This window comes from Cryobacterium glaciale (assembly GCF_004402535.1).
GTDB classification, from domain to species: domain Bacteria; phylum Actinomycetota; class Actinomycetes; order Actinomycetales; family Microbacteriaceae; genus Cryobacterium; species Cryobacterium glaciale.
Genome location: NZ_SOEY01000028.1, coordinates 346,030 through 391,537 on the forward strand (window position 1 = coordinate 346,030; position 45,508 = coordinate 391,537).

Annotated in this window: 39 protein-coding genes (1 of these 39 cut by a window edge); 16 read left to right on the forward strand and 23 right to left on the reverse strand. The window is 67.6% G+C overall.

The genetic code is table 11. The features are described from left to right. Window positions 1-257, forward strand: partial view of a response regulator transcription factor gene (locus E3O06_RS13735; RefSeq protein WP_092111590.1) — the 3' end only. Its footprint begins 400 nt before the window's first position; the window shows 257 of its 657 coding nt (coding positions 401-657); its start codon lies beyond the left edge, outside the window; the stop codon is at window positions 255-257. 57 nt (window positions 258-314) lie between these two features. On the opposite strand, the gene E3O06_RS13740 is transcribed toward E3O06_RS13735, so the two are convergent. The 9 genes from E3O06_RS13740 to guaB1 all read right to left on the reverse strand — a co-directional run bounded on the left by E3O06_RS13740 (window position 315) and on the right by guaB1 (window position 11,725). Next, complete coding sequence (locus E3O06_RS13740) at window positions 315-1,592, reverse strand: MFS transporter (protein WP_134503904.1); 1,278 nt, start codon at window positions 1,590-1,592, stop codon at window positions 315-317. Window positions 1,593-1,630: 38 nt separating this feature from the next. Beyond that, window positions 1,631-1,933, reverse strand: coding sequence for a thiamine-binding protein (locus E3O06_RS13745; RefSeq protein ID WP_134503905.1), 303 nt, complete (start codon window positions 1,931-1,933; stop codon window positions 1,631-1,633). A 10-nt stretch (window positions 1,934-1,943) separates the two neighbouring features. Then, the gene (locus E3O06_RS13750) at window positions 1,944-4,772 is read right to left on the reverse strand and encodes a cation-translocating P-type ATPase (protein ID WP_134503906.1); all 2,829 of its coding nucleotides are present in this window, start codon (window positions 4,770-4,772) and stop codon (window positions 1,944-1,946) included. After that, window positions 4,772-6,007 (reverse strand): hypothetical protein, encoded by a 1,236-nt coding sequence (locus tag E3O06_RS13755; protein ID WP_241980195.1) that lies wholly within the window; start codon window positions 6,005-6,007, stop codon window positions 4,772-4,774. Before E3O06_RS13755 ends, E3O06_RS13750 begins: the two co-directional genes overlap by 1 nt. A gap of 38 nt (window positions 6,008-6,045) precedes the next feature. Further along, entirely contained in the window at window positions 6,046-6,921 is an 876-nt protein-coding gene (locus E3O06_RS13760; protein WP_134503907.1) for an ADP-dependent NAD(P)H-hydrate dehydratase, read from the reverse strand. A 148-nt stretch (window positions 6,922-7,069) separates the two neighbouring features. Beyond that, window positions 7,070-7,507: a VOC family protein gene (locus tag E3O06_RS13765; protein ID WP_338144865.1), complete on the reverse strand. Its 438-nt coding sequence runs from the start codon at window positions 7,505-7,507 to the stop codon at window positions 7,070-7,072. A 151-nt stretch (window positions 7,508-7,658) separates the two neighbouring features. Then, the gene (locus tag E3O06_RS13770) at window positions 7,659-8,729 is read right to left on the reverse strand and encodes a hemolysin family protein (RefSeq protein ID WP_134503909.1); all 1,071 of its coding nucleotides are present in this window, start codon (window positions 8,727-8,729) and stop codon (window positions 7,659-7,661) included. Continuing rightward, window positions 8,726-10,063 (reverse strand): hemolysin family protein, encoded by a 1,338-nt coding sequence (locus E3O06_RS13775; protein ID WP_134503988.1) that lies wholly within the window; start codon window positions 10,061-10,063, stop codon window positions 8,726-8,728. The genes E3O06_RS13770 and E3O06_RS13775 overlap by 4 nt, the downstream gene beginning before the upstream one ends. A 222-nt stretch (window positions 10,064-10,285) precedes the next feature. Further along, entirely contained in the window at window positions 10,286-11,725 is a 1,440-nt protein-coding gene (gene guaB1, locus E3O06_RS13780) for a GMP reductase (protein ID WP_134503910.1), read from the reverse strand. 182 nt (window positions 11,726-11,907) lie between these two features. On the opposite strand from guaB1, the gene E3O06_RS13785 reads away from it, so the two are divergent. Both E3O06_RS13785 and E3O06_RS13790 read left to right on the forward strand, forming a co-directional pair. Next, window positions 11,908-15,663 (forward strand): multifunctional oxoglutarate decarboxylase/oxoglutarate dehydrogenase thiamine pyrophosphate-binding subunit/dihydrolipoyllysine-residue succinyltransferase subunit, encoded by a 3,756-nt coding sequence (locus E3O06_RS13785; RefSeq protein WP_174843234.1) that lies wholly within the window; start codon window positions 11,908-11,910, stop codon window positions 15,661-15,663. Between the two features lie 102 nt (window positions 15,664-15,765). Beyond that, window positions 15,766-16,608 carry a VOC family protein gene (locus E3O06_RS13790; protein ID WP_134503912.1) on the forward strand — a complete coding sequence of 281 codons (843 nt, stop codon included), beginning with the start codon at window positions 15,766-15,768 and terminating at the stop codon, window positions 16,606-16,608. On the opposite strand, the gene E3O06_RS13795 is transcribed toward E3O06_RS13790, so the two are convergent. Further along, entirely contained in the window at window positions 16,609-16,851 is a 243-nt protein-coding gene (locus E3O06_RS13795) for a zf-HC2 domain-containing protein (protein WP_134503913.1), read from the reverse strand. It abuts the gene before it with no gap. Further along, the gene (locus E3O06_RS13800; RefSeq protein ID WP_134503914.1) at window positions 16,848-17,522 is read right to left on the reverse strand and encodes a sigma-70 family RNA polymerase sigma factor; all 675 of its coding nucleotides are present in this window, start codon (window positions 17,520-17,522) and stop codon (window positions 16,848-16,850) included. The genes E3O06_RS13795 and E3O06_RS13800 overlap by 4 nt, the downstream gene beginning before the upstream one ends. 105 nt (window positions 17,523-17,627) lie before the next feature. Here E3O06_RS13800 and aroA point away from each other — a divergent pair, with 105 nt between their 5' ends. The 3 genes from aroA to bcp all read left to right on the forward strand — a co-directional run bounded on the left by aroA (window position 17,628) and on the right by bcp (window position 20,790). After that, window positions 17,628-18,989: a 3-phosphoshikimate 1-carboxyvinyltransferase gene (aroA, locus tag E3O06_RS13805; RefSeq protein WP_134503915.1), complete on the forward strand. Its 1,362-nt coding sequence runs from the start codon at window positions 17,628-17,630 to the stop codon at window positions 18,987-18,989. Then, a complete protein-coding gene (gene rsgA / locus E3O06_RS13810; RefSeq protein ID WP_134503916.1) occupies window positions 18,990-20,132 on the forward strand; it encodes a ribosome small subunit-dependent GTPase A in 1,143 nt (380 codons plus the stop codon). Window positions 20,133-20,310: 178 nt separating this feature from the next. Beyond that, on the forward strand, window positions 20,311-20,790 hold the full coding sequence (gene bcp, locus E3O06_RS13815) for a thioredoxin-dependent thiol peroxidase (RefSeq protein WP_134503917.1): 480 nt from the start codon (window positions 20,311-20,313) through the stop codon (window positions 20,788-20,790). 44 nt (window positions 20,791-20,834) lie between these two features. Here the strand turns inward: bcp and E3O06_RS13820 are convergent, their stop codons facing one another. Beyond that, window positions 20,835-21,209, reverse strand: coding sequence for a hypothetical protein (locus E3O06_RS13820; protein ID WP_241980197.1), 375 nt, complete (start codon window positions 21,207-21,209; stop codon window positions 20,835-20,837). A 268-nt stretch (window positions 21,210-21,477) separates the two neighbouring features. On the opposite strand from E3O06_RS13820, the gene E3O06_RS13825 reads away from it, so the two are divergent. Beyond that, complete coding sequence (locus E3O06_RS13825) at window positions 21,478-21,726, forward strand: WhiB family transcriptional regulator (RefSeq protein WP_035837005.1); 249 nt, start codon at window positions 21,478-21,480, stop codon at window positions 21,724-21,726. Between the two features lie 203 nt (window positions 21,727-21,929). Here the strand turns inward: E3O06_RS13825 and E3O06_RS13830 are convergent, their stop codons facing one another. Next, window positions 21,930-23,423, reverse strand: coding sequence for a sensor histidine kinase (locus E3O06_RS13830; protein WP_134503918.1), 1,494 nt, complete (start codon window positions 23,421-23,423; stop codon window positions 21,930-21,932). A 78-nt stretch (window positions 23,424-23,501) separates the two neighbouring features. Between E3O06_RS13830 and E3O06_RS13835 the strand changes: the two genes are divergently transcribed. Beyond that, window positions 23,502-23,966 carry an LpqB family beta-propeller domain-containing protein gene (locus E3O06_RS13835; protein WP_134503919.1) on the forward strand — a complete coding sequence of 155 codons (465 nt, stop codon included), beginning with the start codon at window positions 23,502-23,504 and terminating at the stop codon, window positions 23,964-23,966. 13 nt (window positions 23,967-23,979) lie between these two features. Continuing rightward, entirely contained in the window at window positions 23,980-25,737 is a 1,758-nt protein-coding gene (locus E3O06_RS13840) for a DUF5671 domain-containing protein (RefSeq protein WP_241980199.1), read from the forward strand. Between the two features lie 5 nt (window positions 25,738-25,742). Here E3O06_RS13840 and E3O06_RS13845 read toward each other — a convergent pair whose 3' ends face one another. Genes E3O06_RS13845 through E3O06_RS13855 form a run of 3 tightly spaced genes read right to left on the reverse strand, consistent with a single transcriptional unit; the run spans window position 25,743 to window position 28,324 of the window. Further along, the gene (locus E3O06_RS13845) at window positions 25,743-27,005 is read right to left on the reverse strand and encodes a MinD/ParA family ATP-binding protein (RefSeq protein ID WP_206751375.1); all 1,263 of its coding nucleotides are present in this window, start codon (window positions 27,003-27,005) and stop codon (window positions 25,743-25,745) included. After that, a complete protein-coding gene (locus E3O06_RS13850; protein ID WP_134503921.1) occupies window positions 27,005-27,640 on the reverse strand; it encodes a hypothetical protein in 636 nt (211 codons plus the stop codon). Before E3O06_RS13850 ends, E3O06_RS13845 begins: the two co-directional genes overlap by 1 nt. A 57-nt stretch (window positions 27,641-27,697) precedes the next feature. Next, window positions 27,698-28,324, reverse strand: a complete 627-nt coding sequence (locus tag E3O06_RS13855) for a hypothetical protein (protein WP_134503922.1) — start codon at window positions 28,322-28,324, stop codon at window positions 27,698-27,700. A gap of 105 nt (window positions 28,325-28,429) precedes the next feature. Here E3O06_RS13855 and E3O06_RS13860 point away from each other — a divergent pair, with 105 nt between their 5' ends. Continuing rightward, window positions 28,430-28,885: an Rv3235 family protein gene (locus tag E3O06_RS13860; protein ID WP_134503923.1), complete on the forward strand. Its 456-nt coding sequence runs from the start codon at window positions 28,430-28,432 to the stop codon at window positions 28,883-28,885. 88 nt (window positions 28,886-28,973) lie between these two features. Here E3O06_RS13860 and secA read toward each other — a convergent pair whose 3' ends face one another. The 6 genes from secA to mtrA all read right to left on the reverse strand — a co-directional run bounded on the left by secA (window position 28,974) and on the right by mtrA (window position 37,593). Further along, entirely contained in the window at window positions 28,974-31,781 is a 2,808-nt protein-coding gene (gene secA, locus E3O06_RS13865) for a preprotein translocase subunit SecA (protein WP_134503924.1), read from the reverse strand. A gap of 137 nt (window positions 31,782-31,918) precedes the next feature. Further along, window positions 31,919-32,623 carry a ribosome hibernation-promoting factor, HPF/YfiA family gene (gene hpf / locus E3O06_RS13870; protein WP_134503925.1) on the reverse strand — a complete coding sequence of 235 codons (705 nt, stop codon included), beginning with the start codon at window positions 32,621-32,623 and terminating at the stop codon, window positions 31,919-31,921. A gap of 86 nt (window positions 32,624-32,709) precedes the next feature. Next, window positions 32,710-33,414, reverse strand: coding sequence for a ComF family protein (locus tag E3O06_RS13875; RefSeq protein ID WP_134503926.1), 705 nt, complete (start codon window positions 33,412-33,414; stop codon window positions 32,710-32,712). A gap of 98 nt (window positions 33,415-33,512) precedes the next feature. Then, on the reverse strand, window positions 33,513-35,222 hold the full coding sequence (locus tag E3O06_RS13880) for an LpqB family beta-propeller domain-containing protein (protein ID WP_166788215.1): 1,710 nt from the start codon (window positions 35,220-35,222) through the stop codon (window positions 33,513-33,515). Then, window positions 35,215-36,855 carry an MtrAB system histidine kinase MtrB gene (gene mtrB, locus E3O06_RS13885; protein WP_174843235.1) on the reverse strand — a complete coding sequence of 547 codons (1,641 nt, stop codon included), beginning with the start codon at window positions 36,853-36,855 and terminating at the stop codon, window positions 35,215-35,217. The genes E3O06_RS13880 and mtrB overlap by 8 nt, the downstream gene beginning before the upstream one ends. 57 nt (window positions 36,856-36,912) lie before the next feature. Beyond that, entirely contained in the window at window positions 36,913-37,593 is a 681-nt protein-coding gene (mtrA, locus tag E3O06_RS13890; protein WP_134503928.1) for an MtrAB system response regulator MtrA, read from the reverse strand. A gap of 154 nt (window positions 37,594-37,747) precedes the next feature. Here mtrA and E3O06_RS13895 point away from each other — a divergent pair, with 154 nt between their 5' ends. The 5 genes from E3O06_RS13895 to E3O06_RS13915 are packed head-to-tail and all read left to right on the forward strand — an operon-like array spanning window position 37,748 to window position 43,278. Next, window positions 37,748-38,926, forward strand: a complete 1,179-nt coding sequence (locus E3O06_RS13895; RefSeq protein WP_134503929.1) for a hypothetical protein — start codon at window positions 37,748-37,750, stop codon at window positions 38,924-38,926. Continuing rightward, window positions 38,923-39,639, forward strand: coding sequence for a DUF4129 domain-containing protein (locus E3O06_RS13900; RefSeq protein ID WP_134503930.1), 717 nt, complete (start codon window positions 38,923-38,925; stop codon window positions 39,637-39,639). The genes E3O06_RS13895 and E3O06_RS13900 overlap by 4 nt, the downstream gene beginning before the upstream one ends. After that, on the forward strand, window positions 39,636-40,961 hold the full coding sequence (locus E3O06_RS13905; RefSeq protein ID WP_134503931.1) for a DUF4350 domain-containing protein: 1,326 nt from the start codon (window positions 39,636-39,638) through the stop codon (window positions 40,959-40,961). The genes E3O06_RS13900 and E3O06_RS13905 overlap by 4 nt, the downstream gene beginning before the upstream one ends. Then, on the forward strand, window positions 40,958-41,968 hold the full coding sequence (locus tag E3O06_RS13910) for an AAA family ATPase (protein WP_134503932.1): 1,011 nt from the start codon (window positions 40,958-40,960) through the stop codon (window positions 41,966-41,968). The genes E3O06_RS13905 and E3O06_RS13910 overlap by 4 nt, the downstream gene beginning before the upstream one ends. Before the next feature lie 2 nt (window positions 41,969-41,970). Next, window positions 41,971-43,278, forward strand: a complete 1,308-nt coding sequence (locus tag E3O06_RS13915; RefSeq protein ID WP_134503933.1) for a DUF58 domain-containing protein — start codon at window positions 41,971-41,973, stop codon at window positions 43,276-43,278. A gap of 1 nt (window position 43,279) precedes the next feature. Here E3O06_RS13915 and E3O06_RS13920 read toward each other — a convergent pair whose 3' ends face one another. Next, on the reverse strand, window positions 43,280-44,275 hold the full coding sequence (locus E3O06_RS13920; RefSeq protein WP_134503934.1) for a stage II sporulation protein M: 996 nt from the start codon (window positions 44,273-44,275) through the stop codon (window positions 43,280-43,282). A gap of 17 nt (window positions 44,276-44,292) precedes the next feature. Between E3O06_RS13920 and E3O06_RS13925 the strand changes: the two genes are divergently transcribed. After that, entirely contained in the window at window positions 44,293-45,144 is an 852-nt protein-coding gene (locus E3O06_RS13925; protein ID WP_134503935.1) for an RDD family protein, read from the forward strand. The last annotated feature ends 364 nt before the right edge of the window (window positions 45,145-45,508 follow it).

The following is a 45,508-nucleotide window of genomic DNA, read 5'->3' on the forward strand; positions in this document are numbered from 1 at the left end:
TCGACTACGCGCTCAACTCCACCGAGAACGTCGAAGGCCCCCGCCTCAGCGCGCAGGAACGCCGGGTCATGGCGCTCTACGGTGCCGGCGAGCCGGTCAAGGCCGTCGCCTACCAACTCGGCATTTCCGAGGAAACCGCCAAGAGCTACCTCAAGCGCATTCGCGAGAAGTACCGCCTCGCCGGGTACGACGTGGGAACCAAGGTCGCGCTGCGCAAGCGCGCCATCCACGACGGCATCCTGCTGCAGACGGACTGATCCACCTTCTGAACGCTGACCGGCCCACATGGCGACATGCGGGCCGGTCAGCGTGCGTTAACGCGTGCGCACGACCGGGATCAGCTGGGTACCGTACGGAACGTGGTGGCCGGCGTGGCGGCGTCGCCGGTCGATGCTGAAGGTGAGCAGGGTCAGCAGCACGCCGATGACGCTCAGCGCCACACCGATCCAAACCGGGGCGAGATAGCCGAGCCCCGCGGCGATCGCGACGCCGCCGAGGGCAGCACCGAGCGCGTTCCCGACGTTGAGCGAGGAATGATTGAGCGCCGCGGCGAGCGATTGGCTCTCGTGGGCGACGTCCATCAGGCGCGCCTGAATGGTCGGTGAGAGAGCGGATGCCGCCGCACCGACCAGGAACATGCCCACCAGCAGCCCGGCCAGGAACTGCGCCGACAGGCCGAGTGTGACGAGCGCGAGGATGAGCACGCCGAAGGCGATGTACATGGTTCGGCGCACGCTCCAGTCGGCCAGCGCTCCCCCGGCGAAGTTGCCGGCCGTCATGCCGAGGCCGACGACCACGAGGATGAGCGGTACCGCGGCGGCGGCTAGCCCGGTGATTTCGATCACGAGCGGCGCGACGTAGGTGTAGACGGCGAACAATCCGCCGAAGCCGATCGCGCCGATCGACAGGGTGATCCACACCTGCAGTTTGCGGAACGCGCGCAATTCGGCCCGCATGGTGGCCTTCGGATTGCCGGCCTGGAACGGCACGAACACGGCGACGGCGACGAAGGTGAGCGCGAAGATGGCGGCGACGACGAGGTAGGCGACGCGCCATCCGCTCACCTGGCCGATCCAGGTGATCGTCGGCACCCCGATCACGTTGGAGATGGTCAGGCCGGAGAGCACGATGGCGATGCCGCGCGCTCGTTTGCCCGGTCCCATCAGGTGGGCTGCGACGAGCGATGCAATGCCGAAGTAGGCACCGTGCGGCAACCCGGCCACGAAGCGGGCGGCGAGCACGGTCTCAAAGGTGGGCAGCAGTGCCGAGGCGATCGTGCCGAGGGTGAACGCGGTCAGCAGGCCGAGCAGCAACTGTTTGCGCGGCCAGCGGGCAGCCGCTGCGGCGATGGTCGGCGCGCCGACGACGACGCCGAGAGCGTAGGCGGAAATGAGCCAGCCGGCCTGCGCGTTGGCGGCATCCGGGGCGCTCGCGTACAGGCCGGGCAGCAGGTCGGCGGCGAGGTTGGGCAGCAGGCCCATGGCGACGAATTCGGTCGCGCCGATGCCGAAGCCGCCGAGGGCGAGGGCGAGGAGGGCAAGACGAATACGGGTCGACGACAGCTGCGTCGACCCGTCAGCAGTGAGGGGCATGCGTAAAGCCTAATCCCCGGCCTGCCCGCGCGGGAGATCTACGTGTCGAGGGCGCTCTCCAGACGCTCGAGCTTGCCGGTCAGCTCCCCGGTGTGGCCGGGGCGGATGTCGGCCTTCAGCACGAGGGAAACTCGCGGTCCGAAAGCGCCTACCGCCTCGGTCGCCGCCTTGATGACGGCGAAGACTTCGTCCCAGTCGCCCTCGATGGTGGTGAACATGGAATCGGTGTGGTTGGGCAGGCCGGATTCGCGGACGACGCGCACCGCGGCGGCGACCGCGTCGTGCACGGAGCCCTGTGAGTCGGCGGCGACGGACGGTGCGACAGAGAATGCTACGAGCATGGGTGACTCCCTAATTGTGGTTTGAGCTGGACGGGGACAGGTTCTCTGCAGCGGGGCGCAGCCGGCGTCGGCCGGACGCCCGAACGATGGCTTTACCGGCTTCTTCGACCCAGAGGGCCGACGACCCGACCAGTACGGCCACACCCCACTGCGGCGCGGTGAGCCCGGTGGTGTCGAAGAGGCCCTGCAGCAGGTCGATCTGCACCACGCAGACCTGCAGCACGATGACAGCGACCAGTGCGACCCAGATGCTCCGGTTCGTCAAGGTCTGGGCGGAGAAGACGGAGTGGGTGTCGGACCGCACGTTGAGCAGATTGAACACCTGGTAGAACACGAACGTGGTGAACGCCAGGGTAGTGGCGAAGGCCGGGTCGGTGGCGCTGTCTGGGAACACCACCGGAGCCAGGGTCAGCACGACGAGGGTGCCGGCGGCCATGACGAGACCGAGCCCGAGGATCCGGACGAGTCGGGCCCGGGTCAGCAGCCGTTCATTCGCCGGGCGAGGCTGTTGCTTCATCGTGCCCGGCTCGGCCGGATCCACGCCGAGGGCCAGGGCGGGCGGGCCGTCCATGATGATGTTGACCCAGAGGATCTGCAGGGCGGTGAACGGCGCACCGCCGGCCAGCCCGGTGACGCCAGCAACCAGGAAGATGAGCACGAACCCCCAGGCCGTGGTGAGCTGGAACCTCACGAACTTCAGGATGTTGGCATAGATGCCGCGGCCTTCCCTGACCGCGGCCACGATGGTGGCGAAGTTGTCGTCGGTGAGGATCATGTTCGCTGCGCCCTTGGACACATCCGTACCGGTGATGCCCATGGCTATCCCGATGTCAGCCTGCTTCAGGGCTGGGGCATCGTTGACGCCGTCCCCGGTCATGGCCACGACATTTCCCCCTTTTTGCAAAGCCTTGACCATTCGTATCTTGTGCGCGGGAGTGACCCGGGCCAGCACCCCGTACCCGGCAGCCCGTCTGCTGAGCTCGCCGTCGTCCAGTTCGTCGAGGTCGAGGCCAGACGCGGCGTCACCCGGGATGCCCAAATCCTTCGCTATGGCCGAAGCGGTGACCAGGTGGTCGCCCGTGATCATGTGCACTTTGATGCCGGCTCCGCGCGCCTCGGCGATGGCCTGGGCAGCTTCAGCACGGGCCGGATCGACGATTCCGACGATCGCGTAGATCGTCAAACCGGTGACGAGCGCCTGCAACGATTTCTCGTCGTCCGGGAGGACCGTGTGCAGTTTCCGCCCGGCGATCATGAGTGTGCGCAGGCCGTCGCCGGCCAGTTCCTGGATGGCCTCGTGGATACCGCGGCGATGCTCGTCGGTGATCGGGCGGATGCCGTCCGCGGTGAGTACCGAGTCGGTCAGCCGCATCAAAGCGACCGGGGCTCCCTTGGCCAGGCACCGGTAGCCGGTGACCGGCGCGGGCAGGTTCGCATCCGTCGTGGCCGCCGCCAGCCTGTGGAAGGTGGCCATGTACTTGTATTCCGCGTCGAAGGGGATCTCCGCTACGCGCGGGTGATCTCGCCGGGCTTCGGCGACATCGAGACCGCCCTTCTCGGCCAGCACGGCCAGCGCGCCCTCCGTCGGATCTCCCACCAGGCGACCGTCACCGATGACGGCATCATTGCACAGCGCCATTGTCAGGAGCGCCTCGGTCAAGTCGGGCAGAGGCACGTTGTCCGGGATCAGGATCTCCCCGTCCGTTGAGTAGCCCATGCCGGTGACCTGAAAGTCGTGTCCATGAATGTGCAGGCGGTGTGCCGTCATCTCGTTCATGGTCAGCGTGCCGGTCTTGTCCGTGGCGATGTGGGTGACGCTGCCGAGGGTTTCGACGGCCGAGAGCTGCTTGAGGATGGCCCCCCGGCCGGCCAGCCGCGCGGCACCCATAGCCAGTGTGAAGGCGACGACCGCCGTGAGCCCCTCCGGGATGGTCGCCACGGCCAGCGACACCGAGGTGATCAGCAGGTCGGACCACGATTGCCCGCGCAGCAGTCCCAGGACGAAAACGACCGCGACCACGCTCAGGGCCACCAGGGTCAGCATCCGGGCCAACTGATCGATCCTTCGTTGCAGCGGGGTGCGTTCGCTTCTCACCCCACTGATCAACGCCGCAATGGCGCCGACCTCCGTGCGCATGCCGGTCGCGGTGACGATCATGGTCGCCCGGCCACGGGTGACTTCGGTATTCATGAAGAGCATGTTGTCGCGGTCACCGAGCGGCAGGTTGCCGGCCGCGAGCGGATGCGTCGACTTGCCGACGGGTTCGGATTCTCCGGTCAGCGTGGCCTCGGCCACCTGCAGCCGCGATTCTTCCACGATTCGGCCGTCGGCCGGAATGGAGTCTCCGGCATCGAGCAGAACGATGTCGCCGGGCACCAGAGCGCTCCGGGGAACCTCCTGCTCGATGCCGTTCCGGCGAACCACCGCCGTGCCCGCCGACATGGTTCGCAGCGCCTGGAGGCTGTTTTCGGCCCGTCGTTCCTGCAGGTAGTTCAGGGCCGTGTTGAGGATGATCACGGCCAGGATGACAACGGGCGTCTCCCATTCCCGTGAGACGACGGCGCTCACCACCGCGGCGATCACCAGCACAAGCGTCATTTTCTCCGCCAGCAGGCGGATGATCTTGCGCCAGACCGGCACCCGAGCCGGCTCGGCGAGCAGATTGGGCCCGTGTTCCTGCTGTCGGGCCTCGACCGACGCGGAGGGCAGACCGGTGGCGGGATCGACGTCCAATCGTGTGGAAACGACCGTGGCCGGGAGGGTGTGCCACGCCTCGAGTGGGGCTGCGGGCTCGGAGCCGGCACCGGTGGCTGGCGTCGGGCGCAATCCGGCACTCATCAGAACGCTCCTGCAGTCGGTCGGTACAGTGCCCGGAGCGCCCAGCCGAGCAGCACGAACTCGAGCAGGTTGCGCACGGTCAGCACGAGCACCATCAGCGGGTGGGCCACGATCACCCAGTCGTACAGGGAGGGATAGACCACCTGGGTGAGCACGGCGAGCGCGAGGCCGAGCAGCGCCGGGGTGCGCCAGGAGCGGCCGTTCAGAACGAGTCCAAGGATGATCGGGGCGGCCAGCCAGCTGATGAACTGCGGCGAACCGACCTTGTTGAATGCGATCAGGGTCAGAGTCAGGGCGAGGGCCAGGGGCGGCACGACCGCCAGTGCGCCGGCTCCCCGGCGTTGGGCCCGCAGGCCGAGCAGCAGCACGCTCGCGGCGGCGAGCGCCAGCAGCGGGGTCATCGCGGCGCTCACGGCGGTGACGCCCGCGCCGGCCACCTGAAAGGTGAGGATCTGCTGGTCGTAGTAGATGAAGCTGCCCGGCACGCCGAGGGCGGCCTGCCAGAGCCAGGGAACGGCGATGGGTGATTCGATCTGGATCCCCCGCCCCGCCTGCTCGGCCACGAAACTCAGCACGTGCAGGCCGCTGCCCCGGCTCAGGCTGAGCAACGCGGCCACCCCGATCACCGTCGCGGTGACCACGGCGGCGAGCAGGAGCATCCGCCAGCGCAGTTTCGAGGCGACGAACAGGGCGGCGAGGGCAGCGACCGGCCAGATCTTGATCCAGGTGGCGATCGTGAGCAGCACCGTGCCCCAGAGCGGGCGGCGGCTCAGCCAGAGCAGGGCGACGATACAGAGCGGGACGGTGACCGCGTCGATGCGCAGCAGCGCTACGGGTCCGAGCAGCGCCAGGAAGGCGAGCCACCACCAGGCCGCCGTTCGGTACGAGCGCGCAAGTACCCAGAATGCCCCGGCGTTCAGCCCGGTCACGAGCGCGAACCAGGTTGCGAGGTAGGCCGGGCCGCCGAGGGCGAGTGCGCCCAGAATCGGCAGGAGGGCGAGCACCGGGTAGACGAAATTCTCGGTGATTCCCACGATGCTGCCGGCGGCCGCGTTCTCGGCCCAGCCGCGGTAGACGACCTCGACGTCGCCGAACGGGTACCCCGGACCGAACAGGGCCAGCAGGATCAGCAACAGGTGCACGATCGCGAAAGCCGACCACAGCGCGGCGAGCGGATGCCGCGGCGCCGGCCGCGCAGGCCGGGTCACGGCCCTGCTCTCATCGTGAATGTGCACGCTTTTACCTTTGCACAACCGGCCGCGTCGTGTTCCGTTTAGCGGGTCGGGCGGGGCCCCGGATCGACACCGTGATCGAGAAGAGCGGCGACGGCCCGCGGCACGGCATCCGCCAGGTCCAGCGCCGCGATCGGACCGCCGGCCGAGGCCAGATTCGCGGCGTCGGCGTGCAGGAGCGCGGCGGTGGCGGCGAGAGGGGCGAGGGAGGCGGCATCCGTTTCGAGCTGGTCGGAATGGGTGGCCAGGAGCGCGCCGAGGATGCCGCCGAGCACGTCGCCCGACCCGGCCGTGGCCAGCCACGCCGGCCCGGTCGACACGGTCAGGCGAGCGCCCGACGGTGAAGCGATGTGGGTGACGGCGCCCTTCAGCAGCACCGTCACGTCGAACAGGCGGGCAGCGCGAATAGCCCACTCCCCCGGGTTGGCGGCAATCTGCGAGGCGGAGCCCGGCTTGGCCTCGCCCTCGAGCATCGCGGCGAGTTCCCCGGCGTGCGGGGTGATCACGGTCGGGCCGATCGCGCGCGACACGAGGTCGAGGGCGCCGGCGTCAATGACGGTGGGCAGGCCCTCGGCGAGGGCTTCCTCGAGGGCGGAGGTGACGGCATCCGTTCTGGTGGTGGAGTTGATGCCGGAGCCCAGCAGCCAGGCCTGCACCCGGCCGGGCACGGTCACGATCTCGGGGCGGCGCTGCAGCACGAGGGTGGCGGCGCGGCGCGGGCCGAGGTAGCGCACCATGCCGAGGCCGGTGCGCACGGCCGCGTCCACGCCGAGCACGGCCGCGCCCGGGTAGTCCTTGGAACCGGTGCGTACGCCGAGCACGCCGCGCGAGTACTTGTCGTCGCCGGCCTGGGGCCGGGAGATCCAGTCGCGGGCCTGTTCGGCCTCCCATTCGAGCCAGCCGCGCGGTTTCACCATGCTTCCACGATAGGTCGTTTCCGATCGGCGCGCGGTGCCGCTTCCGACTTGTGCGAGTGCGCCGGCTGGGCGCGCCGACATTCGCGACCGCGCCCGATATCGGTGCGCGCTACGGTAACTCGGTAGCGGCCACCCAGGTCGGGCGCGCTCATCCGCTCAACGTGTCGCGGCCGGGTCGGTCGCTGACCGTTGAGTTCGCGGTCCCTTCACGCTCGCGCGCCTCGGCGTGGCCGAAGGCGACGTTCTGCGACACACAGATGATGTTGCCCTCGGTGTCCTTGAACCACGCCGCACGATCCTCGTTGGTCATCGCGATGCCGTTCTCGGTCTTCAATCCCGGAAAATCGTATTCCTCGAACGTGACGCCCCGTCCGCGCAGCACGGCGACCTCAGCGTCGATGTCGTCGGTGTCGAACCCGATCGCGGTGTTGGCCGCTGTGCCGGCGTTGTCGGTCTCGTAGACCATGATGGCGGCGCCCTTCGGGGTGCGGTAGAGCAGCCCTTCCACGCGTTCCTCGACGGGTTCCATGCCGAGCACGTCCTTGTAGAAGCGCCGGGCGCGTGCCAGGTTACGTGCGGGAAGCACGGAGTAGGTTTCCAATTGACTTAACATGAGCATTCCCTTTCTGCACCGAATGTGCATTTTTCAGGGAACATTTTACGCCCGTGTCGGCGCCTTGGCGAGGAGGGGGCGACATCCGCACGTCGCCGGCGCGAGAGCGTGCAGGCGGACAAGGCTACTCGCGACGGGTAGCATCCTGCACTTCGCCGACGAGCTCCTCGATGATGTCCTCGAGAAAGAGCACCCCGGTGGTCTCGCCCTCGGCGGTGAACGACCGGGCCAGGTGCGCACCCGAGCGACGCATGGTGGCGAGGGCATCTTCGAGGTCGGTATCTTCGAAGATCGAGATCAAGGCACGGATGCGCTTGGCCGGGATCCGACCCGCGTAACTGTCCGGCGCAACCAGCGTTGCAGCGCCGGCCGATGCGACATCAAGGTCGAGCACATCCTTCAGGTGCACGTACCCGGCGAGGTACCCTTCGGCGTCGGCGAGGACGTAGCGCGAGAACCCGTGGCGGGTCACGGCCTTCTCGACATCGGCTGGCGTGGCCGACTCCGGCAGGCTGACCAGCTTGCCGAGGCTCACAGCCACGTCCCGCACCTTGAGGTTGGTGAACTCGAACGCAGCGCTGAGGGCGCCGGTTCCGTCGCTCAGCACGCCCTCCCGGGTGGACTGGGTGACGATCGTGGCGACCTCATCGAGCGTATAGGCGCTCGTCGCCTCGTTCTTCGGCTGCACTCCAAACAGGCGGAGCACGCCGTTGGCGCAGGCGTTGAGGGTGACGATGAGCGGTTTGAAGACGCGGGCGACGAACACGAGGGGCGGCGCGAGCAGCAGCACAGCGCGGTCCGGCACCGAGAACGACAGGTTCTTCGGCACCATTTCACCGAACACGACGTGCAGGTACGAGACCAGCAGCAGCGCGACGATGAATGCGATGATGCCGATCACGCCGTCAGGAAGGCCGGTCAGCCCGAGCGGAACCTCGAGCAGGTGGTGGATCGCCGGCTCGGAGACATTCAGAATGAGCAGCGAGCACACCGTGATACCCAGCTGGGAGGTCGCCAGCATGAGCGTCGCGTGTTCCATTGCCCACAGCGCGGTCTTGGCGCTGCGTTTTCCGGCTTCGGCGAGCGGTTCGATCTGGGAGCGTCGGGCCGAGATGACGGCGAATTCCGCCCCGACGAAGAAAGCGTTGGCGGCGAGGAGCACGACCAACCAGGCAAGTCCGGCCCAGTCGCTCATTTGTCGCTCACCTTCTTTCGATCAGTCTTGGTTTCTGTGATCCGTGCGGGCTCCGGAACGGCTTCAGGGGTGAAGCGCAGCCGGTCGATGCGGCGTCCCTCGAGCCGCTCGACGGTGAGGAATCCGCCGCTCACCGGCACGCGGTCTCCGATCACCGGCAGTCGGCCCAGCTCGCTCATGACGAAACCGGCCACGGTCTCGTACGGGCCCTGCTCCGGCACGACGACGTTCGTGCGTTCGAGCAGTTCGTCGGGGCGCAGCATGCCGGGAAAGGTCAGCGAATCGGGGGAACGCACCACACCGGCGCGGGCACGGTCGTGCTCGTCGGCGACCTCGCCGACAAGCTCTTCGACGAGGTCTTCGAGGGTGACGACGCCCGCGGTTCCGCCGTACTCGTCGACGACGATCGCCATCTGGTAGCCGCGGCCGCGCAGCTCGCTGAGCAGGTCGTCGAGCTTCATGGTTTCGGGGACGCGGACCGGGTCGGTCTGCAGGGCCGACACCGGAACATCCGCTCGTCGGGTGCGGGGAACGGCCACCGCCTGCTTGACGTGCACGACGCCCACGACGTCGTCGACGCTCTCATCGACGACCGGAAAGCGTGAGTAGCCGGTCGCCCGGGTGAGGTCGATGACGTCCTGCGCCGAATCGGTGCGGTGGATGCTCGCCACGCGCGGGCGCGGCGTCATCACGTCGGAGGCGTCATGGCCGGAGAACAGCAGCGTGCGGTGCAGCAGGGTCGCGGTGTCCTTTTCGAGCAGTCCGGCGCTGGCCGACCGACGCACGAGCGAGGAGAGTTCCTCGGCGGTGCGGGCGCCGGAAAGCTCCTCTTTCGGTTCGATGCCAACGGCGCGCAGCAGGCCGTTGGCGCTGTTGTTCAGTACCAGGACAGCCGGTTTGAACACGGTCGTGAAGACGGTCTGGAACGGGATCACCAGGCGCGCGGTCTGGATCGGCAGGGCGAGGGCGAAGTTCTTCGGAACCAGCTCGCCGATCACCATCGACACGAGGGTCGCCGTCACGATGGCGATCGTGGTGCCGAACACCGGCACGAGGTCGACGGGCAGTCCGACCGAAGTGAGCGGGCCGCGCAGCAGCGACGACAGGGCCGGTTCGATTGTGTACCCGGTGAGCAGGGTTGTGAGGGTGATGCCCAGCTGCGCGCTCGACAGGTGCGTCGACGTGATCTTCAGCGCGGAGATGGTGAGGTGGAGGCGGGTTTCCCCCCGATCGCGTCGCGCTTCGAGGTCGGCGCGGTCGAGATTCACCAGGGCGAACTCACTGGCGACGAAGAGGCCCGTTCCGACGGTCAGGATGAGGCCGAACCCGAGCATGATCAGCTCAGACAAGGAGTTCACCGCCAGCGGTTACGGGCGAGGGTTTGTGAGAGGAGGGTTCAGCGGTGGGAGGGTCATCCATTATTCCTCCGAGTATACCGGGCGCCCCTGCCCGTGCACCCGGCAGCCAGCGGATGCTGCCCCCGCGAGATACCGCCGGCGCTACCAGCGCGGTACCAGCACGTCCGGCAGCGCCTGCCTACCAGCGCTATACCGGCGCTACCAGGAAACCGGCAGCGCCTTACCCTCCTCGTAACCGGCCGCCGACTGGATGCCCACGAGCGCCTTCTCGTGGAAGTCGGCGACGGTCATGGCCCCGGCATAGGTGAAGGAGGACCGCACCCCCGAGGTGATCATGTCGAGCAGGTCCTCGATCGACGGCCGCAGCGGATCGAGGTAGATCTTCGAACTCGAGATTCCCTCCGCGAACAGGGTCTTGCGGGCGAGGTCGTAGGCGTCGAGCCGCTCGAACCGTGCCTGAACGGCCTTGGTCGAGGCCATTCCCCAGCTTTCCTTGTACAGCGCGCCGCGGGCATCCGTATTGAGGGTGCCTGGCGCTTCGGCTGTTCCGGCGAACCAGGAACCGATCATGACGGATGCCGCGCCAGCGGCGAGCGCGAGCGCCACGTCCCGCGGGTAGCGCACCCCGCCGTCCGCCCAGACGTGGGCGCCGAGTTCGCGGGCGGCGGTGGCCGTTTCGAGCACGGCCGAGAACTGGGGCCGACCGACGGCGGTCATCATGCGGGTGGTGCACATGGCGCCAGGGCCGACTCCGACCTTGACGATCGTGGCGCCGGCGCCGACCAGGTCGCGCACGGCGTCTTTCGTGACGACGTTGCCGGCCACGATCGGCAGTCCGAGGTTCAGGTCGGCGACGATGCCGAGCGCGCGCAGCATGCCGGCCTGATGGCCGTGGGCGGTGTCGATCACGAGAATGTCCACGCCGGCCGCGGCGAGTGCACGAGCTTTGGCTGCGACGTCGCCGTTGATGCCGATCGCCGCGGCCACCTTGAGCCGGCCGTGCACGTCGAGGGTGGGCTGGTAGAGGGTGGAGCGCAGGGCGCTCTTACGGCTGAGCGTGCCCACGACGACGCCGTGGTGCAGCACCGGGGCGAAGTCGATGTCGGCCTCCGTCATCAGGTCGAAGGCACGGCGCGGTCCGTCGACGTCATCGGCGTCGAGCGCGGTCAGTTCACCGTGCAGCAGATCGCCGAGGCGAGCGTCGGGCAGGGCGGTCGCCAGGCGACTCGCGACGATGCAGCCGAGATAGTCGCCGCTGTCGGAGTGAACCACTATTCCCTGCCCTGCAACGGCCGGAACCTGCCGCAATGCGCGTTCGACGGTGTCGTCGGGGGCGAACACGAACGGCGTGTCGAAACGAACCGACTGGTCTTTTACCCAGCGGATGGCCGCATCCAGGTCTTGAAGGTGCATGTCCTGCGGCAGCACCCCGAGTCCGCCACGCCGGGCGAGCGAGGCCGCCAGGCGCGGCCCGGTGACCGAGTTCATGTTCGCCGACACGATGGGGATCGTGGCGCCGGTGCCGTCATTCGGGGCCAGGGAGACGTCCAAACGGCTGGTGACGGCCGATTGACCGGGCACCAGAAACACGTCGGAATAGGTCAAATCATGGCTGGGCGTCGTTCCATAGAACTGCATACCAAGAACGCTAGCCGTTCAACAGGGTGTTTAAGGTCGCGTGGGATGGGATTAGGCTAGACGGGCAGACTGACCTGGCGGTCGACATCGTCAGCGGCAGACTCATGAAAGCGAAGATTGACCCGGCGATTGACCCCCGCCGAGGGCATCCAAATTCAAAGCAGAGAGTGGGCGATCCCACGGTGTCAAGCCAGGTAACCGGTGGAGCTTCTGACGAGACAACGTCAGGCGAATTCGGAGCAAACGAGTGGCTCGTTGACGAATTGTACGAACGATTTCTTATCGACAAGCAGTCGGTGGATGAATCGTGGTGGCCGGTGCTCGAGAGCTACCACCAGACCGCGAACACCCCGGCGGCAGCGCCGGCAGCCGCACCGGCAGCATCAGCTGCCCCGGCCGCAGCGCCCGTCGCTGCCGCACCGGCAGCAGCCGTAACGCCGGCCCCCGTCACCGAGAACCAACCGACTGCCCGCACCACCTCCAGTGCGCCCAAGCCGGCCCCGGTGCCCGCCGACGCTCCCGTGACCAGCCCGCAGGCCGTCGTCGTCGACGAATCCGAGCCGGTCAAGCACGACAAGGTCTCGCCGCTGCGCGGTATGGCGAAGTCGCTCGCCACCAACATGGTCACGAGCCTCACCGTGCCGACCGCCACGAGCGTGCGCACCATTCCGGCCAAGCTGCTCATCGACAACCGCATCGTCATGAACAACCACATGAAGCGGGCTCGCGGCGGCAAGGTCTCCTTCACCCACCTGATCGGGTGGGCGCTGATTCGCGCGCTCAAGATGTTCCCCAGCCAGAACGTGTACTACGACGAGGTCGACGGCAAGCCGTCCGTCGTCGCCCCCGCCCACGTCGGCATGGGCCTGGCCATCGACATGCCCAAGCCAGACGGAACCCGCGCGCTGCTCGTCCCGGCGATCAAGCGCGCCGACACGATGACCTTTGGCGAATACCTAGCCGCTTACGAAGACCTCGTCACCCGCGCACGCCAGAACAAGCTCACCGCCGACGACTTCGCCGGCGCGACCCTCTCGCTCACCAACCCGGGAGGCATCGGCACCGTGCACTCGGTGCCCCGCCTGATGAAGGGCCAGGGCTGCATCATCGGCGCCGGCGCCCTCGACTACCCGGCTGAGTTCCAGGGTTCGAGCGTCAAGACCCTCACCGGACTGGCGATCTCCAAGACCATCACACTCACGAGCACCTATGACCACCGCGTCATCCAGGGTGCCGGTTCGGGCGAGTTCCTCAAGATCGTGCACGAACTGCTGATCGGCCAGCACAATTTCTACGAAGAGATCTTCTCGGCGTTGCGCATTCCGTACGATCCGATCCACTGGGCACCGGACATCAGCGTCGACCTCACCAGCGCCGTCGACAAGACCGCTCGCGTGCAGGAGCTGATCAACTCGTTCCGCGTGCGCGGCCACCTGATGGCCGACATCGACCCGCTCGAGTACTCGCAGCGCAGCCATCCTGATCTCGACATCGCCACCCACGGCCTCACCTTCTGGGACCTCGACCGTTCCTTCGTGACCGGCGGTTTCGGTTCCCAGCGCCAGATGCTGCTGCGCGACATCCTCGGTGTGCTGCGCGACTCCTACTGCCGCACCACGGGCATCGAGTACATGCACATCCAAGACCCGGCGCAGCGCAAGTGGGTGCAGGAGAAGATCGAGAAGTCCTACGTCAAGCCCACGCACCACGAGCAGATGCGCATTCTCGCCAAGCTCAACGAGGCCGAAGCCTTCGAGACGTTCCTGCAGACCAAGTACGTCGGGCAGAAGCGCTTCAGCCTCGAGGGCGGCGAGTGCACCATTCCGCTGCTCGACACCATTTTGCAGGGCGCTGCCGAGCAGGGCCTCGACGAGGTCGCGATCGGCATGGCCCACCGCGGCCGCCTGAACGTGCTCACCAACATCGCCGGCAAGACCTACGGCGAGATCTTCCGCGAGTTCGAGGGCACCCAGGATCCGCGCACCGTGCACGGTTCCGGCGACGTGAAGTACCACCTCGGCACCACGGGCATGTTCCGCGGTGAGGACGGCGCCGAGATTCCGGTCTCGCTGGCCGCCAACCCGTCCCATCTCGAGGCCGGCGACGGCGTGCTCGAGGGCATCGTGCGGGCCAAACAGGACCGCAAGCCGATCGGAACGTTCTCCACCCTGCCCATCCTCATCCACGGCGACGCCGCGATGGCCGGCCAGGGCGTCGTGCTGGAAACCCTGCAGATGTCCCAGCTGCGCGGCTACCGCACCGGCGGAACCGTGCACATCGTCGTCAACAACCAGCTCGGTTTCACGACCCTGCCGCAGGATGCCCGCACCAGCATCTACGCGACCGACGTCGCCAAGACCATCCAGGCGCCGATCTTCCACGTCAACGGGGATGACCCAGAGGCCGTCGTGCGCGCCGGAGAACTCGCCTTCGCCTACCGCCAGGAATTCAAGAGGGATGTCGTCGTCGACCTCATCTGCTACCGCCGCCGTGGGCACAACGAGGGCGATGACCCCTCGATGACGCAGCCGCTGATGTACAACCTGGTCGAGGCCAAGCGCAGCGTACGGAAGCTCTACACCGAGGCGCTCGTCGGCCGTGGCGACATCACCGAGGAAGAATACGAAGCCGCCCACCGCGACTTCCAGGACCGCCTCGAGCGCGCCTTCATGGAGACGCACGCCGCACAGACCGCGTCGATTCCGATCATCACTCCCGAGATGGCCGCCGCGGCCAAGGCCGAGTCTGAAGCGCAAGCCAGGGACGACGCCGCGGGCGAACCCGAGACGACCGGTGTTCCCGAGAGCGTCATCCAGCTCATCGGTGACGCGTTCAACAACAAGCCGGTCGGGTTCACCGTGCACAACAAGCTGCAGCAGCTGTTGCAAAAGCGTCTTGACATGAGCCGCAACGGCAACATCGACTGGAGCTTCGGCGAACTGCTCGCACTCGGCTCGCTGCTGGTCGAGGGCACCCCGGTACGTTTCGCCGGCCAGGATGCCCGCCGCGGCACGTTCGTGCAGCGTCACGCGGTGCTGCACGACCGGGTGAACGGCCAGGAATGGCTCCCACTGGCCAACCTGAAAGACAACCAGGCCCGATTCTGGATCTACGACTCGCTGCTGAGCGAATACGCCGCCATGGGCTTCGAGTACGGCTATTCGGTGGAACGCGCCGATGCCCTCGTGCTCTGGGAAGCCCAGTTCGGTGACTTCGCCAACGGCGCGCAGACCATCATCGACCAGTTCGTCTCGTCCGCCGAGCAGAAGTGGGGGCAGCGGTCATCCGTTGTGCTGCTGCTGCCGCACGGCTACGAAGGCCAGGGCCCCGACCACTCGTCGGCCCGCATCGAACGGTTCCTGCAGCTGTGTGCCGAAGAGAACATGACCGTGGCGCGCCCGTCGACGCCCGCATCGTATTTCCACCTGCTGCGCCGCCAGGCGTACATGCGTCCGCGCCGTCCGCTGATCGTGTTCACGCCCAAGTCGATGCTGCGCCTCCGCGGCGCGACGAGCGCCGTGGCCGAACTCACGAGCGGCAAGTTCGAAACGGTCATCGACGATGCCCGCATCACCGACAAGAATGCGGTCAAGCGCGTTCTGTTCATGGCCGGCAAGATCTACTACGACCTGCTGAACGAACTCGAGAAGAACCCGAACCCCGAGATCGCCCTCGTGCGCGTCGAGCAGTACTATCCGCTGCCCGCCGTGGAATTGAAGGACGTGGCCGCCCAGTACCCGAACGCCGAACTGGCCTGGGTGCAGGACGAGCCGGAGAACCAGGGAGCCTGGCCGTTCTTCTATCTGGAGACCAACAAGCTCGGCCCAAGAGCCATGCGGTTGTTCTCCCGTCCGGCGTCGGCTTCGCCGGCCGCCGGCTCGGCCAAGCGCCACGCGATCGAGCAGGCCAGGCTGCAGCGCGAGGCTTTGACGCTCTAACGGCATCGGTGTGGCAATGGAGGGTGACTGAGGTCACCCTCCATTGCTGTATCCGGGGCTGGTGAGCGTACATCCGCTCGCCTCGGCCGTGCCTAACCGCACGTGCGTTGCCACCGGGCGCCGACGGTTCTCGGCTCGGGTCAATCCGAGGAGAGGGATCCCCTGCCTGTTCGCACCGAAAGTCAGCTCGGGGAGCCGTGCTGGATCGACCTAGAGACGCGCGACCCGGCGCGGTCGATCGCGTTCTACGGCGCGTTCCTCGGCTGGCGAGCCGTTGACACCGGTGCCGATTCCGGTCGGTACACGATGTTCTTTCACGGTGATGCCGCCGTCGCCGGCCTGACCATTCAGGATCCGTCGGGCGGAAACCGGGATTTCTGGACCACCTTCCTCGCGAGCGACAACGTCGACGAGACGGTGCAGGCGGCGAACGCTGCCGGCGCCACGGTGTTCGCGCCGCCGCAGACCATCGGCGATCAGGGCAGGCTGGCCGTGCTGACCGACCCGGCCGGAGCGGCGGTCGGAATCTGGGAAGCTGGCTTTTTTGCGGGCTTCGGTGCCGACAATGAGATCGGCACGCCGGTCTGGCACGAGCTGATCACCCGCGACTTTCCGGCGGCGATCGCGTTCTACGAACAGGTTTTCGGCTGGACCCCGATTCCGCTGAGTGACACGACCGATTTTCGGTACAGCACCTTCGGCCACGACGAATCCATGACCGGCGGGGTGTGCAACGCCGACGCCATGCTGCCGGAGGGGGTGCCGTCACACTGGCAGGTGTACATCGGCGTCGCAAATGTGCGGGCTGCCGCAGCCCGGGTGCCCGAGCTCGGCGGCACGGTGCTGCGCGAGCCGTGGGATTCCGACTTCGGTACCTTCGCCCAGATAGCGGATGCGACCGGCGCCGCCTTCCTGCTCGGCCAGGTCCAACCGGAGGTCAGCTGACTAGTGCGAAGCCTGCAGGGCGCGCAGCTTGAGCAGAACCTGGTCGCGCAGGTCTTCGGGCGCGGTCTCCTTGCACGCCCGCTGCATCACCTCGGTGAGGGTGCGCCCGACGAGATGCTCGCTGCTGCAGTCGGGGCAACTCGCGAGGTGCTCCTGAATGTCGGCCGCATCATCTTTGCGAAGTTCGTTGTGCAGGTATTCTTCGAGTTCGGCCTTGGCCTTCTCGCAACCACAGTCGGTCATTTGTGTGCGCTCCTGGATGTTTTCTGGCCCTGGCCCAGCCCGCGCTCAGCCGCGTAGCCGGCCAAGAGTTCGCGCAAGAGTCGCCGGCCACGGTGCAGGCGGCTCATGACGGTGCCAATGGGGGTTTTCATGATTTCGGCGATCTCCTGGTAGGAGAACCCTTCGACGTCGGCGAAGTAGACGGCGAGTCGGAAGTCTTCGGGAATGGACTGCAGGGCGTCTTTGACGGCGCTGTCGGGCAGGTGGTCGATGGCCTCGGCCTCGGCCGAGCGACCCGACATGGCGGTGGTCGATTCGGCGCCGCCGAGCTGCCAGTCTTCGAGCTCATCAATGGTGCCCTGATAGGGCTCGCGCTGCTTCTTGCGGTACGCATTGATGAAGGTGTTGGTGAGGATACGGTACAGCCACGCCTTGAGGTTGGTGCCCTGCTCGTATTGCGCGAACGCGGCGAAGGCCTTCACGAAGGTCTCCTGCACGAGGTCCTGCGCGTCGGAGGGGTTACGCGTCATGCGCATGGCCGCCGCGTAGAGCTGGTCGAGAAAAGGCAGCGCCTGTTCCTCGAACAATCCGCGGGACTGCTCGCGAAGTTCGGCCTTGGTAGGTGCAGGCGGCGTGAGTTCTGGGTCACTGCTCGAAAGGTCTTCCGCGGAAACGGGCGTGTCTGAAGTCATCACGAGCAATTCTAAGCTGTTACCCACAGCCGGGGGTCGTTCCAACAGCATTGACACCGTTACGGATCTCCCTCAGATTGTTATCACCGACTATCCTGATAACCGATGTTGATCTCGAGATATTCCAAGCCGGAGTTCGATCCGTACGGCGACAATTCACCGACCGAAGCGGATGCCTGGTGGCCTGCGCCCACCGCGGACGCACCCTTGCAGGCGGTCCTGGCCTTGCCAGGCTCGAAATCGCTGACCAACCGGGAGCTCGTCGCATCCGCTCTGGCCAGTGGACCGTCCCTGTTGCGGTCTCCGCTGCACTCGCGCGACAGCGACCTCATGGTCGACGCGCTGCGCCAACTCGGCGCCACGATCGAGGCCGTGGCCGGCGCGGGCGCGTTCGGTGCCGATCTGCGCGTGACCCCGCCGGTCGAACTGCTCGGGTCCACCACGATCGATTGTGGCCTGGCCGGCACCGTTATGCGGTTCCTGCCGCCGCTGGCCGCCCTCGCCCTCGGCCCGACCACGTTCGACGGTGATGCCGGTGCGCGCCGCCGCCCGATGGGTCCCATCATCGGGGCGCTGCGCGATCTCGGCGGTGACATCAACGACGACGGCAAACGCGCCCTGCCCTTCACCGTGCACGGCCGTGGGGCGGTCACCGGCGGCGCCGTGACCATCGACGCCGGCACGTCAAGCCAGTTCGTCTCCGGGCTGCTGCTGGCCGGCGCACGGTTCGAGCAGGGGCTGCACCTCACCCACTCGGGCGAGCGACTGCCGAGCCTGCCGCACATCGAGATGACGATCGAGGTGCTGCGCGCACGCGGCGTCGTCGTCGCCACCCCGACCGTCGGCGAATGGATCGTCGAACCCGGTGAGCTCGCCGGGCGCACGGTTGACATCGAACCCGACCTCTCGAACGCCGCGCCGTTCCTCTGCGCCGCGCTCGTAGCCGGCGGAAGCGTCACGATCACCGGCTGGCCTTCTGAAACCACCCAGGTCGGCGCCGACCTCGAGCAGCTGCTGCCGCTGTTCGGTGCCACCGTCACCCGGGTCGGCGACCGCCTCACCGTCACCGGCGGCAAGCACATTCTGGGCGTCGAGCTCGATCTCGCCACCGGCGGCGAACTCGCCTGCACTCTCGTGGCTCTGGCCGCCCTGGCCGAGACTCCCAGCACGATCACCGGCATCGGACACATTCGCCACCACGAGACCGACCGTCTCGCCGCTCTCGCCACCGAGATCAACCGACTCGGCGGCAACATCACCGAACTGGCCGACGGCCTCAAGATCGAGCCCGCTCCCCTGCACGCCGGCCAGTGGCTCAGCTACGACGACCACCGCATGGCTACGGCCGGCGCGCTGATCGGCCTCAAGGTGGCCGGTGTCGACGTGGAGAACATCGGCACGACCGCCAAGACCCTCCCCCAGTTTCCTGAACTGTGGCACGCGATGCTCACCGAAGCGGCGCTGTAGATGCCCGTGCTGCCGCCCGCCGCAGGCCGGGACGACAGTGACCGCGGACCAGCCTCAGGCCGGCACAGCGAGGCCGGCGACCTGGCGGGCGATCCCGGCGATACCTGGTGGGCCTCCGCCGACGACGACGAACCCGAGTTTGACGAGTCGAGCGTGCGCGTGCGCCCCGGCCGCAAGGGCAGTAAACCCCGCTCCAAGACCAGGCCGAGCCATCAGGACGCCCTGACCGGGCGCATCCTCTCGGTAGACCGCGGTCGCTACACGGTCATGCTCGACGAAAACCTGCCGACCGAGCGGCGCATCACGACGGCCAGGGCGAGCGAGCTGCGCAAGAAGGCGGTCGTCAACGGCGACCGGGTCGACATCGTCGGCGACACGACCGGTGCGGAGGGCAGCCTGGCCCGCATCGTGCGTATCGTGCCGCGGGGCACCCTGCTGAGGCGCAGCGCCGACGACACCGACGCCGTCGAGCGCGTGATCGTCGCCAATGCCGACCAGATGCTGATCGTGGTCGCGGCGGCCAACCCGGAGCCGCGCATCCGCCTGGTGGATCGTTACCTGGTCGCTGCGTATGACGCCGGCGTGAAGCCCATCCTGTGCATCACCAAAACCGACCTCGCCGACCCGGCCGCATTCCTGGCCAATTTCGCCGGCCTCGACCTGCCGGTCTTTCAGAGCGGCGAGGGCGGCATGCCGATCGAGGCGATCTCGGCGGCGCTGATCGGCCACGACACCGTCTTCGTCGGGCACTCCGGCGTCGGCAAGTCCACCCTCGTGAACGCGCTCGTACCTGGCACCAACCGGGCCATCGGCGTCGTGAACACCGTCACCGGCCGCGGACGCCACACCTCGTCGTCGACCGTGTCGCTGCGCCTGCAAACGGATGCCGGCCGCGGCTGGGTCATCGATACCCCCGGCGTGCGGTCCTTCGGCCTGGGCCACATCAACACCGACAACATCCTCAAGGCGTTCACCGACCTCGCTACGATCGCTGAGCGCTGCCCGCGCGGCTGCACCCACCTGCCGGGCTCCCCGGACTGCGCGATCATTGAGGCCGTCGAGGCGCACGAACTCGGCGACACCGGCCGGGTGCGCCTCGACTCGCTGCAGCGCCTGCTCGCGACGTTCGCGCCCGCCCGCTGAGTCGTCAGGTCTCGATCGCTCGTTCCTCGCGCCTCGACCAGCGAGACCGACCTCCCGCCGGCTGAAGGAGCCGGGAACCCGCTGGTTGAGGAGCGGGCACGCTGTACGCCCGCGTCTCGAAACCCGACGCACGCAAATCTGAAGCGACCCCTGGCGAAGCCCCCGGTACCATGAAGGCATGACGGATCCAGCGCGCCTTGCAATCGGCGATTCAGCCCCCCAGTTCACCCTGACTGACCAGGATGGGGCGTCCGTTTCGCTTAGCCGTTTCGGAGGCAGCAAGGTCGTCGTGTACTTCTACCCGGCGGCGATGACCCCCGGTTGCACAACCCAGGCCTGCGACTTTCGCGACAACCTGGGCTCCCTCAAGTCCGCCGGGTACCAGGTGCTGGGCCTGTCCAAGGACGCCCCGGCCAAGCTCAAGACGTTCCAGGAGCACGATGCGGTGAACTTTCCGCTGCTCAGCGACACCGGCCTCGAGGTGCACCGTGCCTACGGCGCTTGGGGTGAGAAGAACCTGTACGGCAAGATTGTGACCGGCGTGCTGCGGTCGACCTTCGTACTGGACGAGGCTGGCGTCATCACGCACGCCCTCTACAATGTCAAGGCGACCGGCCATGTCGCGAGCCTGCGCAAGAAGCTCGGCCTCGACGCCTGAGGTTCGCCTGATCGGGCCGGCCGCACAGGGCCGCGTGACGCCGCTCAGTCGGTCTCGGGCTCTGGCTCGTGGCTGGTCGCGGCGACGACTTTCGGGGTGAACACCAGCACGAGCATGACGATCGACGGGGCCAGCAATGCCCAGCCGACATCGGGCCGGGCGTAGATCCCCTGAAAACAGCCGATGGCGATCATTACCTGCACGAGCTGCCAGGTAACGGCGGCGCCGCGAATCCACGGGCGCCGGCGCAATGCTCCGACGGTGATCGCGCTGACCCAGACGGCAGCGACCACGGTGAGGGCTAACAGGGCGAGCGATGCGCCCACCGAGTTCGGGGTGGCGATGAGCAGTTCGAGCACCCACCAGGCGCTGAAGACCCAGAGGGCGAGGGCCTCCAGCGCGAGCAGCGTGATGAACACCCCCAACAGGGGGGCACGACGAAGTGCCCGGAGGTCGATCCGGGATGGGCGCCCTGCACCAGAGCCGCTGTTCACAGCGAAAAACCATACAAAACTATTGATTTGATACCTCTATTATGGGACGATATTTGAGGCCCGGTTGACGCTCACAGGGACGTGAGCTGTTTCAACGCGGTTATCGCGCAGATCCCACTTTCCTGCAACCGGCTATCACCCCTGCAACTCTGGCCAATCGGCCGTGCACCCATGTAATAAAAGGAGCATCCCTATGGACTGGCGCGATAAAGCTGCCTGCCTCACCGCTGACCCGGAACTTTTCTTCCCGGTCGGTAACACTGGACCCGCTGTGGACCAAATCGAGAAGGCAAAGTCGGTGTGCGCTCGATGCAACGTCACCGAGGTGTGCCTCCAGTACGCACTCGAAACCGGACAGGACTCCGGCGTCTGGGGCGGCCTGAGTGAAGACGAGCGCCGCGCGCTCAAGCGTCGCGCCGCACGCGCCCGCCGCGCCTCCTAGCGAGTCGGCGTAACGACAGAACGCGAGCCTATGGCCATCCGGTATCCCCGGAAGGCCCTGGGCTCGCTTTTTTGTGCCCGTGCGGAGCGGGCATCCGCTCGCCGGGCCCACCTTATGCAACCGGGCCCATGACCTAACCTGGGCCCACTTTCCGGGCCCGGGCCCGGTGAAAAAGACCCGTGCAGAAGGGGCGGCAGCGAGGGCTAGCCTTCCTGCATGAAGCGCAGCGGGATCTCGATGGTGACCTCGGTGCCGCTGCCCATCATGGTGTGCCAGTCGATGGTGCCGCCGAGTTCGCCCTGAATGAGCGTGCGCACGATCTGCGTGCCGAGGCCAGAACCAACCTTGCCCTCCGGCAGGCCGGCGCCGGTATCGCGCACCATCACGGTGAGGGTCTCGTCGCTGCGCTGCGCCTCGATCGAGACCTCGCCCTCGCGCCCGGCGAGGCCGTGCTCGACCGCGTTGGTGACGAGTTCGGTCAGCACGAGCGCGAGCGGCGTCGCGTACGCGCTCGGCAGCGTTCCGAAGCTGCCGAAGGACTTCGGGTGCACGGTCGTGTTGTGAGCGGATGCGACCTCCACCGTCAGCAGCAGCACCCGTTCGAATACGGCGTCGAAGTCGACGATTTGGCTGAGCCCTTCCGACAGGGTGTCGTGCACGACCGCGATGGCCGCGACCCGCCGCATCGCCTGGGTCAGCGCCTCGCGCGCACGGTCGGACTGGGTACGCCGTGCCTGGATGCGCAGCAGCGAAGCCACCGTCTGCAGGTTGTTCTTGACCCGGTGGTGAATCTCCCGGATGGTGGCGTCCTTGGTGATCAGCTCACGTTCCTGATGCCGGAGCTCGGTGACGTCACGCGACAGAATGATCGCGCCGACCCGTTCTCCGCGATTGCGAATGGGAATAGCACGCAGCGACACCGTCACCCCGCGCGCTTCGATGTCGGTGCGCCACGGCGCGCGCCCGGTGACCACGAGGGGCAGGGACTCGTCGACGACGGCGGTGCCGGTGAGCAGACCCGTGGTGACTTCGGCGAGCGACTCTCCCTCGAGCTCCTCAGCGAAGCCCATGCGGTTGAACGCGGAGAGCGCATTCGGGCTGGCAAAGGTGGTCAGGCCGTCGACATCGAGCCGCAGCAGGCCGTCCGATGCGCGCGGGGCGCCGCGCCGCGGCCCGGTCGGGGCACCGAGGTCGGGAAAGTCGCCGGAGGCGATCATGGCGAACAGGTCGTTCGCGCAATCATTGAAGGTGAGCTCCTGACGGCTCGGCGTGCGCGCTTCACTCAGGTTGGTGTGGCGGGTGAGCACCGCCACCGGGGCGGGCGCCACCTCGGAGCCGGTCGTGCTCAGCCGACGCAGAACCGGAATGGCGCGCACCCGGGTGGGAGTCTCCTCGTACCAGTCGGGGGCAGTGGTGTCGACGATCCTGGCGGTCTCGAAAGCTTCGGTGACCTGATTGCGCCACTCGGCCTTGACGTGCTGGCCGACGAAGTCCCGATAGAACAGGGTGGCCGCACTCGACGGGCGCGCGTGCGCGACCGCCACGAAGCTGCCGGAGGTCGTCGGAACCCACACGACGATGTCCGCGAAGGCGAGGTCGGCCAGCAGCTGGCCGTCCGCAACGAGCATGTGCAGCCAATCCACATCTTCCGCGCTGCTGCGGCCCTGGGCAAGTACGAGATCACTGAGAGTCGACACCCTCACTAGCCTAGATCCCCGCACGCTCCCACCACGCCCCGTGTGGTGATGCCACAATATTGGGTCCATGATGTGATCATGCTCACTACGACGGGAACGAAGGATCGCACCTTGATCGTCATCCTCAGTATCATCGCCGCCCTCGTGCTCGTCTCCCTCGTGGTGGTCTTCACCCGGGGTGCACCGGAGACGCTCGATCCGAGCACTCCGGAAGGCGTGGTGCAGGCCTATTCCGCAGCCGTGATCGACGGTGATGAGGCGGCCGCCGCCGCATTCCTCACCACGGACGCCTCGGTGGGCTGCGGGCCGGTCGAGCACGGTCCGACCAACAATCTCCGGGTCGTCCTGGTGTCAACGACGGTTCGCCCCACTTCGGCCGATGTCGTCGTGTCCCTGGTGACCTCGTACGACGACGGTCCGTTCGGCGCCTCCGAGTATGAGTTCGAGGGTAACTTCGACCTGGTCAGGGTCGACGGTGCCTGGCTGATCGCGACGGCCCCGTGGGAGCTTTCGATCTGCCCGAACCGGTCGATAACGAAGTGACGGTGACGAAATAATGTCCATTCTGGTTCTCCTCATTCTCGTCGTCGTGCTGGGCGCCGGCATCACCGCCATTGTCGTGGCCGTGCGCCGATCTGCCGGCCAACCCGGCAGCACCGGGGCCCCGACGGCACGCCGGGTGGTGGTCTACATTCTGTTGTTCGCGCTGGTGACTATCGCCGCGATCGGCCTCAGCGGCCTCCTCGGGCGCCTCCTCGATACCACCACCGTCCCCGGCGGCATCGTACCGGCCACCGGCACGAACCTGGCCGGAAGCGATGTGACGCACCTAGCGCGGTCCCTCGCCTTCACCCTGATCGCCGGACCGTTCGCTGCGCTGCTCTGGTGGGTGCTCTGGCGGCGGTTGGTGGGCGCGGAGCGTGAGTCGATCGCCTGGGGGCTGTACCTCGCCGGCATGCAGATCGTTGCGCTCGTGACGGCGACGTCGGCCCTGTTGTCGACCCTGGCCGCCCTGGTGCGCGGCGACTGGCAGCCGCGCACCTTCGCGATCGCGCTGGTCTGGGCTCTGGTCTGGGCCTGGCACCGGTGGATGTCCCGGCATCCGACCAGAAGTCCCACCCAGTTGAGGAGCGTCGCGCCGATCCTTGGCTCGATTTTCGGCTTACTGATCGGGGCCGTCGGCGCCGTGACCGCCGTGGCGTCCGTGGTGAACGCGGCGGTCGACGCCCTGCTCTCCTCGATCGCCGTCGGCGACCAGTGGTGGCGCCTGACGCTGCAGGCCGGCGTCTGGTTGCTCGGCGGCGCCCTGATCTGGTGGTGGCAGTGGATGCGGGAGCACGCCCAGCTGGTGCGCGGCGTGCTGGCCGATCTCGTGCTCGTCGTCGTGGGTATCGCCGCCTCAGCCGCCACAACGCTGGTCGGAGCGGGAACGGTGCTGTTCGTGGTGCTCCGGCTCGCTTTCGCCGGAGAAAATTCGCTCACCGATGTTCTCGATCCGCTCGGCACCGCCATGGCGGCTGCGCTCGTGGGCGCCCTGATCTGGGCCTACCACCACGGCCTGATGCGGCGGCGCGCGGTGCTGCCTCGGCTGGCCGCCACGCTGGTCGTTTCCGGTTTCGGCCTGGTGGCCGCGGCGACCGGGCTGGGTATCGTGGTCAACGCCCTGCTGGCCGGCCTGGCACCGGTCGTGGTCGGGTCGGACACGCGCTCCCTGCTGCTCGGCGGGCTGAGCGCTGCAATCGTCGGGGGCCCGGTCTGGTGGGCCGCCTGGAAGCCGTTGCGCCCGGTCGATCCGGTGTCCGCCCGAGTGACGGGCCGCCGGGTCTACCTCATTCTGATCTTCGGGATCAGCGCGATCGTGGCGATCATCACCCTGCTCGTGGTCGGCTACCGGGTTTTCGAGTTCGTCCTCGACGATCTGAGTGGGCAGAGCCTCCTCGACCGGGTGCGAGCGCCGCTGGGGCTGCTCGTCGCCACCGGCCTCGCCGCCGGATACCATTTCTCGGTCTGGAAACGCGACCGGTCGGCCCTGGCCGCGGCCGGCCTGCCCGGCCGCGCCATCCACCGCGTGATCCTGGTCACGGCCGGAGACCCGACCGTGGTGCGCGACCTCATCGCGGATCTGACCGGAGCCGCCATAACCGTCTGGGAGCGCGCTCCCTTCGGTGATGATCGCGCCGCCGGCGACTCGCCCGCTGATTCCCCGCCGACGGCCGAACGCCTCAGCCGGGCTTTCGCGGGAGTGACCGCACCTCGCGTGCTCGCCGTCGTGGGTGCCGGCGGCAGCATCGACGTGACACCGCTGCGGAATTAACCAGATCAGAGTGCCGGGGCCGTCTTTCGGCCTCGCCACCACGCGCGCCGCGGCATCCGCTCGGATACTGGGGACGGAGCGACAATGAGGTCTTCCAGCACAAAACGACGGATGCCCAGGCGCGCCGGCGACTTCGGGCTCGCGTCCCGCAGGGTGCGACCGGTCAGCACCGCCGCGTCGAGGGCGCCCTGGTCGTGCGGCACCAGAATGGGAGACTCAATGCCGCCGAAGCGCAACAGCACTGCCGTCAGCTGACCGCGTGGATTCAGCCCGACGGCGCTCGCTCGCACCTGGTTCATGACGACGCTGACCGTACTGCTCCCGATCACCTCGGCGAGGTCGCTCCAGGCGCGCAGAAACCGGGCCATGCCGACCGGGTCGGCGAGCCCGCACGCAACGACGTGGTCGGCCACCCTCAGGGCCGTGATCGTGGCCGCGTTCCGGCGGGGTGCCAGAACATCGCTGGTCAGCTCCTCGTCGCTCTCGAGGTTGAACCCGGTGTCGACCACCACGTAATCCACCCAGTGGCGCAACGCGTCGATGGTGCGGGTGACGCGTTCCGTCGATAGTTCGGGCCAGCGCGACGGCCGGCCGAGGCCGGTGAGTACCCAGAACGCACCCTGAGGCGAGTTGTAGCGTTGTGCGATGCGCTCTAGTTCCGACTGGTTCAGGCTGTCGCTTCCGGCCAGCCGGCACGCGGCCGCGAAGCCCGGAGCCTCATCGAGCATGCCGAGGCTCGGGGCGATCGAGGCGCTGTACGTGTCGACGTCGGCCAACACCACGGTGTGGCCGGCTGCGGCGATTTCCGCGGCGATGTTGATGGCGAGGGTGGTGCGTCCGGGAGCCCCGGACGGCCCCCACACCGCGATCACCGAACCGGTGTTGAGCGCGCCGCCGGTGAAGTGCCGCTCCCCCACGCGTAACGGAACGACGACGCCCGACACGAGCAAATCCTCGATTTCAGACCAGTCGCAGGGGATCGCGACCGTTTCGTAGAGGCCGAGCGTGCCGGCCTGGCGCCGCTCCTGTTCCGTCGCGGTGAGGGCGACCACCCGGATTCCGCGTTCGTCGCACGCGGCGATCAGCTGGCCGGTCAGGGATTCCCGTCGGCCGCTGACCACGACGACATGCGGCTGTCCGTGGGAGAGGGTCTCCAGGAATTCGCGGGCGGTATCGACCCGCGTCACCACAGTGTGACCGCAGTCGATGATGTCGGCCAGCAGGCGTTGTTCGGTGGCCCGGTCCAGCACGAGCGCGAGCCGGGCCATCACGGGCCCGCCGGGGTGTTCACGGCCACGATCGCGAGGGCGTCGCCGTTCATGATGGCTTCGAGTACCGCGCCCACGTTGTTCTGCGGCACGAGCATCTCGACCGATTGGCCACTGGAGGCGGCGATGATGCCGGTCGGTTCGACGATTCGCACGACGACGGCCTGCCCCACGAGGATCGTGGGCGGCGCATATTCGCTCGGTCCGGTAGCCCGCGCCGACCAGATATCGACGACGGAGCCCGCCGAGATGGACCCGGCCAGTCCACCGGGAATGTCGACGACGACACTGGTCAGGTCGCTCCCCGACGAGTCCCCGACCGCCGATCGGGCCACGAGTTCGCCGGCCAGAATGGTCTGGGTGACCAGCAGCCCGCCCTTCAGGTCGGGTGCGGGCGCAAGATACAGGTCGGCCGCGCCGCCGAGCTGCACGCGGGTCAGGGTGACGTCGGCTGACTCGAGCTGGTCTCCGACGGTCAGCGTGTGCCGTGCGGTGTAGACCGCCGTGGTGCGGTCACTGCTGGCGACGATCATTCCGACTCCGGCGATCGAAGCGACGACGAGTACCAGACCGATGACGAATCGGGGATCGACCCAGAATCGGCGGCGCGTGCGGGTGGGACGGGGTGTTTTCATCCGTTGCCTCGCTTGTCGTTATCAGGTAGCTGAATGGGTGGGCGGATCGGGCGGGCACTAGCGCAGGCGCACGACATGAATCTGCCAGAACGGGACGAGACGGTAGTGCAGGACCTCGGGCGTGCGGCGCATCGTTCCGAGCGGATGCACCGCCAGATCTAGGTGGTCACGCGCCACCCGGTCGATGGTCCCGACCAGGACACCACCACGGGTGTCGAGCTCCACGGTGCGCCTTCTGCGGCACAGGCTGTGCAGCACGAAGGGGAATCCGACGCGGTCGGTCTGCCTGCTGGTGGACTCTGACTCGATGGCGAGCGAGGCCAGGCTCTGCTCTTCGCTCAGCAACACACCGGCAACGGCCGACAGCGGGATCACACACTCGACCGGATTGTTCTCAGCGCCCAGCAGGTCGGCCGCGAGCCAGTCGCGCCCGAGCGTCGTGGGGCTCACTGCGAGGGCCTCACCGGTGACCAGCACCACGCGGATCTGTTGCGTGCCGCCGAGGCCGGCAGACCGCACGACGTTGCTCAACCGTGTGCGCAGGGAGAGCTTGTCCAGGCGCTGGCGTTCCTCGTGCAGGCGCAGGTCAGCGGCCTCGGCGTGCAGCTCGCGTTCGAGCTGCCCTTCGAGGTCATCAAACAGATCATCCCAGCGCACACGTAGAAAATAGCCGACACCGGGCATTCCCGCTCGCGTTATACACAGGCTCTATATGCGCTCGACAGCCCCACGACCAGGCTGCTTAGGTTTTGCGCCACACAAGTTGCAGGCTCGACGGCAGGAGGAACGATGACATCACCCGGTTCCAGCGCCCCCCATTGGCAGGATGACCAGCGGCGGCACCGCGTCGACGCGCACCACGTCGACGCGCGCGGCACGGGCCCGCAACTGAACGGGTCCGAGCACCGGCTCGAAGCGGAGCAAGTGCTGCGCGCCCTCGCCCTGCGTGCTGTCGAGATCATCGCCGGGGCCAGGGACCTCGAGCAGCTCGCCCGCTGGGTCACCGACGACGTCTACGCTCATCTGCGCGTTCGCGTCTCGATCGCGGCGCGGGCCAGAGCCATCACGGGGATCGTCGCCGAACGCCCGAGACTGTGGATCGACCACGTCAAGATGTCACCGACCGCCACCGGCGGATTCGACGCCGTCATTCTGGTATACGACAAACGCCGACCGCACGTCGTCTCGTTGCAGGTGGAAGGCCTGGCCCAGCGCTGGCGGGCCACCGTGCTCGTCGTCCTGTGATGCGCGGGCAGCACCGCCAACACACGGATGCCCGGCACCGGTGACACGCGCCCGCTGTTGGGCGCGCGTCACCGGGGTGTTCCACGGGCTAGGTCGTCTTCTTGCCCTGGGCGCGGCGCTCGGCCCGGTTCACCGGGGCGGCGCCCTCAGTTTTCTGTCCGAAGGCTCCGCGCTGGGGCGGGCCGGCGGCTTCGGCCGGCTCGTCGTCGCTCGCGGCGACGCTGGCCGTGCGCCTGGCCCGGTCCGTGGCGGCCTGCTGAATCTGGCCGCGCTGGTTGCGCACCTCGACTCCGCCGGAATCGCTCGGGGCGGTGTAGCTGAGCTTCTCCTCGGGGGCGTCGGCCGGGGCGAGCCCCTTGGCCGCGACGACCGGTCCGGCGACGGCACCGGAACCGGCTGTCACCTCGACGTCGAGGTTGAACAGGAACCCGACGGTCTCCTCACGAATCTGCCCCATCATCTGCTGGAACATGGCGAAACCCTCGCGCTGGTATTCCACCAACGGGTCACGCTGGGCCATGGCGCGCAGCCCGATGCCGTCCTTCAGGTAGTCCATCTCGTAGAGGTGGTCGCGCCAGCGACGGTCTATCACCGAGAGCACGACGCGGCGTTCCAGTTCGCGCATCGCGGGCGCCCCGAGGGACTCTTCGCGGCGTGAGTAGGCGAGCTTGGCATCGGAGAGGATCTCGCGGCGCATGAAGTCGCGGTTGATCCTGCCCTTGTCGCCGGCCTCGGAGACGACCTCGTCGATGGTCAGGCCCACCGGGTAGAGAGTCTTGAGCTCCGTCCACATCGCGTCGAAGTCCCAGTCATCTCCGTTGCCGTCGCCCGCGTGCACGTCGAGGACCTCGTCGATGACATTGGTCAGGAAGGTCTGGGTGCGCTCGTGCAGGTCGTCACCTTCGAGAATGTGGCGACGGTCGCCGTAGATGGCCTCGCGCTGACGGTTGAGCACGTCGTCATACTTGAGCACGTTCTTGCGAATCTCAGCGTTGCGGCCCTCGACCTGGGACTGGGCGCTGCGAATGGCTCGGCTGACCACCTTCGATTCGATCGCCATGTCCTCCGGCACGCCCTGGCGGCCCATGAGGGCCTCGGCGGCACCGGCGTTGAACAGCCGCATGAGGTCGTCGGTGAGCGACAGGTAGAACCGGCTCTCCCCCGGGTCGCCCTGACGCCCGCTGCGTCCGCGCAGCTGGTTGTCGATGCGGCGGGACTCGTGCCGTTCGGTACCGAGCACGTAGAGTCCGCCGGCGGCGATGACCTTCTCCGCTTCTTCAGCGACGTCGGCTTTCACCGCGGTGAAGACGTCGTCCCAGGCGAGCTCGTACTCGTCGGGGGTTTCGACCGGGCTGAGGCCCTTGCCGTTCATCTCGGCAACGGCGAGGAATTCGGCGTTGCCGCCGAGCATCACGTCGGTACCACGACCGGCCATGTTGGTCGCGACGGTGACCGAACCGAGCCGGCCGGCCTGCGCGACGATCGCCGCCTCACGGGCGTGGTTCTTGGCGTTGAGCACCTCGTGGCGCACGCCCTTCTTGGCGAGCAGACGCGACAGGTACTCGCTCTTCTCGACGCTCGTCGTGCCGACCAGAACCGGCTGGCCGGCTTCATGGCGCAGGGCGATGTCGTCGACGACCTGACGGAACTTGGACTCTTCGTTTTTGTAGATCAGGTCGGACTGGTCGATGCGCTGCATCGGCTTGTTGGTGGGAATGGCCACGACGCCGAGCTTGTAGGTGCTCATGAACTCGGCGGCTTCGGTCTCGGCCGTTCCGGTCATGCCGGAGATCTTCGAGTACAGGCGGAAGTAGTTCTGCAGGGTGACGGTGGCCAGGGTCTGGTTCTCGGCCTTGACGGCGACACCCTCCTTGGCCTCGATCGCCTGGTGGATGCCCTCGTTGTAGCGTCGCCCCATGAGGATACGGCCGGTGTGCTCATCGACGATGAGCACCTCGCCGTTCATGACGACGTAGTCTTTGTCTTTCTTGAACAGCGCGTTGGCCTTGATGGCGTTGTTCAGGAAGGAGATCAGCGGAGTATTGGCCGACTCGTAGAGGTTGTCGATGCCGAGGTAGTCCTCGACCTTTTCGATGCCGGGTTCGAGCACACCGATGGTGCGCTTCTTTTCGTCGACCTCGAAGTCTTCGTCGGCGACGAGGCGCTTGGCCAGGCTCGCGAATTCGTTGAACCAGCGGTTCGCTTCACCCGATGCCGGTCCCGAGATGATCAGCGGGGTGCGTGCCTCGTCGATCAGGATCGAGTCAACCTCGTCGACGATGGCGAAGTAGTGTCCGCGCTGCACCATGTCGCTGGCCTGCCATGCCATGTTGTCGCGCAGGTAGTCGAAACCGAACTCATTGTTGGTGCCGTAGGTGATGTCGGCCGCGTACATTTCGCGACGCTGCGCCGGGGTCTGACCGGAGAGGATGCATCCGGTCGTCATGCCGAGAGCGCGGAAGACGCGACCCATGAGCTCGCTCTGGTAGCTCGCGAGGTAGTCGTTGACCGTGATGACGTGCACGCCGCGACTGCTGATCGCGTTGAGGTACGCGGCGGTGGTGGCGACGAGGGTCTTGCCCTCACCGGTTTTCATCTCGGCGATGTTGCCGAGGTGCAGGGCTGCTCCGCCCATGAGCTGCACGTCGAAGTGACGCAGTCCCAGGGTGCGGGTGCTGGCCTCGCGCACGGCCGCGAAGGCCTCGGGCAGCAGGTCATCGAGCGATTCGCCGTTGGAGTACCGTTCCCGCAGGGTGACGGTCTCGTTCTTCAGCTCCTCGTCGGTGAGCTCATGGAAGTCTTCTTCCAGCGCGTTGATGGCTTTCGCATAGTTTTCCAGGCGGCGCAGAACGCGGCCTTCACCAACACGAAGAACCTTTTCAAGAATTGACGCCACGAATGTACTCCACTAGTCAAACGGTGCAGGCATGCACTGAGGCAGCCCAATCGGACTACCGCAGCACACGCCTGCGCCTCTCGTCTGGCAGATGCCAGAGCACCGATTTGGTCGGCGGCTAAGGCAATGCTAGTTGGTCAGTTGGCACGCCCGCTGGCAACGGGCACAGCCTCCTGCAGCTCCTCGCCCGAACCGTCGAGTTCGATGACCCCGTAGTCCCAGCCCTTGCGACGGTAGACCACGCTCGGACGCTTGGTCTCCACGTCCTGGAACAGGTAGAAGTCGTGGCCGACGAGCTCCATGAAATAGAGGGCATCGTCGACGGACATCGGGGCCGCCGCGAAAACTTTGCGACGGATGACGACGGGGCAGTACTCTTCCTCTTCAGCAGCAGCGGGAGCATCCGGCGCAACGATGGGAATCGCGCCGGTGCGGACCCGTTCGAGCGTTTCGGGGTTGGCCGGTGTGATGTCGATGACGCTGAAACCGACCGAGGACGCCTCGTGCAGCGAGGTGGGACGGTGGGCGCCGCCGCGGTGTACCTTCTTGCGGTCCTTGGCCCGGCGAACCCGCTCGAGCAGACGGCCGAGAGCTACATCAAAAGCGGCGTACTTGTCGGAACCATCAGCTTCGGCCCGCACCAGCGGACCCTTGCCGATCAGGGTGAGTTCGACCCGATCGTTGCCGACGGCAGCACCGTTTTTCTCGTGGTGGCGGCTGACCTTAATCTCGAGCGCGAGGGCCTTCTCGGCGAGGAGGGCGATTTTCTCAGCCTTCTCCGTCGCGTAATCCCGGAAGCGATCTGTGATCCCAAGGTTGCGTCCGACGATGTTAGTTTCCATGACGACCTCCAGTTTGGCGGACCGCCCCAAATCCGGGCGATCATTGCGCGCCTTTGTCTCCACCGTAGCCGTGGCGGTGCGATATGTCACAGTATTTGTCGATCAGTTTGCCCCGAGTGCGAATACGGGGGCAACAGACGCCGTGTTTCCGCCAGTGTGGCCAGACCGACCACGGTACCGCCCGCAGCGAACACGGCGCGCCTCGCCTCGAGCAGGGTCGCACCGGTGGTCACGATGTCGTCGACGAGGATCACCCGCGTTCCGGTGAGCGGATGCCGCGCGACCAGGCTGTTGCCCTTGTTCGCGGCGCGCGCCGCGCGGCCGAGGCCGACCTGGTCGACGGATTCCCCGCGCTGCGCGAGCGCCGGGACCGGGTGCAGCCCGGCCCGCTGCAGCAGGGCATCGACTGGGTGATAACCGCGCAGACGCCAGGCCCGGCGGGACGAGGGAATGGTGACGAGCCGGATGCCGCCGCCGTTCACACTCGGGACGGCGGTGAGCGCGGCCGCGATGGCCGCTCGCAGCGGTGCGGCGAGCGCGGCTGCGGCATCCGTTCGACCGCCGTCTTTGTAGGCGCCGATCACGTGGCGGGCCACCCCCTCGTAGGTCAGGGCAGCCCAGACGAGGGCATCGTCGCGGGTGACCGGATGCACGGCCGGGCGTAGGGCCAGCCGGCAGCTCGGGCACAGCGCGCGGTCGAGGGCACCGCAGCCGCTGCACTCGGTCGGCAGTATCGTGGCCCAGGCATCCAGACCCGCAGCGGTCAGTCGATTACGCAGCCGCCTTGTCATGGGGCCAGTGTGCCGCGTGCGACCGGTGCGCAGCGCGCCAACTCGCCAGCGGTGCAGAAGCGCGCCTGGCGCCCTCTGGGGAGGGGACGATCGGCCGGCTAGCTGCCGAGGCCCTGCTGGGTGGCGAGGAGGGCCACATCGTCGATGCGGGCCTGCCAGCCCGCTCCGCGCTGCACCTCCAGGCTGCCGCTGGCGGTGAGCACGCGCAGGTCCCGCACGGAGTTGCTGCCGACGATGAACCGGCTGCTCGCGGCGGATTCCAGAACGGAGCTGACGCCGCCGATCTGCTGCAGGGTGATCCGCGCGTCGCCGCTCGGCAGGGTACTGAGCGATGCGACGGTTAATTCGTCGATCCAGGTCGCATCGAGGCCGACCCCGCCACCCGACGCCAACAGCACGGGCGCGCCGATGCCGGTCGGGGACGCCCCCGTGCGAATGATGGACGCAACGACGAAGCGGGTCTCGGAGCCGGTGCCGAGCAGGGCGATCAACCGGGCGCCGTCCCGGGAGATTTTCAGGGACGTGATCGATGTGGCTTCTGGCCACGGCGTCGGCAGTACGGTCGCCTCGCCCGCGGGACTGTAGACGACCAGAGCGGTCGGATCGTTCGACGGCACCGACCAGACGAAACGGTCGTTGTCCATCGACGGCGCGAGCAGTCCGGCGCGAGAGTCGAGCAATTCGGGCTCGTCACCGCCCCGCACGACATAGACGCCGTCGCTGGTGAGCACGGCGGCGGAGCCCTGCCCCGATGCCAGCGTCACCGCGGTGGGCGCCAGCTGGGCGATGGCGGCGGACAGCCCGTCGAGCGGTGTGACGTTCTGCCCGGTGGCGGCGAGAAAACCGAATTCGCCACCGCGCAGCACGAGCGCGCGGGCGTCCACGCGCGGATCGACGAGGGGAGCCCCGGTCTCGACGTCATCGATGGCCTGGGAGTTCTGGTCGATGGTGATTTCGACCGTCAGCCCGGACGGCAGGCTCGCCGCCAACTGCGCCTTCATGCGCTGCAGCGTCTGTCTGTCGGCGTTGAGTGCTTCGCTGTTGAGGTCGACCATGGCCTGGCGCCCCACCACCTGCACGGCGTCGGCGGTGAGCTTGGCCCCTTCCGGGAACGCCGTGGCGACCGCTCCGGTCAACCAGGCGCTCGGTCCGTTCAAGACGGCGTTGACGAGTTTGGTGGGAGCGGAAGCCCCGCGCGGGAACCAGCGCAGGTCCGGAACCAGGAACCGAAAGCCGGGGTCGTAGAAGTACACGGGTTGGGAGCTGAACACCTCGTTGAAGGTGTTTTCGTCGATCACGGTGCCGTTCGGGGCGGAGCTGATGCGCCACTGGCCGCCGATCTGCTGAAATTCGTAGCGCAACGGGACCGGGCTGGCGTCGACCTCACGATATTCCCCGGTCTGGTCCACCTCGGCCACCGGAGTGACAGCAACGAGGGTGGTGCCGTCGTCGACGACCGTCAGGGTGCGCCCGGAGCCGTTGTCGACGGTGACGCCCGCCGTGGCATCCCAGCTGGATTGGAAAGCCGGGGCCAAAAACTGTCTGGCGATGTCGTAGTTGTTCTCGGGGCTCGAGGAGGCATCGATGAAGCCCCGCAGAATGGATTCCGTCGAGGCATCCTTTTGCGGCAGCGCCGGCAGGAAGACCGGGGCCGGATTATCGTCGGGCGCGATGTCATTGCCGGCGTGCACCACACCGTCGCGCGGAATGCCGGTGCAGCCGCCGAGGCCGACGGCGAGGCTGACAGCCACCAGGAGCGCCGGGACGACGCGCCGGAAGCGCTTCAGGCTGGACCTGTGATCAGTCATGTCGGACTCCGCCCTGTCCGGGCACATGCCCGGCCTCGCCGAGCGCGGCCGTGGCGTCGTCGGGCGGCAACGGGATCGGTGACGCTTCCAGCACGGCACCCGCCATGCGGGGCAGGGTCAGCCGAAAACACGACCCCTCGCCCGGACTGGACCAGACCTGCAGCCAGCCATTGTGCACGCTCGCATCTTCTCGGGAGATGGCCAACCCGAGCCCGGTGCCGCCGATCGTGCGTTGGCGGGACGGATCGGCCCGCCAGAACCGGTCGAAGACGTGCGCAACCTCGGCCTGGCTCATGCCGAGGCCATAGTCGCGCACAGCGAGCGCGACCGCGTTCGCATCGCTGTCGACCGACACCACCACGGGTTTGCCCTCACCGTGCTCGATGGCGTTGCCGATGAGGTTGTGCAGCACCCGGCGGATGCGGCGCGGATCGACGTCGGCGTTCAGATACCCGCCCGGAGCCACCAGCCGCAGGTCGCTGCCCTTGGAAACGGCGAGGGAACGCAGGCTGTCGATGGCGTCTTCGGCGAGGTAGACTAGGTTGGTCGGCTCGCTCTCGAGCTCCACCGATCCGGCGTCGTAGCGGCTGATTTCGAGCAGGTCGCTCAGCAGCAGCTCGAACCGCTCGACCTGGGTATGCAGCAGCTCAGCGGTGCGGCCGGTAGCCGGTGGAAAGCTCGCCCGCTGGTCGTACAGCACATCGCCGGCCAGGCGGATGGTGGTCAGCGGCGTGCGCAGTTCGTGCGAGACATCCGACACGAACCGTTGTTGCACCTCGGACAGGTCGGCAAGCGCACGAATCTGGCTTTGCAGGCTGTCGGCCATGCCGTTGAAGGACCGGGCAAGCGTCGCGATGACGTCTTCGCCCTTCTCGGGAATGCGCACTTCGAGGTCCCCGGAGGCGAGTTTCTGGCTCGTCTCAGCGGCCACCCGCAGCGGCGTCACGACGAAGCGCACGACGATCCAGGACACGGCACCGATCAACAGCACGAGGGCGACACCGGCCACCCCGAGTGTCTGCTGCACGAAGAGCAGCGTCGCTTCCGCATCTTGCAGGCTGTACGCGATGTACAGCTCGTAGCGGCCGGCCACCGGCACCGAGATCTGCGACCCGACCACGATGCCGGGAACGGTCGTGGCGTCGTCGCCGGTCAGGGTGACCGACTGCCAGAACTGGTCGCCGGTGTTGGCCTGCACCTCCGTGCGCAGCTCGGCCCCGATCACACCGGTGGACTGCCCGAAGGTCGATGAATCGAGCGGCGCCACGGTGGACGCGTCCTGGCCGGGTACTCGCAGTACGGCGACGAGTCGACTCGACGATGTTGCTGAGATCGAGGTGCGGGCCGAGCTGAGGAGGTTCTGCACCTGCACCCGGTCGGTGGCATCGGAGGAATCGAACAGGCTTTGCGCGGCACTGGTCGCCCGGTCGGATTCGAGCAGCACCTGGCTGAGCCGGGATTGGAACAGGTCGTTGCCGATACTGACCGACATGTACACGCCCACCACCAGAATCGCCACGCCGGAAAGCGCGACGGAGATGGTCACGGTGCGAAATTGCAGGGACGAACGCCACGACGCGCGCACCAGCCGGGGCCAGTTGCGCGGCCGTCGCCAGTAGGTCAGCTGTGGCACGGTGCGGCCAACCGTTTCTGCGGGGGTCGCCGGGAGGTCATGGGTGGTTCCGGCTCGCTAGCTGGCCGTGCCGGCACGGTAGCCGACTCCGCGCACCGTCATGACGATCTTGGGATTGTCAGGGTCGTGCTCGACCTTGGCGCGCAGCCGCTGCACGTGCACGTTCACGAGCCGGGTGTCGGCCTTGTAGTGGTAACCCCACACCTGTTCCAGCAGCATTTCTCGGGTGAAGACCTGCTGGGGTTTGGAGGCGAGGGCCAGTAGCAGGTCAAATTCGAGCGGGGTGAGGTTGATCGCGGCCGTTCCGCGGGTGACTTCGTGGCCGACGGCGTTGACCACGAGGTCGCCGATGTGCAGGGCGAGCGCACCGTCGGCCGCGGGCGGGCGCAAACGGGTGCGAATGCGGGCTACCAGCTCTTTGGGGTTGAACGGCTTGACCATGTAGTCATCAGCCCCCGACTCGAGCCCCTTCACCACATCGGTGGTATCGGACCGGGCGGTCAGCATGATGATCGGCACTCCCGATTCGGCGCGGATCAGCCGGCACACTTCGATGCCGTCGAGGCCGGGAAGCATGAGGTCGAGCAGCACCAGGTCGGGCTTCTCGGTGCGAAAAGTCTCGAGGGCGAGCGATCCATCGGCGCAGAAGCCCGGGTTGAAGCCCTCGCCTTGCAAAACGATGCCGATCATCTCGGACAGGGCGGTGTCGTCGTCGATCACCAGAATGCGTGCGGTCATGGGTCTCTTTCCAGAACAATTTGGTGCTGTGTTCTGATTGTGCGCTCAGCAGATTGCCCGATGAGTAGGGCAAAGTCTGGCATAAGAGTAGCCGAGCGCGCTGACAGAGTGCCTCCCAGCGCATTTCTCGATCGACCTGTGCCAGCATGGAATGGTGACAGACCCCTGGCAAGCTCCCGACGCCCCCGTTCCACCGCGCTACGGCGAGTTCGCTGCGCCCGCCGCGCCCGGTCAGGGAGCACCGTACCAGGGCCGTCCCTACCAAAGCAGTCCCTACCCAAGCAGTGACCCGGGCCAGGGCTGGGCTCCGCCGCCCAAGCCGGGATTGATTCCGCTGCGGCCGATCGGATTCGGCACGCTGCTGGGCGCGTCGTTCCAGGTTCTGCGCCGCAATCCGAAGGCCACCTTCGGCAGCGGCCTCATCGTGCAGGCGGCGCTTATGCTCGTCACCGTCGTCATCGTCGGGCTCGTCACCTTCTGGGCGATCGACCGCATCGACAGCGCCCCCCTCGACCAGAAGGATGCCGTCACGGCCGGATCGGTGCTGATCGGCGCGCTGTCCCTGATCGTTCCCGTGGCCCTGTCACTGATCGGGTCGGCGCTGTTGCAGGCCGTCATCGTGGTCGAAGTGGCTCGCGCGACCCTCGGCGAGAAGCTTCGGCTCGGCGCCCTGTGGCGCCGAGCGGCGACCCGCCTCTGGCCGCTGACCCTGTGGACCCTGCTGCTCACCCTGGCGCTGCTCATCGGCGTGGCCGTGATCGCCGGAATCGTCGTGCTGTTGGTCAGCGTCGGCGATGTCGCCGGCATCGTCGCCGGCGTACTGGTCGGCGTTTTCGGCGGCTTACTGCTCGCGGCGGCGAGCGCTTTCATCTACACCAAAACCAGTGCCGTTCCGAGCTTGATCGTGCTGGAGAAGTTTAGCGTGCGGGCATCCGTTGTTAGGTCGTGGTCGCTGACCCGCGGCTACTTCTGGCGCACCCTGGGCGTGCTGCTGTTGGTCGGCCTGATCGTGCAGGTGATCAGCCAGATCGTCACCACCCCGGTCTCGTTACTGTTCGGCGTTGGCACCGTGCTGGTGGACCCGACCGGTGCGTTCGCCGAGCAGTCGTCGATCCTCAGCGTGATCGTCAGCCTCATCATCGCCATTCCCGTGGCGGCAGTCGCGGCCGTCGTGCAATCGGCGGCCGTCGCGCTGATCTACCTCGACCTGCGCATGCGCAAGGAGGGCCTCGATCTGGAACTGGCCCGCTATGTCGAATCGGCAATGCAGGGCGGAGACGTGCCCGACCCGTATCTGGCACCGGCCGCTTCCGGCGGATACCCGGCGGCATGACCGCGTTCGGCCTGGCGCAGCTCGGACCGGTGGCCGGGCCGAGGATTTTCGGCCTGGCAGGTGACGTGCCGGTGACTCCCGACGCGCCAGAAGCCCGCCAGTGGCTGCGTGAGGAACTCGCCAAGGCTCCCTACGAAGCGGCCAGGCCGACCTGGTTCGACCGGGCGTCCCAGGGCTTTCTGGACTGGATCAACTCGCTCGCCGCGAGCGGCGACGGCAGCCTGGCGGACTGGTTGCCGGTCGTCGCGGTCGTTCTCATCCTCGCGGCGCTCGTGGCGGGCTGGCTGCTGTTCGGAGCTCCCCGGCTGGCGAGGCGACGCAAAGCCGGCAGCGACCTGTTCGGCACGATCGACCAGCGCAGCAGCGCCGAGATGCGCACGGCGGCCGATGCTGCGGCCAGTCGCGGCGACTGGAGCCTGGCCTGCGAGGAAATCTTTCGCGCCCTGGCCAGGGGCCTCGCCGAACGAACGGTGCTCTCGGTCACCCCCGGCACGACCGCGCACGACTTCGCAGCGCGGGCCCGGCTGGCCTTTCCGCCAAGCGGCCCGGCCCTGGCCCTCGCGGCAGACACCTTCGATCGGGTGCGCTACCTCGAGCAGGCCGGAACCGAGCCCGACTATCGCGCCCTCGCCGCGCTCGAGGCCGAGCTGCGGGCGGCGTCGCCGGTGGCTCTCACTCCGCCGGCCGCGCTGGCCGAGGCGGGCCGGTCATGAGCGTGACACTCACAACGGATGCCGCAACCCCTGGCAGAAATTCCGGCGGCAGTTCCGGCGGTGGCGTTCCCACGACCGTGGCGACACCGACCCTGCGCGCGTTGCTGCGCCGCTCCTCATTCTGGATCCTCGCCTTCGCCGGCATTGTGATCGTCGCGATCGTGGGCGTGCTCGTGTCCGGCGGCAGCCACGCCGCCGGCCGCGCCCTGGCCGGCGACAACGCGGCGCCAGCGGGGTCGATGGCGCTCGCGGAGGTGCTGCGTCAGCAGGGGGTGACCGTGACTCTGGCCGACTCACTGGTCGAGGTGCGCGATGCTGTCGGCCCTGATTCGACCGTGCTGCTGTACGACGCGAACGGCTACCTCGACGGTGACCAGCTGGCGGAGCTGGCCGCGCGAGCGGCGCGTACCGTGGTCGTCGCACCCGATTTTCTGGCCCTGCAGGCACTCGCCCCGACCGTGGGTTTCGGCGGCGTCTCAGCCGCCTCATCGCTGCAGGCCGACTGCTCCCTGCCCGCCGCGAACCGGGCCGAAGAACTATTGCCGGGCGGGGATACCCTCTCGATTCCGCAGGGCGGGCATCCGCTCCTCACCGGCTGTTTCGCCAGCAGCACCGACACCTTCTCCCTGGTTCAGGTGGAGAACGCCACGACCGGCGGCCTCGTCTCGCTCGTGCCCGACGCGCGCGTCTTCAACAACGAGAACGTGACCGGCTACGGCAACGCGGCGCTCGCCCTCGGACTGCTCGGGGAGAGCGACTCCCTGGTCTGGTATCTGCCGACGCTGGCCGACCTCCCCCGCACCGGTCCGCCGTCGCTCGCCGAGCTGACGCCAGGCTGGGTCAGCCCGGTGGCGGTGCTGCTCGTGCTCGCCGCTGTCGCCGCCGCGTTCTGGCGTGGCCGGCGGTTCGGACCGCTCGTGGCCGAGAACTTGCCGGTCACGGTGAAGGCGAGCGAGACCATGGAGGGGCGGGCCCGGCTCTACGCGCGCAGCAACGCCCGGCTGCGCGCGCTCGACGCCCTGCGCGTCGGCGCCGTGCAACGCCTCGCCCGAGCCGTCGGCCTCGGCCGCCTCGCCCAGCTGGAGGAGGTCATCGGCACGGTCGCCCAGATCACCGGCAGCGACCCGAACGAGGTGCGGCGGGTGCTGGTCAATGCGAATCCGCATTCCGACGCGCAGCTGATGGCGCTCTCCGACGCCCTGCAGGCCCTCGAACAAGCGGCCGGCCGAGCCGTTATGGCCGGGGCGGTGCCCGCTGCCGAGGCAGCGGCATCCGCTTCTCGTGAATTTTCACCCCCTCCAGCCGAGAGAATGGACCCATGACGACTCCCGCCACCCCCACCGATCTGATCAACCCGGCCCCCGCCGGCGCAGCGGATGCCGCCGCGCTGCGGGCAGCGCTGGGCCGGGTGCGCACCGAGGTCGGCAAGGCCGTCGTCGGGCAGGACGGCGCGGTGACCGGGCTGATCATCGCCCTGCTCGCGCGCGGCCACGTGCTGCTCGAGGGCGTGCCCGGCGTCGCGAAGACGCTGCTGGTGCGCACGCTCAGCCATGCGCTGAGCCTCGACACCAAACGCATTCAGTTCACGCCCGACCTGATGCCGGGAGACGTGACCGGGTCGCTCATCTACGACGCCCGCGCGGGGGAGTTCGAGTTTCGGCAGGGCCCGGTGTTCACCAACATCATGCTCGCCGACGAGATCAACCGCACACCGCCGAAGACGCAGTCCGCGCTGCTCGAGGCGATGGAGGAACGGCAGGTCAGCGTCGACGGCGAATCGCTCCAGCTGCCGGAGCCGTTCATCGTGGCCGCGACCATGAACCCGATCGAATACGAGGGCACCTACACGCTGCCCGAGGCGCAACTCGACCGGTTTCTGCTCAAGCTCGTGCTCGACGTTCCGCAGCGGGTCGATGAGATCGAGGTGCTGCGACGCCACGCGGCCGGTTTCAACCCGCGCGACCTCGCCGGAGCCGGCGTGAGTGCGGTGCTCGGCGCGGCCGAACTCACAGCAGCCCAGGCGGCCGTCGCCAGCGTCGGGTCGAGCGCTGATATGCTCGCCTACATCGTCGACCTGGCCCGCGCCACGCGCACGAGTCCCTCGGTCAAGCTCGGCGTCAGCCCCCGCGGAACGACCGCACTGCTCGCTGCCACCAAGGCCTGGGCGTGGCTGAGCGGCTACGACTCGATCACCCCCGATCACGTGCAGGCGATGGCGCTGCCGGTCTGGCGGCACCGCGTGCAGCTGCACCCGGAAGCCGAACTCGAAGGCGTCTCGGTCGATGCCATTCTGCGCGGCGTGTTGCAGCAGGTTCAGGTTCCGATCTAACAATGACGCTCAGCGGACGGTTCGTTCTTCTCCTCGCCCTCGGCGTGGTGCCCATCGTGTGGTTCGGGCCTTCCAGCGAGCAAGCGAGCGGCGTGCTCTTTCTCTGGCTGTTGTTCGTGCTCGCGCTCGGTGGCGTCGACCTCGCGCTGGCGGCGTCACCACGCGCCGTGACGGTCGAACGGATGCTGCCCTCCCGCGTTCGACTCGGCGAATCCGTCACGAGCGAGTTGTATCTGACCAACACCGGGCGCCGGCGCCTGATCGCTGTGGTGCGCGATGCCTGGCAGCCGTCGGCGGGTGCAGGCCGAAATCGCAGCCGGGTCACCATTCCGCGCGGCGAACGACGGCTCGTCTCACTCACGCTCACGCCCTTTCGTCGTGGCGAACGGCGGGTGGAACAGGTGACGGTGCGCACGCGCGGACCGCTGGGTCTTATGAATCGCCAGGCGACGCTGAACGCGCCGGGGCGCATCCGGGTGTTGCCGCCGTTTCACGCCCGTAAACACCTGCCCTCTCGCATTGCCCGGCTCAAGGAGCTCGATGGGCGCACGAGCGTGATGGTGCGCGGGCAGGGCACCGAGTTCGACTCGCTGCGCGAATACGTGCGCGGGGACGACGTGCGCTCGATCGACTGGCGGGCAACAGCCCGACGGAACGACGTGATGGTGCGCACCTGGCGGCCGGAACGGGATCGTCGCGTCGTCATTCTGCTCGACACCGGGCGTACCTCGGCCGCCCGCGTCGACAACGAGCCGCGGCTGGACACCGCCTTCGAGGCTGCCCTGCTGCTCGCGGCCCTCACCTCGGTCGCCGGTGACCGGGTGGACTTCCTCGCCTTCGACCGCCGGGTGCGGGGCCGGGTGCAGGGCGCGAGCGGCGCCGCCCTGCTCTCACAGATGGTCGATTCCATGGCCATGATCGACCCGGAACTGATCGAGATGGACTGGGCGGCCGTTCCCGGACAGGTGCGTTCGATCACCAGCCAGCATGCCCTGGTCGTGGTACTCACCTCGATCGACGCCGCTGGCGCGTCAACCGGGCTGCTCGCCGTGCTGCCGCAGCTCACCAAACGTCACACGGTGGTCGTGGCCTCTACGCTCGACCCGGCCACCGTGCTCGCCGCGGCCACCCGCGGCGGACGCGACGAGATCTACCGGGCGGCAGCGGCCGAGCGGGCCCTGCTCGACGTGGCGCGCGTATCGGCCGCCATCCGCCAGCTGGGAGCGGATGTTGTCACCGCCTCGCCTTCGCAGCTTCCACCAGCCCTCGCTGACCGGTACATCGCGTTGAAGGCGGCCGGAAAGCTCTGACTCAGGCCCCGTAGATCCGCGTGCTGCCGGCTTCGAACTCGCCCAGGTCACCGGTCTCCCCTGCGCGGGTGGCCCGCCCGCCGAGGACGATCATGTAGGTCAGGAACGCAGCCAGCGCCACGGCACCGATACCGATCTTGACCGGCCACGGCCACGGCTGGGAGGTGACGAAGCCCTCGATGATGCCGGAGACCAGCAGCACGAACACGAGGCCGATGGCCACGGTGAACAGCGCCCGGCCGTCTTCGGCGAGTGCCTGCCCGCGGGTGCGAGCGCCGGGCGCGATCCAGGCCCAGAAGATGAGCAGACCGCCGGCCGCTGCGACGAAGATGGCGGTGAGCTCCAGCAGTCCGTGCGGGGCGATGTAGAGAAAGAACACGTCGCCCTTGTCATAGGCGAACATGATCGCGGCGGTGGTGCCGAGGCTCATGGCGTTCTGCAGAATGATGAAGGGCACGTAGACGCCGACGATGCCGAAAGCGATGCACTGCGCCGCGATCCAGGCGTTGTTGGTCCAGACGAATCCGGTGAACGAGGCTGCAGGACTCGAAGAGTAGTAGGCCACGAAGTCCTCGTTGGCCACCTGCGCGAGTTGGGCATCCGTTCCGAGATTGGCCAGCACCCTCGGGTCGTTGTAGGCCCAGACGGCGTACAGCCCGGCAACGACGAAGGTGACGACGGCCACGGCGAGAGTGAGCCAGCGCAGCCGGTACAGCGCCGCCGGCAACTGGGCGAGGAAGAAGCGCGGAATCTGGGCGAGCACATTGGCACTCACTCCGGTGAACCGCAGCCGCGCCCGGGACAGGCCGACCGACAGCCGGTCGCCTTCCAGCGTCGAGCCGGCGGTGGATTTGATGGCGGAGAGCTGGGTGGCGCCAGCCTGATACCGCTCAATGAGTTCGTCGGACTGGGCACCGCTCAGACGCCGCCGGGCACCGAGCTCGGTCAGGCGGTCCCAGTCGGCGCGATGCGCTGCCGTGTATGCGTCTAGATCCATCTGGTTCAATAGTAGACATGAAGGAGACCGCGCGTCCCACGGCAGCTTTCGACCTGAGTCCGGGCGACGAGCTGGTCACCGGCGAGGCCGTTGCGCTCGACGTGCGGCCGGCCAGCGTCATACTGCGCGCCGCCGGCGCCATCATCGACACGGTGGCGTATGTGGCGCTGTACCTGCTCATTCTGCTGGCCTTCTTTCTCAGCCTCGCGGAGTACACCGATTCGGCGCTCACCCAGGCGGTCTCGATTGCCGCAGTGGTTTTCTCGCTGTTGGTCGTGCCCGTGCTGGTCGAGACGCTCACCCACGGCCGGTCACTCGGCAAGCTCGCCATCGGCGCTCGTATCGTGCGCGACGACGGTGGGGCGATCTCCCTGCGCCACGCCTTCATTCGGGCCCTGACCGGGGTGCTCGAAATCATCATGACCCTCGGCGGCCTCGCCGCCACCACCGCGCTGCTCAACGGCCGTTCCAAGCGCCTCGGCGATCTGCTCGCCGGCACCTATAGCCAGCACGAGCGGGTTCAGCGCAACAGAGAGATCCCCCGTCCCCTTCCCGCAGCACTCCTGGCCTGGTCGCAGACCGTGGATATCGCCCGGTTGCCCGACCGGCTGGCCCGCCGCGTCGCCCAGTACCTGCGCCAGTCCTCGCACCTGACGCCGCGCACTCGCGAACGTCTGGCTCAGACCCTGGCGGCCGAGGTCACGCCGTTCGTCTTTCCGCTGCCCGAGGCTCCCGCCGAGTACTTTCTCGTCGGAGTCGCCGCCGTGCGCCGCGAACGCGAGTACACCGCGCTCCTGCTCGAGCGCGAGCGCCTCGCTCGTCTCGCCCCCGTGCTGACCGGCCTCCCGCACGGTTTCCCGAACCGCTAACCACGCGGATGGCCGGCGCCCGCCGATAGGCGCCCAAACCTCGTTGCAAATGGGTGCCACTACCGCCGTCGTACGCAGTTCGGTTTTCCCTGACTGTTCACCCTGTGGGTGGGGCGTCGGGATATTCGCGGGGTGACGAGTTTTTGGGGTGTCGAGGCTGGTAGCGGTCGGGTCCTCTGGTTTCGAGACGCGCGCGAAAAGCATGCGCGCTCCTGCCGGATTGAGCCTGTCGAAATTTCGACCAACGACCGGTGTGTTAACGCAGAAAGGCCACCCGTGGGGGTGGCCTTTCTGGTGTTTCAAGTTAAGTCCGGCGGTGTCCTACTCTCCCACAGGGTCCCCCCTGCAGTACCATCGGCGCTGA

What these genes read in the sequence shown, in the direction of transcription:
- E3O06_RS13740 (WP_134503904.1), bottom strand. Translation starts at nt 1,592, where the DNA reads ATGCCCCTCACTGCTGACGGGTCGACGCAGCTGTCGTCGACCCGTATT.
- E3O06_RS13745 (WP_134503905.1), bottom strand. Translation starts at nt 1,933, where the DNA reads ATGCTCGTAGCATTCTCTGTCGCACCGTCCGTCGCCGCCGACTCACAG.
- E3O06_RS13750 (WP_134503906.1), bottom strand. Translation starts at nt 4,772, where the DNA reads ATGAGTGCCGGATTGCGCCCGACGCCAGCCACCGGTGCCGGCTCCGAG.
- E3O06_RS13760 (WP_134503907.1), bottom strand. Translation starts at nt 6,921, where the DNA reads ATGGTGAAACCGCGCGGCTGGCTCGAATGGGAGGCCGAACAGGCCCGC.
- E3O06_RS13770 (WP_134503909.1), bottom strand. Translation starts at nt 8,729, where the DNA reads ATGAGCGACTGGGCCGGACTTGCCTGGTTGGTCGTGCTCCTCGCCGCC.
- E3O06_RS13775 (WP_134503988.1), bottom strand. Translation starts at nt 10,063, where the DNA reads ATGCTCGGGTTCGGCCTCATCCTGACCGTCGGAACGGGCCTCTTCGTC.
- guaB1 (WP_134503910.1), bottom strand. Translation starts at nt 11,725, where the DNA reads ATGCAGTTCTATGGAACGACGCCCAGCCATGATTTGACCTATTCCGAC.
- E3O06_RS13795 (WP_134503913.1), bottom strand. Translation starts at nt 16,851, where the DNA reads ATGACCGACTGTGGTTGCGAGAAGGCCAAGGCCGAACTCGAAGAATAC.
- E3O06_RS13800 (WP_134503914.1), bottom strand. Translation starts at nt 17,522, where the DNA reads ATGACTTCAGACACGCCCGTTTCCGCGGAAGACCTTTCGAGCAGTGAC.
- aroA (WP_134503915.1), top strand. Translation starts at nt 17,628, where the DNA reads ATGTTGATCTCGAGATATTCCAAGCCGGAGTTCGATCCGTACGGCGAC.
- rsgA (WP_134503916.1), top strand. Translation starts at nt 18,990, where the DNA reads ATGCCCGTGCTGCCGCCCGCCGCAGGCCGGGACGACAGTGACCGCGGA.
- bcp (WP_134503917.1), top strand. Translation starts at nt 20,311, where the DNA reads ATGACGGATCCAGCGCGCCTTGCAATCGGCGATTCAGCCCCCCAGTTC.
- E3O06_RS13825 (WP_035837005.1), top strand. Translation starts at nt 21,478, where the DNA reads ATGGACTGGCGCGATAAAGCTGCCTGCCTCACCGCTGACCCGGAACTT.
- E3O06_RS13835 (WP_134503919.1), top strand. Translation starts at nt 23,502, where the DNA reads ATGCTCACTACGACGGGAACGAAGGATCGCACCTTGATCGTCATCCTC.
- E3O06_RS13840 (WP_241980199.1), top strand. Translation starts at nt 23,980, where the DNA reads ATGTCCATTCTGGTTCTCCTCATTCTCGTCGTCGTGCTGGGCGCCGGC.
- E3O06_RS13845 (WP_206751375.1), bottom strand. Translation starts at nt 27,005, where the DNA reads ATGGCCCGGCTCGCGCTCGTGCTGGACCGGGCCACCGAACAACGCCTG.
- E3O06_RS13850 (WP_134503921.1), bottom strand. Translation starts at nt 27,640, where the DNA reads ATGAAAACACCCCGTCCCACCCGCACGCGCCGCCGATTCTGGGTCGAT.
- E3O06_RS13855 (WP_134503922.1), bottom strand. Translation starts at nt 28,324, where the DNA reads ATGCCCGGTGTCGGCTATTTTCTACGTGTGCGCTGGGATGATCTGTTT.
- E3O06_RS13860 (WP_134503923.1), top strand. Translation starts at nt 28,430, where the DNA reads ATGACATCACCCGGTTCCAGCGCCCCCCATTGGCAGGATGACCAGCGG.
- hpf (WP_134503925.1), bottom strand. Translation starts at nt 32,623, where the DNA reads ATGGAAACTAACATCGTCGGACGCAACCTTGGGATCACAGATCGCTTC.
- E3O06_RS13875 (WP_134503926.1), bottom strand. Translation starts at nt 33,414, where the DNA reads ATGACAAGGCGGCTGCGTAATCGACTGACCGCTGCGGGTCTGGATGCC.
- E3O06_RS13880 (WP_166788215.1), bottom strand. Translation starts at nt 35,222, where the DNA reads ATGACTGATCACAGGTCCAGCCTGAAGCGCTTCCGGCGCGTCGTCCCG.
- mtrA (WP_134503928.1), bottom strand. Translation starts at nt 37,593, where the DNA reads ATGACCGCACGCATTCTGGTGATCGACGACGACACCGCCCTGTCCGAG.
- E3O06_RS13900 (WP_134503930.1), top strand. Translation starts at nt 38,923, where the DNA reads ATGACCGCGTTCGGCCTGGCGCAGCTCGGACCGGTGGCCGGGCCGAGG.
- E3O06_RS13905 (WP_134503931.1), top strand. Translation starts at nt 39,636, where the DNA reads ATGAGCGTGACACTCACAACGGATGCCGCAACCCCTGGCAGAAATTCC.
- E3O06_RS13910 (WP_134503932.1), top strand. Translation starts at nt 40,958, where the DNA reads ATGACGACTCCCGCCACCCCCACCGATCTGATCAACCCGGCCCCCGCC.
- E3O06_RS13915 (WP_134503933.1), top strand. Translation starts at nt 41,971, where the DNA reads ATGACGCTCAGCGGACGGTTCGTTCTTCTCCTCGCCCTCGGCGTGGTG.
- E3O06_RS13920 (WP_134503934.1), bottom strand. Translation starts at nt 44,275, where the DNA reads ATGGATCTAGACGCATACACGGCAGCGCATCGCGCCGACTGGGACCGC.
- E3O06_RS13925 (WP_134503935.1), top strand. Translation starts at nt 44,293, where the DNA reads ATGAAGGAGACCGCGCGTCCCACGGCAGCTTTCGACCTGAGTCCGGGC.